Origin of the sequence: Lacihabitans sp. CCS-44 (assembly GCF_024343735.1) — a bacterium.
Lineage (GTDB): Bacteria > Bacteroidota > Bacteroidia > Cytophagales > Spirosomataceae > Leadbetterella.
Genome location: NZ_RJUE01000053.1, coordinates 115,343 through 173,013, shown reverse-complemented (window position 1 = coordinate 173,013; position 57,671 = coordinate 115,343). Strand labels below are relative to the sequence as shown.

The following is a 57,671-nucleotide window of genomic DNA, read 5'->3' as shown; positions in this document are numbered from 1 at the left end:
TTTAATACAATGTCAAAGAAAGGAAAAATTCTTATTATCACTGGCGATGCTGGCGAAGGTTACGAATGTTTGTATGGCAAACACCGCTTTGAAGAAGCTGGTTATGAGTCTGTTATTGCCGCACCAAGTGTAAAAAGGCTCAATTTGGTTATTCATGATTTTGAACCTGGCTGGGATACTTATGTTGAAAAACCAGGATACATGGTGGAGTCAGACATTGCGTTTGATGACGTAAAAGAGGAAGAATATTTGGCCGTTTTGATTTTAGGTGGAAGAGCACCCGAGTTTTTACGCCATAATGATAAAGTGATAGAAATTGTAAGAGCATTTGACAAAGCCGACAAATTCATCTTCTCTATTTGCCACGGAATTCAGATTCTCACTGCAGCTGGTTTGGTTAAAAATAAAACCGTTACTTGTTACGAAAACGTAAGATTTGAAGTAGAAGCCTGTGGAGGAAATTTTATTGGAAAGAACGAAGCCGTAAGAGACGGAAGATACGTTTCAGGCCAAACATGGCAATCGCATCCTGATTTTTATAGAATGGTTTTTGAGTGCTTGGGGGAGGGGTAAATTGAATCAGTAATTCGGTCTGGAGACCGATGGTCACTCGTGCTTAGTCTTCAGACTAAGCACAGCTAGATTATAACATATTTAAATAAACAAATTCAGAAACAATTGCTATAATAAAGTACAGCAATGTTTTTTTTGTTAGAATATTATTCAATTTATTTATTTCACTATCTTCTACAAATAATTCAAAAACGCAGATGCTAATAATCGCTCTGAATATGTTACCCCTAAAATAGGATAACTTCATTTTTAGATATTTAAAATAAAGGTAACAGAATGGAAAAAAATATATAAATTGAATAACCTTGTAAATTAGTTTGATATTCATTCTTTTTAATTCTTCATTGGATTACGCTAGAAATATAGCATCCGATATTACAAATCGCCTCACTTTCCAACCACAACCGCAGGATTTCCAAAAACAGTTGCTCCTTCTTTTACATCTTCAATGACTACAGAACCGGCACCTACTCGTGCGTTTTTACAGATTTTTATACCTGAAACCACTATGGCTCCACTGCCAATGAAGGCTCCGTTTTCAATAGTAACTTCTGCATTAATTATGGCACCGTTGCCTATTTCTACAAATTCGCCTATTTCAGCTTGGGTGTCAACTACTGCATTTGAGAGAATTATCGTGTGATTTCCTATTTTTGCCCCTTGATTTACCACAGCTCCCCCTGCTATCAAAATTCCATGTCCAAGCTCAGCGTCTTCAGAAACTATTGCTTTTCCGTGTATGGCATTCACGGGCATGGTTTTTCTTCTTTCCAAAAGCATTTTTACTACTTTCTCTTTGTGGGTTTTGTTTTCTAAAGCCACAAATGCCTCTGTTTTGTTACCAATAATTTTTAAAAAGCCATCGTCCATCGGGTCGCCAAGCACCACAACTTCTGAAATCTCAGTGTTATGTTTCTTCTTGTCATCGTCCAAAAAGCCATAAACCAACACATCGTTGCTACTGAATATGTCCAAAGCCAAACGGCCTAATGTACCAGCACCAAATATTACAACAGGATTTTTCATCAATTTCAATTTTTATGCAAAACTAATCATCAAGTCTTATGATATAGATTTGAAGTGGTAATAATTACTATTTATTTTTTAGAAAGTCTTTGTAAATTTTTCGTTGTTTTTTGAAAGAATCAGAGGCAAAATCAAACAAAATATTGAATGCAAAAGGAATTTGATCGGACAAAACGCCTCCATATATGGCCAAGTCGAACTCTTTAAGGGCATCTTCTAAACGCTCGTTTTTAAGGGTTTTGCTTATTTCAGAGGTGGTCATGGTTGAGTAGGGTTTTTTCAATAACCACTCCAAATAGTTTTTCCAGATGATCAGACCACTGCTTATGTTGGCAAAGTTCTTTGGACTTTTGCTGAGTTTTTTGAATGCCGCAGAAAACTTTTGGTGTTTTTGTCCAAACTGCCAAATGCGAACATTCCGAACGAGAAATTTTCCAAACAAAGCCCAAAAAACGGCGAAAGAAATAAGGAGTAGGACTAAATAATATAGCAACTTTGGAAAATTGAAATCTAACGGTACGGTAAAATACCCCGTAGATTTTTTAATAATGTGATTTCTAATGTCAGTAGTATCTAATAGTGAATTCAGTTTTATACTGGCCGTATCCGAAAAAATGGTTTTCTTAGAACGCAACACTTGAATAGGTAACGACAAAGAATAAGTGCTATCCACACTAAACGTTATGAGTTTGTATACCACACTGTCTAGGCTTTTCCCATTTTGTGTTTTCGTTGGAAAAAATTCTACATCTAAAAACTCAAAAGGCTTATAGTTATAGGAGGAGTCTGGAAATAGCAAATCAGTTTTGCCGTTGTGCAAATAAGTCAAAGAGAAAAAAACAGGTTTTCCGATAAACAGTGAATCGTTGCTAAAGTAAGCCTTGGGCTTTTGAGCAAACCCGAAAGCATATAGGAAAACAAATAAGGAGCTTAAATAGATTCTCATTTTCTATACCTAAAAAGTTGAATTAGACTATTAACATAATTAGCCCCCGACTCTATTGATAGATAATTAGCCTTGTTTTGTTTACAAAGCTTTTCAAGTTCGCTACTGTTTTCTTCAAAAATATCCCTCATTTCACGCTTAAAAAATCTGGAACTTGTATTTATCCAAGTTGTTTTTCCTGCTTCTTTGTCATACACTGGAACAATGCCCAAGCTAGGCAAATTCACTTCTCTTTTGTCGTAAATATGCAGAACTACCAAATCGTGCTTTCTTGCAAGAGCTTTTAGGTTGTGAGAGTAGTCTTTATCAAGAAAATCAGAAATGAGGATAATCACACTCTTTCTTTTCAGAATATTTAGAGCAAAAGCTATGGCTTCTTGTAGATTGGTCTTTAAGGAAAGTGGCTCCAGCCTAAACATTTTAGAAATGATGTTGTAGGCCTGTTTCATGCCTGACTCGGGCTTCAAGTAAAGCTCTTTTTGGTCAGAAAAACAGTACAAACCCACTTGGCTGGCTTCTTTTATGGCCGAAAGTGTCAATACACCACAGATTTCCTTTGCAGTGTCTATTTTCAAAGAGCCGTCTTTTCCTACATCTTGTGAACCGCTCACATCGAGCATAAAAAAAACAGTTTGTTCTTTTTCCTCTTTAAATATCTTCACATAAGCACCGTGTCCTTTGGCCGTTGCTACCCAGTCAATGGCACGGACATCGTCGCCATATTGGTAAGTTCTAAGGTCGCTAAACTCCAAACCAGTACCTTTAAAAACCGAGCTAAAGTTGCCATTCAAATGTGAATTGACAGCTTTTCTGATTTTAATTTCGTACTTATTGAGTTTATTGATTATTTCTTTCACAAGACCAAAATGCTGTTTTAACGAAATTTATGAGCTTAGATTTATCCCTTGCCCGATAATTAGTTATTTTTGTTCGTAATATCTAAAAACCATAGACATTGGGTAAACTTGGCATAAAAATAGTATTTATTTCGTTGACATGTTTTTTTTCTTGCAAGTCTTCGTCAGAAGATTTTATAGATAAAAAAACAATGGCGATAGTTTTTGCCGAATTAAAAACCGCTGAAGCGAAAGTAAGTAGATTAAATCTCAGCGGAGTAGATTCGTCTAGAGTTGCTTTTAAATACTTAGAAAAGCAGATATACAAAAAATATAAAATAGATTCAGTTCTGTATCTCAAAAGCTTTGATTTTTATGCCAAAGACAAAAAACAATTGCTTTCTATTTATGTTCAGGCCGAAAAAATCATTGAAAAAAATAAAAACAAAAATACTACCTACTGAATGAAAAATCTGGTAATCATACCTACCTATAATGAAATAGAAAACATCGAGGCCATCATCAAAGCGGTTTTTAATCTGCCCGTCTGGTTTGATGTTTTGATAGTAGACGATGGTTCGCCAGATGGTACGGCTCAAAAAGTTAAAGAACTTCAGCATCAGTTTCCTTCACAACTTCATTTAGAAGAACGAAAAGGAAAACAAGGACTCGGAACTGCCTATATTCACGGTTTTAAATGGGCTTTGGCCAAGGGATTTCAATATATTTATGAAATGGATGCGGATTTTTCCCATAATCCGGCAGATTTGGTAAAACTATACAAAGCGTGTTCTGAAGAAGGAAATGATGTGGCTATTGGCTCCAGATATATAAATGGTGTAAACGTAGTCAACTGGCCAATTGGCAGAGTTTTGATGTCTTACGGTGCAGGGATTTATGTAAGATTTCTAACAGGCATGCCCATCATGGATCCCACGGGTGGTTTTATTTGTTATTCGAGAGAGGTTTTAGAAACGATTCCGCTTGACCAAATACGTTTTGTAGGTTATGCCTTTCAGATAGAAATGAAGTTTAATGCCTATCTCTTCAAATTTAAAATAAAAGAAGTGCCTATCATTTTTACTGATAGGACACTCGGACAATCTAAAATGTCAACCAAAATCTTCCAAGAAGCTGTTTTTGGTGTGGTTATGATGAAAATCTGGAGCTTGTTTAAGAATTTTAAAAGATAAAAACCCTTACTTTTTAGCCTTCAAAGCATCTAATTGATCTTGTCTTACCGTTGGATATTTTATCCCCAATTGCTCCAAATAAGTGTTGTATTTACTCGGATCATAGTGATACTTTTTCAGCTCAGGATTGAAAGTTTGCATTATGCTGGTATTCAACTGAATAGCTGGCTTGTCATCTTTCGAAATCAATGGCGTATATTTTTGCTCCTTGGTTTGGGTATTGTTGTAATATTCCCAAGCATCTTTAAGAATTTGCGGTTTGTAAAGCAAATCCAAAATCGTCATGGCTTCTACTTTAGCACCTGCTGTACAACCTTTATGGGCTATTGGGGTCGCCATCGTGATGGCGTTTGCCCAGTGGTGACCAGGCATTCCAGGCATATTGGAAGGATATCTAAGTACAATGGTGGGCAATGACCATGAAATGTCGGCAATGTCATCAGAACCACCTTGTCTAATTACAAGGGGCGAATACACTGGCTCAGAAACAGAATCCAGTTCCATAGCCAAACCATTCACTTCAGGAGATTTTAGTTCTATTTGTGATGCTTTTGCAAGCAATTGGTCCTCTTCCGACCATTTTGGTAAACCCACTTTCTTGATATTTTGATAAGCTGTAGCAGCCAATGCTTTATTGAAATGCCCCGGCCAAGCACTACCTAATATTTCGTAAGTGAATTTTGTATCCGTCATAAGAGCAGCACCTTCGGCTATTTTTATCCCGTTATCAAATAAATTCTTAATTTTAGGATAAGTTCTTTCTCTGAAATAATACCAAACGGTAGCTTTTGATGGAACCACATTGGGCTGGTCGCCACCATCGGAAATTACATAGTGAGACCTTTGGGTGGTTTCTAGATGTTCTCTTTTGAAGTTCCAGCCAATATTCATTAACTCTACGGCATCCAAAGCACTTTTGCCTCTCCAAGGTGCTCCTGCAGCATGTGCAGCGGCACCTTCAAAATGAAATTTAACAGAAACCAAACCTGTATTTCCAGCATCGCCCCACGAAACGCCCAGATTATTGGCCACATGCGTAAAAATACAAGCGTCCACGTCTTTGAAATAGCCTTCTCTTACAAAAATCGCTTTCGTACCCACTTGTTCTTCAGCCACACCCGGCCAAAGCATAAGTGTACCTGGTATTTTTTCTCTTTCCATAATTTCTTTCAATGCCAAAGCAGCTGTAATATTAAGGGCTTGGCCAGAATTATGGCCTTCTCCGTGTCCAGGAGCACCTTCCACAATGGGGTCTTTGTATGCTACACCGGGTTTTTGAGATGCTTTCGGAATGCAATCCACATCAGAGCCAATGGCTATCACAGGTTTGCCGCTTCCCCATTTTGCTATCCAAGCAGTCGGAATGTTCGCAATGCCTTTTTCTACTGTAAATCCTTTCTTTTCCAATAGTTCTGTTAGATATTTCGAAGTTTCATATTCCTGAAAGCCCAATTCGCTAAAACTGAAAAGCATGTCGTTTATTTCCTGAGTGAGTTTTTGATTATTGTCTATTTTGGCAATAACTTCTTGTTTCAGAAGCTCCAGTTTATCGGGTTCTGCAGGTTTCTTTTTAGTGTTTTTTTGAGAATGGGCATGATTTGTCAAAATCATGATTAAAAGAATGAATAGAAGGTTTTTTTCATAGTTTGAGAGGTTTTTTTCTAATCCAAATATATCCAAATTTTGTTTTTAAAGCATACTTTGGTTACCTTTATTTTATTAAACCTCTTCATCAATCTCTAATATATGAAAATTAAAATTGCCTTATTTCTATTGTTGATTCCTTCTTTTGTTTTTTCGCAAATTGGTCTCGATTATTACCTGCCTAAAAATGTAACTTACAACAGCAAAATACCTACACCAAAATCCTTTTTAGGCTATGAAGTAGGTGAGCAACATGTAAGCCCATATGAAATTTATGCTTATTACAGAGAAGTGTCTAAATATTCGGATAGAATAAAACTTGAAACTTATGCCCGTTCCTTCGAAAACAGGGAATTAATGCTAGCCACTGTTTCTTCTCCTAAAAACTTAGCGAATATTGACCAAATAAGAGCAGAACACCTGAAGTTGGCAAATTCAGAAGTTTCGAAAAGCTTAAAGCCCGAGCAAATGCCAATTGTAGTTTGGATGGGTTATTCGGTTCACGGAAATGAGGCTTCTGGTTTGAATTCTTCCTTATTGACGATTTATTATCTCGCGGCAGCCCAAGGAGCGGAGATAGATGCTTTATTAAATGAAAGTATAATTTTAGTGGACCCCAGTATAAATCCTGACGGTGCAACGAGGTTTTCGACTTGGGTAAACCAAAACAAAAGCCAAAGCTTGGTTTCGGATGCCAATTCAAGAGAGTTTAGAGAAACTTGGCCTGGAGGACGTACCAACCACTATTGGTTTGATATGAACCGCGACTGGCTTTATCAGCAATTGCCAGAAAGCAAAGGACGTTTGGTTAAATATTACGATTGGTTGCCCAACGTTTTGACTGATCACCACGAAATGGGAAGCAATTCTACATTTTTCTTTCAGCCAGGCATTCCTGCACGTACACACCCGATGACACCAGTCAAAAACATCGAACTTACAAGCAAAATTGGACAGTTTCATGCCGCAGGATTGGATAGTATTGGCTCTTATTATTATACCAAAGAAAACTATGATGACTTCTATTATGGAAAAGGCTCAACACTTCCAGATGTGAATGGAGCCATCGGCATTTTGTTCGAACAAGCGTCATCTCGTGGTCATTTGCAAGAAAGCGTTAACGGTATCTTGAGTTTTCCTTTTACGGTTAGAAACCAGTTTTCAGCTACACTTTCTACTTTGAAAGCCTCCAAAAACATGAGAAATGAGTTGTTGACTTACATGAGAGATTTTTATGCAGAAAAATCTACAGATGAGATAAAAGCCTTTGTTTTCGGTGGAGGAAACGACCCAGTTAGAACTTGGGAAATGGTAAATGTGATGCTTAGAAACAAAATTGAAGTGTATAAACTATCTAAAAATGAAACTTTAGGTAGTTCACAATTTTCAAGCTCGGACTCCTACGTTGTCCCGATGAGTCAACCCAAACACAGGTTGGTGAAGTCCCTTTTTGAAAAAAGAACCACATTTGCTGATAGTGCTTTTTACGATATTTCGGCTTGGACACTACCGCTTTGCATGAACGTACCTTTCGCAGACTCAAAAACTGCCATTTCTTTAGGGCAAAGACTCTCTGAAATTAATTTCCCGCTCGGAAAAGTTGTTGGAAATAGTACATATTCTTATTTATTTGAATGGGATGGTTATTTTGCAGCAAGAACGGCTTATGAATTGCTCAATAAAGGTTACAAACTTAAATATGCCACCGAGCCGTTTGAAGCTATAGTTGAAGGAAAGAATAAAACGTTTTCTTATGGCACAATTCAGATTTTATGTGATGGAAATGATCCCCAAGCATATTTAGAAGAATTGGCGAAACGTGATGGAACTGTTTTTTATGGACAAAAAACGGGCCTTACCCAAAGTGGAATAAACCTCGGCAGTGAGAAGTTTAGAAGAATGGAAAAGCCACAAGCACTCATGATAGTGGGTGATGGTGTTGATTATAACGATGCGGGCGAAGTTTGGCATTTATTGGATCAAAGGGTAAGTATTCCGCTTAGTCACATGGATATTGCTTCAGTAAATCGTGCAGATTTGACCAAATACACACACATCATCATCAATCAAGGTAGATATGCCGACCTTTCAGATGAAAAAATTAAGGGATTTTTGGCAAAAGGAGGTACGGTCGTTGCTTTAGGAGATGCGGCTTCTTGGTTATCACAAAAGAAGATTGGTACGGTGGGCATAAAACCAGAAGCATCAAATGACGGAAAAGCGAAAAGGCCATTTGTGGCAAAAAGTGGATTCGATGGAGCTTTGGTAACAAGTGGTGCTATTTTAGAAGCAAAGCTGGATCCTAGTCACCCGCTTTGTTATGGATACAAGCAGAGCACTTTGCCGATTTTCAAGGTGAATAATGTAACTTTTGAAGAAACGGGGAATCCATACAATACGCCTTTGATGTTTACAGATAAGCCTCTTTTGGCGGGTTATGTTCATGCAAAAAACTTGGAGAGATTTAAGAATAGCCCGGCCATTATAGCCCAAACGCTGGGTCAAGGTAAAATCGTGAGCATTTCTGATAACCCAAATTTCAGAGCATTTTGGTATGGAACAAACAAACTGTTTTTGAATTCTTTATTTTTTAGTAGTGGTATTTCTGCTGGTAGATTTGAGGAAGAAGAAGATTAAAATGACGCGTAACCTTATAAAATGAGTAATCAAACCATTGTCATCATCGTTTTGGTGTATTTGGGAATAAACATATTGGTTTATTTCATTCAGGAATTTTTCATATTTAAGCCCGAAAAACTCTCAGAGGACTTCGAGTTTAAATATGAATTTCCGTTTGAAGAGCTCAATTTTGCGATTTCCGAAAAGGAAAAAATCAACGGACTTCGTTTTTTTACAGAAGAAAAAGAAAAAAGAGGAGTGGTGATTTATTTCCACGGAAATACACGAAGTATAAAAGGTTGGGCAAAATATTCTAGGGATTTTACCAATCATGGTTATGATGTGATTATGATCGATTATCGGGGTTTTGGAAAAAGTAAAGGAAAGCGTTCGGAATCCGCAATGAAAAAAGACGCTCAGCATGTGTATAACAAAATGAAATTTGAGCTAAAATATCCTGAAAATAAAGTTATCATCTACGGAAGGTCTTTGGGTTCTGGCTTTGCTGCAAAATTGGCCTCGTCAAATCGGCCAAAAATGTTGATTCTTGATGCTCCTTATTATAGTTTATCCCAACTTACGAATAGATTTCTCCCGTTTTTGCCTGTTTCTATACTTTTGAGATTTAAAGTCAGAACCGATCAATGGCTCAAGTATTGTCGCTGCCCAATTTTCATCATTCATGGCACTAAGGATAGTCTAATACCCATGAGTTCAAGCGTGCGATTGGCAAAAACAGCCCCTTTGAACACGCATTTAGTCCCTATTTATGGCGGAGGGCATAACGATTTACCTTCATTTCCTGAATATCATAGGGCTTTGAAGGATATTTTATTAGACCAATATGATCATTTTGATAAGCAAATATTCGGGGACATGGGGTTTAATGCTTAATAGAAAATGATTTTTTTATTGAGAAAAGTAAGTAAGCTATTATTTTCGCAAAAAATATTTATAAATTAAGCACAGCGAAGAACCTAAGACAATTTTGAAATCCAAATTTCTCTGCGTCCTAGCGTCTTAGCGGTAAAAATTATCTCAAATGGAAATCCTAAAAGAAGATTTAATAGCATTTATCAAGAATGCACTACACGAAGATATTAGAGAAGGAGATCACACCTCTAACTCCACAGTGCCAGAAAACGCCCAAGGAAAGGCTCGTTTGTTGGTAAAAGACAATGGAATAGTGGCTGGCGTAGAATTGGCCGAGCTAATTTTCAAAACTGTTGACCCTGATCTGAAGGTCGAGGTTTTAATCAAAGATGGCGAGCCGATAGAATATGGCCAAATAGTATTGTATGTGGAAGGGAAAGATCGCTCGATTTTGACTGCTGAAAGACTCGTACTCAACTGCATGCAACGCATGAGCGGCATAGCTACCGTAACTCAGGAAATAGTAAAAAAACTGGAAGGGACTAAATGCAAAGTATTGGACACCAGAAAAACCACTCCTGGCTTTAGGCTTTTAGAAAAATGGGCGGTTAAAATTGGGGGAGGAGTAAACCATCGTTTTGGCTTGTTCGATATGATTTTAATCAAAGACAACCATGTGGATTATGCTGGAGGTATAAAAAATGCCTTGTTTGCGGCTCAAAAATATTTAAAAGATAAGAATCTGGATTTGCCAATAGAGATAGAAGTTAGAAATCTTACTGAACTACAAGAAGCATTGGAAGTTGGTGGGGTTGTACGAATTATGCTGGACAATTTTGACTATGAAAAAACCAAGGAAGCCATCAAAATTATAGACGGGAGGTTTCCCATAGAATCATCAGGAAATATAAATCCTCAAACTGTTCGAGCTTATGCAGATTGTGGTGTAGATTATGTTTCCATGGGCTATTTGACGCACTCTGCTAAGAGCCTAGATTTGAGTTTGAAGGCTATGAAGTAGGTCGCTTCGACTCACTTCGGCTCACTTCGGCTCCGCCTTTAGATTTGTGAAATGAAAATGTACTGAGTAATTAGGATAATTTTACGACGGTAATTTGTCCTAAGTGGGAAACAGGAGAAACCTATTCGGCTCCGTAAGAATAAACTTATACCGAGATCAAGGCCCTGCTTCCCTCACTCTATTCAACGCTATTTAGCTATTGAGGAATCGTTGGTAGACGATAATCCTATTAAAGGCTTTCGCAGAATTGAGTTTACTTAGGCCAAGTTTTTCTTTTCACTGTAAATTTAAACATTATGAAGTTAGAAGAGCAATTGAATTACAAATTATTTATTGGAATTGATGTATCTAAGAAAACTATTGACTCCGCAATTATAAACGATTTTGGTAAAAAGATTGGGCATAAAAAATTTACAAATAATCAATTTGGTTTTGATTCTTGCTTAGAGTGGTTGCGGGAGTTTTACCAAGATGGTCAAGTAATCTTTTGTTTAGAACATACTGGCATTTATAGTCGATTATTAAGTATGTTTTTACAAGATGAAGGCTTTTCGGTGTGTATGGAATCTGGATATGTCATTAAACATTCAGGTGGTATTTTAAAAGGAAAGAATGACAAAATTGATGCGTACAGAATAGTGGAATATGCACTCAGTAACAAGTTTAAACTAAAGATTGCAGAGCATTATGATTTGAATATCATAAAGTTACATGATTTAATGACAACCAGAAATCGACTCGTAGTAGACCTTAAAAGGCTTACAACGCCAATTAACGAAATGAAGGAACATGGAGGTAAAGAGTCGTATGATATGCTTCTAAAAGCTTGCAAGTCTGCAATCGATGGTTTAATGAAATCCATTAAGGAAATCGAGCAAATGATTGACGAGCTTATAGAAGAAGTTGAGGGATGGAAAGAAAGAATGGAATTGGTGACCTCGGTAAAAGGAATAGGTAAAATTGTTGGTCTTTGGATGATGGTTTATACGAAAAACTTTAGCTCAAAAATCAACGCCAGGCAGTTTGCTTCATTGGTTGGAATAGCACCTTTCGAGGAAAGCTCTGGAAGTTCGGTAAGAAAAGGGACACATGTGAGCAACCATGCACATAAGTTCTTGAAAGGCATACTCCATTCAGCTGCAATGTCTGCTATAAAATCCAGTTCTAGAATAAAAGAATATCATATAAAAAAGAAAAAAGAAGGTAAAAAAGGTTTTGTCATAATGAATAACATAAAGAATAAACTTGTTCAAACCGTATTTTCGGTAGTGAGAACAGGAATTCAGTATGACGAGTCTTTTCAGTACAAAAAGGTAGCATAATAATTGCAGTTTTATTTGTAATTACCTTAGCTATCTCAGTGACCGTGGTTTACTTCGACTCGTTCAGTGACCACAGCTCAGTGACCGTGGTTTACTTCGACTCGTTCAGTGACCGACGCTCAGTGACTATCGTTTATTTCAATTACGAATACTAAACTTTGTGCCTCGATGCCTTGTGCCTCAATGCCTTTAGAAAAAAAATGAAAAAAGATATAGAATTTCCTCAAAACGAAAATATCCTTATGGCCGTAGCTCCCTCAGAGTTTGAGCAGTGGGACGTGTTCTTGATAAACAAAGGGTCTGAAAAAATTGATAATTTGCTTGTAACATCCTCAGGATATGGATATAACGATAGCGGAGAGAAAATTTCAACAAGTACGCTCAGACATTTTTATGGTAATTTTTCCTCCAATTCTGTTCAAGAAGTCGAAAAAATTGACCCTTCGGTTTTTCATCTTAACAATGAGTTTTGGGTGAGTTATTGGATAGATGGCCAGCTTTACGACCGTAGGTTTGTATTTGTGCCTGAAAGTATTTCACTCAAGAACTGCATTTTTGTGAGCATTTTGGGAAAAGAGGCTGTACTTCATGCCTAATACCAACAAGCTCGATAGTAATTCGCCTGAATTAATATTTCAATTTTTGACATAAAAAAACCGCCAGATTTCTCTGGCGGTTTCTAAGTATTTCTTTTAGCAATTACTTCCCAATCATCAAAGACTCTCTACGTCTCATTTTTCCAGCAGGAATACCAAACATCATTTTGAATCTACGGCAGAAATATGCGGTGTCTTTGTATCCAACTTCTCCACCGATGGCCCTGATGCTCTTTTTCGAAGTTCTCAAAAGGTTTACAGCCTCTTCCATCCTTTGGTATTCGATATAATCTTGTGGATTGATACCTGTCAGCATTTTGAAATATTGACCGACATAATCTTCAGAAACATTGGCAACATTGGCCAATTGCTTATTAGACAAATCTCCGTCGATGTTGTTTTTGATATAAGTAAAGATATCTATCAAACGTGGATCTTTGAAATACGTACTGTTGGTGGCCAATTGCTCCACAAACATTCTATTTCTGAGAATATATCTAATAACCTCTATTACAGCCTCTTCGGTCTTAATCGAAATTACTCTTCCACGACCAGCCTCTTCTGTAAAATCTTCAATCAGAATATCCTTAATCAGCTGAGCCAATTTGGTGTTTTTGTAAATGAAAAACGGAGGGATATCAAGCGAGGTAAAAAAGTTTACTGAATCAAATACTTTTGCCTCAAAAGCAATTAGACCAAATGAGTTTTTAACGATACCTATTTCTTCTGGCTCGTTCATGGCTTCGAAATAGTGTTCTCTACGCGTCATGAACTCTTCGTAAGATATTGGTTTGGCCTCTCCAACTCCGTAGGTAATAGTTGCGGCCTTTCCGCCCGGAATGAAAAGGATGTCTCCAACTTCTATTTTTCCTTCTACGCCTTCTATTTTCACATCGCCATTGTATAATACCAACAATGTATTTTCTACATCATAAAAGTTTTTGATAGTGATGGGCTGCAATATATTTATGTGTCTAGCTTTTCCAAACTTTACACCAAGCGATTCGATTATTTTGTTATAGTCTTCCATAAGAGGATTTTTTCATAATAATTCTGAGGTGAAATTATTATTAATATTTAGCGTTTCTGAACTTGTTTTGTACAAAACTAATAATTATTCTTTGAGATACAAACATTAGTACAACTAAAAATTGTTCAATAAATTATATGTTTCTTGGATTATTTCTTGTTTTTTCTAAAAATTATCTAATATTTTTGATAACTAAATTTATTAAACGGGCTTTTTAAACCTTGTGCAAATCTTAGAAAGCAAAAAGGAGGCCAAGCCTCCATTAAGAATAAAAAAAACTATCTTGTGGTACTATTTTAAGATTTCTCGGGCAATAACCATTCTCTGAATCTCCGAAGTACCTTCATAAATCTGTGTGATTTTAGCATCACGCATCATTCGCTCCACATGAAATTCTCTCACATAACCATATCCACCATGTATCTGCACTGCTTCTGTAGTTACCCACATCGCTACTTCAGAAGCAAAAAGTTTCGCCATGGCGGCCGATTCTACATAGTCTAAACCAGCATCTTTGTCTCTTGCGGCTTTGTAAACAAGAAGCCTTGCTGCTTCTATTTTGGTCTTCATGTCTGCCAATTTAAACTGAATGGCTTGATGTTCCGAAATTGTTTTGCCGAATGCTTTACGCTCTTTGGTATATTTCACAGAGAGTTCAAAAGCTCCGGCAGCTATGCCCAGTGCTTGTGCAGCTATACCAATTCTGCCGCCATTGAGCGTAGTCATGGCAAATTTGAATCCAAATCCTTCTGGCCCAATACGGTTTTCTTTAGGTACTTTTACATCTGAAAACATTAACGAATGCGTATCAGAAGCTCTGATTCCCATTTTGTCTTCTTTTTTGCCAACTACGAAGCCGTCTTGACCTTTTTCTATAATTAGGCAATTGATGCCTTTGTGCTTAAGTTCAACATGTGTTTGTGCCATCACCAAACACACCGAAGAGGTTTCGCCATTGGTAATCCAGTTTTTAGTGCCGTTTACCAAATAATGGTCGCCCATATCTTCAGCTGTAGTTTTTTGTGAGGTGGCATCCGAGCCAGCTTCGGGTTCTGAAAGGCAAAATGCTCCTATTATTTGTCCTGAAGCCAGCGGTTTTAGATATTTTTGTTTTTGTTCTTCTGTGCCGTATTGATTTAGGCCGTAACAAACCAATGAGTTGTTGACAGACATCGCCACTCCAGCGGAGGCATCTACCTTGCAGATTTCTTCCATAGCGAGCACATAGCTGAGGGTATCCATGCCACTGCCGCCATATTGTGGGTCTATCATCATGCCCATGAAGCCCAGTTCACCCATTTTTTTGATTTCTTCTTTTGGGAACTTGGTCTGAATATCTCTTTCTATAACACCTGGCAAAAGGTCGTTTTGAGCAAAGTCTCTTGCTGCATCTCTAACTGCAAGGTGCTCTTCAGATAATTGGAAATTTACTCCTTCTATCGTATGCATTGTATTTATTGATGATTTTTTCGAAAGATATAAAAATCAATAATAGTATGCAAGCATACTGTTTTTCAAAACTTGGTTTACACAAAATATTTTTTCATGAAACTGTCGCTTGCTTTTAACTTCCAGTTATTTTTCAAGTCGGCCAAAGTGCTCACTTGATGATTGAGCAAAGTAGTTTCTGCATTTATATTTCCTACCAAAACTTGTTTTTTAGCTTCTAAAACAGGGAAAAAATTCAAGGTTTCGTTTTCAAAATAGGCTATGGAGCGGTCGAAAAAGTCTATATTTAAGGTTTGCTGGATGTTTTTCAGCCATTTTGTTGAGCTGTCTATCGAACAGCCAGAAGGCTCTTGAAGGTCGGTATTTACGCCCAACACCAGAAATTTATCATAAAAAAACTTGAAGGATGCTTGCAAAGGCGAGCCATGAGACTCCCAATTGGCCACTTGCTCTGACAAATAATCTGTGATTTCGTTTATTTCGGTTTCATCAAGAATTCTATTTGCTTGGTAAACCCAAACTTTGGCGTGGTCAGGAAGCGAATCAAAAGCAACAAGCATATTTTCTTAGTTTTTATTTTTAAACGTGTGTTTTTTGGAAAAGATTCGGGTTGTGTGGTTTAAAATTGAGTTTAACAATTAATTTTAGAAAGGCAACATTTACCCAATTTTAAAATGCACTTAAAACGGATAAACATCACAATACCAATTTTAATTTCCTAAGCGGTAGGGTTAATTATCTGGTAATTATACTAAAGATATTTATTCTACTATTTTTTAGTGCAGCTGTTATACTTGCTCTAATTTCTATTTTCTCTATTTTCGATTATAAATTGGATATTATTGACCTGATGATTAGACTGTTTGGAATTTTTATTATTGTCATTTCTGGTCTAATCATTGGTTTAAGAACCTTAAGTTCTCTTTTTATTCAGAGGTATGGTTTGATTTTTAGTAATCAAAAAGTTTCATTTTCATTACGGAATATTTATTCATTCAAAGAGGCCAGTGTCTTGTATGAGGATATAATGGGGTTTAGTACAACTCATATAGCAACAGATTTTAAGAGGTTTCATGGTTTGATTTTGTATTTGAAAGATGGGAGTGTATTTGAGTTTCATAAGACGCTATTTCTTAATTTTGATGAAATGAAAAAGCGACTTGTAAATGATAAAATTAAATACTTGGGACATGAGCCTTTCGTTTACAAATGGTTCTTTTTTAGAAAATATTTATTTCTTGAAAAGCTATAATTTTTAATTTCAGGAGTTCTAACTTTTATCATTAAGAATTAGGTTAGAGATTTTTTCATTGTTAGGAATCAATAATCGTGAACATTCAAACCCACATATCTCCAAATCCTCGCCATTTTCCGAAAATCATTTTCTACTTTTGCACCATATTATTTCGCTAAGTTTATAAATAATGACGACTCATACCCTCAAATTAAAAAAACCTATTGCTTTTATTGACTTAGAAACCACAGGTATCAACATTTCTAAAGATAGGATTGTGGAAATTTGTATTGCTAAAGCCAATATTGATGGTTCCGTAGATGTCAAAACCAAAAGAGTGAACCCAGGAATGCCCATTCCGCTGGAGACAAGTTTGATTCATGGAATATATGACGAAGACGTAAAAGATGAGCCCAGCTTCCGCCAAATGGCTAAGTCGCTTTCTCAGTTTTTGGACGGCTGCGATTTGGCTGGGTTCAACAGTAATCGCTTTGATATTCCGATGTTGGTAGAGGAGTTTTTGAGGATTGATACCAATATTTTTGAATTAAAGAACCGTCGTTTTGTGGATGCCCAAAAGATTTTCCACTTGATGGAGCCTCGTACGCTTGGAGCTGCCTACAAGTTTTATTGTGGGAAAACGCTTGAAAACGCCCATAGTGCAGAAGTAGATACTTTGGCTACTTTGGAGGTAGTGTGTGCTCAGGTAGAAAAATACGAAGGTGTAAGACTAAAAGACGCCAAAGGCGTGGAATATGAGCCAGTTCAAAATGATGTTGATGTACTTCACAAATTAAGCTCAAACAACTTGGTAGATTTTGCTCAGCGGATGATTTTAAACAATAATGGTGAGGTGGTGTTTAATTTTGGAAAAAATGCGGGTAAAAAAGTAGAAGATGTACTTACCAGAGAACCTCAATATTATGATTGGATCATAAATAACGACTTTCCGTTAGATACAAAAAGAAAACTTACCGAGATTAAAATCAAAATGAAAAGGTAGGGATTTTCACTGATTAGTGTTATTTTTGCGAAAATTTAAAAAACCTTACAAACACATGTTTGAAAGTACAATAGACCGAGTACCAGATGTTTTTACGCAAGTTCCTTTAGTGAATTTCGTGCTATTAGCGACCATGCTATTTACTATTGGTATAGTTGGCGTATTAATTAGAAAAAACGCCATCATTATATTTATGTCCATAGAGCTTATGCTCAATGCTGTCAATCTTTTGCTTATTGCCTTTTCATCATACAGATCCGACCCTAATGGACAGGTATTTGTGTTTTTTATCATGGCAGTAGCTGCGGCTGAAGTGGCGGTAGGACTGGCTATTATTGTTATGATTTTTAGAAATATAAAGACCATTGATATCAGTTTGTTAAACAGATTGAAAGGATAAATTAAAATTTTACTATTCTTATGACACTAATATCTCTGATTCCCTTATTTCCATTGATTGGCTTTTTGATAAATGGTATAGGATTTGGAAAAATATCTAAAACACTTGTTCCCATCATTGGCACAGGTGCTTCATTGTTATCATTTGGTTGTGTACTTGCTGCTTATCTTCAGTTTGATGGAACACCGGTTATTGTAAATTTATTTGATTGGATAACGGTTGGAGACCTCAACATCAAATTTTCTTTTCAGTTTGATCAACTTTCGTTGATTATGTTGTTTGTGATTACGGGTGTAGGAACATTAATACATCTATACTCTGCGGGTTACATGAGCCACGATGAAGGCTACGGAAAATTCTTTGCTTATCTAAACTTGTTCTTGTTTTCTATGATTTTGTTGGTTCTTGGAGCCAATTACCTCATTATGTTCATCGGTTGGGAAGGAGTAGGACTATGTTCGTATTTGCTTATCGGATTTTGGAACAAAAACACCGACTACGCCAATGCTGCCCGCAAAGCATTCATAATGAACCGTGTAGGTGACTTGGGTTTTTTAGTAGGTATATTTTTGATTATTCAAACCTTCGGAACATTAGAATATTTAGAGGTTTTCGAAAAAGCCAAAGGTTTTCAGATTGGCGATGGAATAATATTGGCCATCACTTTTGCTCTTTTTGTAGGAGCGATGGGAAAGTCAGCCCAAATACCGCTTTTCACCTGGTTGCCTGATGCAATGGCTGGCCCAACGCCTGTTTCGGCTTTGATACACGCCGCCACTATGGTAACATCCGGTATTTACATGACTGTTCGTTCAAATATACTGTACAGTCTTTCACCACAAACGTTAGAATTTGTTGCATGGATAGGATTGGCAACTGCATTATTAGGAGCTACAATTGGTCTTTTCCAAAATGATATTAAAAAAGTATTGGCTTACTCTACAGTCAGTCAATTGGGATATATGTTTTTAGGCCTAGGCGTTATGGCCTACTCATCTGGTTTATTCCATGTTATCACGCATGCGTTTTTCAAAGCCTTGTTATTTTTGGGAGCAGGCAGTGTGATACATGCCATGAGTGGCGACCAAGACATCCGAAACATGGGTGGACTTTGGCCAAAAATAAAAATTACTGCCATTACATTTTTGGTTGGAACAATAGCCATCAGTGGTATTCCCCCTTTTTCAGGCTTTTTCTCAAAAGATGAAATACTCGCTCACGTTTACGAGCATAATAAATTGATGTGGGTTTTAGCCCTTTTGGGTTCATTTATGACCGCATTCTACATGTTTAGGTTGTTTTTTGTTACTTTCAAAGGAAACTTTAGAGGAACACATGACCAAGAACACCATTTACATGAGTCGCCAAGTAGTATGACTTTACCACTAATTGTATTGGCTGTATTTTCTATTATCGGTGGAGCTATTGGTTTTCCAGAAATTTTCCATTTTCCCCACAGGCTCAATGAGTTTTTAAGCCCAATATATGAGGGAAGTAAGTCTGTGAATCCAGCATTTGGCGTAATTCACCTAGATCATTCTACTGAATGGTTACTTATGGGAGTTTCTGTTGTAGTTGCCATAGTAGCTATCATTTTTGCTTACAGTGTTTACGGAAATGGCAAAAATGTTCCAGTTTCGGACGAATCTATGAGCGGAATAAAGAAAGTAGTTTACGACAAGTATTATATAGACGAGCTATACAACAAGGTCTTTGTTAATTCTATTTCTTCACTTTCGAAGTTTTTTGGAAATGTCATCGACAATAAGTTTATAGATGGAATTGTGAATGGAGTAGGAAACACCGTAAATCTTGCAAGTGCTCAAATCAAAAGAATTCAGGTGGGTGGCACGAGTAGTTATTTGTTGTTTATGACTATCGGAATTATCCTCTTGTTAGGATACAGTTTAGTTCCTGGTTTGTTCGAGTCTCTTAAGTCGGTTATTAAGTAAAAAACAATTGAAAAGCACCCTATGTTAACGCTTTCGCTATTTATTATACCATTGATCGCAGGTTTGATTTTGTTGAATGTCAAAAGCAAAAGCCTTGCAGGTTCAATTTCCATTTTGATTTCTCTAGTTCAAATAGCCGTTTTTGGGTACGCTTTCAGTGTATTCAAAGGCAATTCATCACTTTTAGTATTCGATAAACCATGGTTGTCGGACTTTGCCATTAGATTTCACCTTGGAATTGATGGTTTGTCAATTATTATGGTTGGACTTACAGTAGTTTTGGTTTCGTTGATAATTTTGGCGGTTAAAAACCTTAACTATGAAAATATACCCAAAATGATGGGTTTAATTTTACTTACCGAAGCGGCATTGATAGGTGTATTTTCTGCCAAAGACATATTTTTATTTTATTTCTTTTTTGAGTTGGCCTTGGTGCCTGTTTATCTTATCGCCAACTTTTGGGGTGGAGAAAACTCATCTAAGATTACTTTCAAAATGTTGGTTTATACCGTTTTTGGAAGTTTGTTTATGCTGATATCTTTTGTGTTGTTGTACATGAGAGGCCAAAGTGCTGATATCGAGTCTATCAAAGTGACGGTTTCGTTGCTTCCAAACCTCATCAAGCAAATTCTATTTTGGGGTCTACTTTTGGCTTTTTCTATCAAAATGCCGATTTTCCCTTTTCATACTTGGTTGCCTGATGCCTATAGCAAATCGCCGACGCCTGCCACTATGTTATTATCAGGGCTTTTGTCCAAAATGGGCGTTTATGGTTTAATTCGTATTTTGTTGCCTTTCGCTCCACAAGGAATTGAAGTTTATGGTGAAATCGTCATAGTATTGGCTACCATTGGATTGATATATGGTTCAGTAATAGCTATAAAGCAAAATGAAATAAAACGTTTGATAGCGTATTCGTCATTTGCCCACATGGGTTTAATGGCTGGTGCGGTACTTACTCTAAGTGTTACGGGCTTACAGGGAGCCATTTTTCAAATGGTAGCCCACGGAGTTAATGCCGTTGGTTTATTTTATATTGCCAAAATCATTTTTGACAAAACAGGAAGCAGAAGCTTAACAACCCTTGGAGGCATGACCCAGTCAGCTCCATTGCTTACGGTTATGTTTATGGTTGTTTTATTAGGAAGTGTTGCTCTTCCTCTTACCAACGGCTTTGTGGGTGAGTTTTTGATGTTAAAGGCTGTTTTTGACTTTAATCATGTGATAGGAATCTTGGCCGGATTGAGTGTGGTTTTCGGTGCAGTATATATGTTAAGATTTTTTCAGAAAACTATGTACGGTCCATCAAACGATACGACTATCAATATTACCGATATAGGAGCTAAAGAAATGATGGTATTGGTGCCTATAGTGATTGTTGTGTTACTTACAGGAGTTTTTCCAAATCTAATTTTGGACATAAGTGGCTCATTTGTAAATAGTTTAGGAGTTTTAAATAAATAATTTTATTAGGTATATACCGAAAGAAAATAGATAAGATATGTATCCAATTATAGTTTTTTCAGTTACAGGTTTGTTGATGCTTTTTCTAGGCTTATCTGTTTCAAAAAAGAGTTTACTTCCTATCAATTTGGTGTTTTTGATAATAGGTTTGTTGTCAAACTTTATTGACTGGGATGCTCCGGGTTTATACTTCAACAATATGGTGGAGGTAAGTAATTCGCTGATATTGGTACAAAGTGTGGTGATTTTGGCAGGAATACTTGTTGCTGGCTTAAGCTCTCGATTGTTTGAAGATGCTGTAGACCATCCAGCCGAATATTATGCACTTATGCAGTTTGCTATAGTTGGTGCATTGATAATGGTGAGTTTTCAAAACCTCATCATGTTGTTCGTAGGTTTAGAAATACTTTCAGTAGCATTGTATGTATTGGCTGGAAGCGATAAACGTAATTTGAGGGGTAACGAAGCTTCAATAAAGTACTTTTTGATGGGTGCTTTTGCTACAGGGATTTTGCTATTTGGCATCGCCATGTTCTATGGTGCTACGGGTTCATTTGATATAAATAGTGGCAGTTCGGTAGCGAATAATCTCCCAGAAGGCAAAATTTTCTTCTGGATAGGATTGATTTTCATATTCATAGGTTTGTTGTTCAAAATCTCTGCCGCACCGTTTCATTTCTGGACGGCGGATGTATATCAGGGTTCACCAACCATCTTTACGGCCTTCATGGCAACCATTGTAAAAACAGCAGTTATTTTCGCTCTTTACAGATTGGCGGTATATAGTTTTAGTTTCGAATACGCCAATTGGTCTAAGTTTTTGGTTATCATTATTGGTCTAAGTATGCTGATAGGTAACCTAACCGCTGTTTATCAATCTAATTTCAAAAGGATTCTGGCATATTCTAGTATTTCACAAGCTGGATTTATGCTTCTAAGTTTGATAGGTTTGGGTGAGCAATCATTTGGAAATCTAGGATTTTATACGCTTAGTTATGCGTTTGCCACAATATCTGCTTTTGGTGTATTTTTAATCGTTTCTAACGACCAGCTAGTGGATGGAAGGCCAAACGAAAACATCAATGTTTTTAATGGCCTTTTCAAAAGAAACCCAGACTTGGCAGTTATTCTTTTAATTTCAATGCTCTCGCTTTCGGGAATTCCTCTTACGTCGGGTTTTTGGAGTAAATTCTTTGTTTTGAATGACGCCGCCACCAAAGGTTATCTTTGGATACTAATTGTGGGTATAGTTATGTCTGCGGTTTCATTGTATTATTATTTTAAGCCAATCAGAGCAACTTTTGGCAATACCGAAAGTGAGTCTATCACTGTTTCGTCATTAGCTAAGGCAACACTTTATGTTTGCGGTGCAATGACAGTTCTATTGGGTGTAGCACCTAATTTGTTCAGAGGTTTATTTTAAGTTTAAGGTTAGATATTGTTTAAAAAGCCTGCAACAGCAGGCTTTTTTTATGACATTTTCTCTAAAAATTATCTTTTTTCTATAAAATACTGCACTAAAACAAGAATTTTAAAGAAAATTTTAAGAATTTTTTAAGAAGTTTTGCATCAAAACTTAAAATATTCTTAAATTTGTAATGTCTTATAACAATAAACAATCTAAGAAATGAAAAAAGTATTTGGAATTCTTTTCGTTGCAGGTATGGTAGCTTTCGCTTCATGTACTTCTGCTACTGAAGCTACTGAAGATGCAGCTGCTGCTGTTGATTCTGCTGCTACTATGGTTGACTCTGCTGCTACTGCTGTTGTTGATTCAGCTGCTGTTGTTGTTGATTCTGCTGCTGCTGCGGTTAAGTAATTAGCATAGCTAAAGAAATTGAGCCTTATCTTCGGATAGGGCTTTTTTTTTGTCTAAATTTCCGATTCTTCCATTTATATTTATAAGATGCTTAATCGTAGTATTGCCCCTGATTTTATTCCTACCCAAAGCCTATCACTTCCGAGTGTGGTTAAGGTTATTGACAATTTCGGAGTTCAATTTTATTGTTTGAAAAATCCAAATCTAGAAATTTTTAGATTAGAGATTGTATTTAGGGCGGGTTCGTATTTCGGACAAAAATTCGCACATTCTTATTTTACCTCAAAATTGCTTTCAGCAGGTACAAAGGGCAAAAGCTCGAATGAAATTGCCGAAAGCTTTGAGCGTTTGGGTGGGTTTTTGGAGGTTAGTCAAAACCAAGAGCGATTGGTGGTCACACTTCATGGACTAAGTAAGTTTTTTGAGCAATATTTGCCTGATTTGGCAGCAATTGTTTTCTCTCCAACCTTGCCTTTAGAGGAACTAGATATTCAGAAAAAGATTGCCACTCAGTCGTATTTGGTGAATATTGAGAAAACGGTAACGGAGGCCAATAAAATCTTCAGGGAAGGGTTATTTGGGACTGATCACTCTTTTGGTAAAACCTTGCAGCCGTCTGAAATCGATATAGTTTCACAGTCAGAAATTGTTGATTTTCACGCTGAATTCATAAAAAATACTAGTTTTAATGTTTTCTTGACTGGTAATTTTTCTGATAAAGATGTTGATTCCATTCAGTCTTTTTTTCAGCAAAAAACATTGGTTTTTAAGCCTTCGATTATAGAGTCACCTGCTTTGAATGATGTTTTTAATCTGAAAATTGATAAGCCGGAAAGTGTACAGAGCAGTATACGATTAGGAAGAAGAATGTTTAACAGACACCATCCCGATTTTTTTAAGTTTCTTGTCTTCAATACTATTCTGGGCGGTTTTTTTGGAAGCCGACTCATGAAAAATATTCGTGAGGAGAAAGGATTGACTTATGGCATCTCATCATCGATAGTTCCATTGGCCGAAGAGGGTTATTGGTCTATTGGTGCGGATGTGAAGAAGGAGAATGTGCCAATGGCCTTGGAAGAAATCCAAAAAGAAATAGATGTTTTAAAAAGTGAGAAAGTAAGCGAAAGCGAGCTTGGTCTTGTAAAAAATTATATGAAAGGTTCGGTATTGAGCAGTACAAATACCGTTTTCGATATTATGGATAAGCACAAGGCTATTTTGCACGAAAATTTGCCAGATGATTTTTATAATACCATGCTTCAGCAGATTGATGGTGTTACAGCAGATGAAGTTCAGCAAATGGCTAATACATACATGAATGATTTATCTACTGTGGTGGTGGGTTAATTGAAAATATATGGGAAGAGTTTTAGCGATAGATTACGGCAAAAAAAGGACGGGTTTGGCTGTTACAGACCCACTTAAAATTATTGCCACGGCTTTGGATACGGTTTTAACGGTGGATTTATTGCAGTATCTAATCAACTACATGAAAACGGAACAAGTGGAGCAAATTGTGATGGGCTTACCTGTAAATCTGAATTCTCAAGATACAGACGTGACTGCTGACGTTAGGAAATTTGCGGATACTTTGAGAACCAATTTCCCTGCTATTCCTGTCCATTTTTATGATGAAAGATTTACTTCTAAAATGGCACTGCAGAGCATGATTGATTCGGGCACAAAAAAGAAGGATAGGAGAGAAAAGGGAAATCTGGATAAAATAAGTGCCGTTATTATACTTCAGTCTTTTCTCAGTTCAAATAAATTCTTTTAGAGAGCAGTCAAGGTATCGGACGTTTGCGTTTGGATTTGCCTTTAATATTTTCTTGGCCAACGTTTTACTCCTTATTCCCGAGGCACAGTACAGAATCGTAGTTTTGTTTGGTCTAAGGTTTACGTCCTCGAATTCGTCCATCGGAATATTCTCTCCACCGATATTAAATTCTTCATGTTCGTAGTCTTCTCGAATATCAATTAGATCGATATTTTCTTTTTCAAGAGCCATAAATTCGTCTTTTGTTATGGCCAAACTGTCTTTTGTTTTGCTTGCACAAAAAGCCTCATAGTCTATTAAAGCAGTTATCTTTGGCCTTTCCGAATTTTTGGTAAGCTTAAATTTCCTGAAAGTCATGCTTTGGAACTCCACAACCAAGATTTCGTTGAAAAGAGGGCTTTCCATGCCACAAATTATCTTAATAGCCTCTACGGCCTGCAGACTTCCTATTACGCCTGCTATGGGCCCTAAAACTCCGCCAATGGCACAGTTGGGTGCGGTTTCTGGGTCTGGAGGTGTGTTATAAAGGTCGCGATACGTACATGAGCCTTTATAGTTAAAAACAGACACTTGCCCTTCGAATTGATGAATGGCTCCATATACAAACGGTTTGTTCAAAATCTCGCAGGCGTCGTTCACCAAATATCGGGTCGGAAAATTATCAGAACCGTCTATGATGATGTCGAATTCTGCAAAAATTTCCAATGCGTTTTTACTGGAGAGAGGCGTGTTATAGGCCAGAACCTGCACATTTGGATTGAGTGCTTTTATTTTTTGCTTTGCTATTTCAATTTTCTGTTGGCCGATATCCTGGGTTTCAAAAATAATTTGACGGTGAAGATTGGATAACGAAACCGTATCAAATTCTATAAGACCGATGGTTCCAACACCGGCTGCCGCCAAATAGCTCAAAACAGGCCCTCCAAGGCCACCACAGCCTATCACGAGCACTTTGGCTTTAGTAAGCTTTTCTTGGCCCTCCAAGCCCATTTGTGGCAGAATAGTTTGCCGAGCGTATCTTGAATAGTATTCTTGGTTCACCTTAAATCTTTTGAGGGTAAAAATAGGGAAAAGTATTTGATTGTTAATAAAGCCGAAATGGGGGAGGAGGATTAAAAGTATTTCTTCCCAGATATTATTTTGGAATTTTAGAAATCCTAATCTAGGCAATTTATGCTTTCTGTGGGTGAAACCCGCTTTACACACCTACGAAGGAAATATCCTTCGCAGAGCATGAGGAAGGTTTGAACGTGAGAAGAACATTAATGGTGAAACACATTAGAATGTAATACGAGCTGTTATAAAACAAATATTAAAAAACTTAATGATTACTATTCAAAAGAAGGATTTTTACCTGTGAAGGATTAAAAATGGAGTATTATTTGGACTGAAAATAAGGCAAAAATACCAAGCATAACATGCCCCCTTTAGCTTGTTCGTATTGTCCATCAATATTACTGTATGTAATACGAACAAGCTAAAGGGGGCAATAGTTCCATACAAAATTTTGGGGATTTAAGAGCGTTTATTTCGATACTTATTTATCATAATTTTTTTGTAAGCATTAATTTTTATATTTCACATACATCAATAAAAACATTCATTTTTATAAAATATTAATAAAATTTTGTCCAGTTTTTTTTACAATAAACTGGACAATTTACTATATTTGTAAATGCTAATATTCTTATGAAAGTATCTGATTATATTTCGATTACGATAGATAGACTCCCAAAAGGCTATGTGTTCACCTATGAAGACTTTATTACAGAGGTGAGCAAAAAAGAAGCGGTTATAAAAGCCCTAAACAGAATGGTGACTTCTGATAAAATAGCAAAGCTATCTAAAGGAAAATATTATAAGCCCGAAAATACGCCCTTTGGCAAACTTCAACCCAATCAAGCTCAAATAGTAAAAGATTTATTAGAAGAAAATGGAAAAATATTGGGATATCTTACGGGATATAGTATTTATAATAAGCTAGGATTGACTACTCAGGTGAGTAATACTATACAAATCGGTAAAAATGAAATTCGCTCTGCATTTAAAAGAGAGCGGTATAGCATTTCGTTTGTAAAACAGAAAAATACTATAACAAAAGAAAACATTCCTTTACTACAAATACTAGACGCCATTCGATATATCAAAAATATACCCGACGCCAAAATAGAAGCATCTTGCAGACGATTTCTTGGCATTTTGCAAGCCCTGAAGTCTAAAGAAAAAGAAACTCTGGTGCGGCTTGCTTTAAAATACCCACCAGCCACAAGAGCTTTATTGGGTGCCATGTTAGATCAGCTCATGGAAGAGAATTTAGCCACAAGCTTAAGAAAATCTTTAAATTCAATTACAAAATATAAACTTAGTGGTGTTCAAATAACACTGTCCACAGCAGAAAAATGGAATATAATATGAAGCTGCACGAAAACAAAACTCTATACCGACAATCGATTCAATATACAGCTGATCTCTTAAAAATTCCAGCAATTTACATTGAAAAAGACTATTGGGTAAGCTATGCCTTATTTACAATTTTCAATAATGAAATCGGTAAAGATACGGTATTTAAAGGCGGAACAGCCTTATCAAAATGCTTTAACTTGATTGAAAGATTCTCCGAAGATATAGACCTGGTGGTACTTAGACGAGAAGGAGAAACCAATAATCAACTAACAAATAAAATCAAAAAAATAAGTAAAGTTGTATCAGAAGTGCTTCCAGAAATAAATATAACTGGGCTAACACAAAAAATGGGAATGAACCGTAAAACAGCACATAGCTACACTAAGGAGTTTAAAGGCAAGCACGGGCAAGTTCGAGATTTTCTTGTTGTGGAAGCAACTTGGCTGGGTTATCACGAGCCCTATACTGTGAAACCGTTAAACTCATTTGTGGGCCACATGATGCTTCAAACAGGTCAAAATACATTAGCAGAAACCCACGGGATGATGCCCTTTGAAGTGAAGGTATTAGAACCGATTCGCACACTTTGTGAGAAAATAATGAGCTTGGTTCGTTTTTCTTATGCCAATGACCCAATTGGCGACTTAAAGAATAAGATTAGACATCTGTATGATTTACACCAGTTACTACTTCAACAAGAGTTTGCCATTTTTTTTTATTCGGAGGCTTTTGATAAAATGCTCCTGAAAGTAGCACAAGATGATATTGTCAGTTTTAAAAATAATAATGGATGGCTAGAGTTCCATCCTGCTGATGCATTAATATTCAGAGATATTACTAAGGTTTGGAATGACTTGGCTCCCATTTATACGGGTCAATTTAAAAACTTGGTTTATGGCGAATTTCCGACAGAAACTTTGATATTTGAAACATTGACTAGGATAAAGGAAAGGTTACAAACAATTAACTGGACCATAAAACTAGATTCTACATCTTAAAATTCATAGATGCAAAACTTCTGCTGTGCTTAGTTTTCAGACTAAGCACAAGTGCCTATCGGTCTTCAGACCGAAAACCTGAAATAATATCACCACAATTCAATATTAATACCATATCCAGATTTCTTTCCTGGAATTAATTTGAATTGATCGCAATGTTACAAGAATTATACGCTCAATTTTTTCGATTGTTCAAATTTGGTAGACCCACAGTTTCATTTTATGGCCAAAGATGTCAAATGGTCAAAAGGGCCTGCAGGGCCAACTATTCCATTTTTATCGAAGGCTATTTTAATGGCTTCGTAAAGATAATCTTTTACGGCATTGGTGTCTCCAGCGTCACAAGTGGCTTTGATATCTATTTTGGTTGCTCCTAAATCTGAGGTGTCAAGCGTTACTGTAACCTCAGGCGTTTTGTGAACGAGCTCACAAGTATTGGCCACATTTTTGACAACATTTCTAACTTTTTCGGTATCAGAATTCCCGGCAATAGTAAAATTAAGCCCAACTTTTACGGCTCCAAGTCCCGAGAGATTTATGATCGTTCCGCTCATGATAGCTCCGTTGGGAATAATTACTTTGTAGTTGTCTGACGTTTTCAGAATAGTTTGCAGAATCAAAATCTCTAAAACTTTTCCGGTTTGTCCGCCTGCTGTTATGGTATCGCCGACCTTGTAGGGCTTAAATATCAATATCAATATACCACTTGCGAAATGTGACAAGCTGCCTTGAAGGGCGAGGCCAACTGCTAGACCGGCACCTCCAATCATGGCCACAAATGAGGTGGTCTCAATACCAAACTTGGTGGCTACACTTACTATTACCAGAACTTTGATCAAAATGGAAATAAAAGACCCGATGAATGGTACTATGGTAGGGTCAAGATTCTTGCTCATCAAGGACTTGTGGAATAGTTTGCTCACTCTGTTGGCTACCCAGAAACCGATAATGAGGGTAAAAATGGCCATCAGGACTCTCGGAGAGTAATCCACAAGCATTTCTGTAAATCGGTCTATTAAGTGTACGAAATTTAAGTTTTTGACTTCCATAAAATATAGTTTATTGAAAAAAGAACCACTTCGTCAAACTTAGTGGAGGCTATGAAGACAATTTAAATAACAAAGTGTGAAATTCACTTTCGTCGCCTCGCCGGCGGGGCCTTCATTTTTTCCGGGTTGCCGGCCCAGTCGAAAAAACGAAGCAAAAAAAACTGCACCCAGCAAACTCACACACTCAAAATTCTGAGAAACCCTTCTTCAAAATTAAAATTACTCTAAACAGAATTTTGATTGTGTTCAAACAGTGCTGGCTGATATATGGAAACATTCTTTTTTATTTTTCCACAATTTTTGAAGAAAATCTCAAGCATACAACGGAAAAATTAGATTTTGATTGTGAAAATACCTACTCAAACCTATTTCAAAGCGATTTTTGAATATTTTGGTTACCGAATTCGCTGTTGTTATTGTGATTGGTATAATATGGTTGGTCTTTTTACAAAAATAAAAAACCGCCTTGCGGCGGTATTTATTTTTAGAATAGCAAATCTGTAAGTCGGAATCCTTAAGAACCGCACATTTCGCAACCTTCTGGGTTGTCTAATGAACATTGCATTGCTGCATACTTTAGTTCTTCTTCGCTTAATTGGAAGCTTGCGGCAGCTTCTTTGGCTTTGGCCTCGTTTTCTTTGGCATAAGCCTCATAGTTGAGCGGTTTTTCTTCAAACATCTCAGTTACTGGCGTAGTTTCTGCTATGGCTTGTCTGTCCACGGTAAACTTAACGGCATCAACGGCTGCTTTAGTACGTAGATAGTACATTCCTGTCTTAAGTCCAGCTTTCCATGAATAGAAGTGCATAGACGTTAGTTTTGCAAAGTTTGGATCCAACATGAAGATGTTCAGCGACTGGCTTTGACATATAAATGCACCTCTGTCAGCTGACATATCTATCAAAGTCTTTTGTTTTATTTCCCAAGCGGTCTTGTAAAGCTCTTTTAGGTGAGTTGGTATCTCGGCAATGTTCTGTACAGATCCATTGGCGGCTATCAACTTGTTCTTCATGGAGTCGTTCCACATGTTTATTTTCACGAGGTCTCTCAAAAGATGTTTGTTTACCACCACAAATTCTCCAGAAAGTACTCTTCTGGTGTAGATATTTGAAGTGTACGGCTCAAAACATTCGTTGTTGCCAAGAATTTGACTCGTAGAAGCTGTTGGCATTGGAGCCAATAGCAATGAGTTTCTTACGCCGTTTTTGATAACTCTCGCTCTCAAGTCTTCCCAATCCCACAGACCTGAGTCAGGTGTAACTCCCCACATATCAAACTGGAACTCACCTTTCGAAATCGGTGATCCAGCCCAAGTCTCATAAGTACCTTCTTCCATAGCCAACTCCATAGATGCCTCCATTGAAGCAAAATAGATGGTTTCGAAGATATCTTTGTTGAGTTTTTGAGCAGGGTCGCTGTCAAACGGCATTTTCATCAATATAAATGCATCGGCAAGTCCTTGTATACCGATACCGATTGGCCTGTGGCGTTTATTACTTTTTTCTGCTTCAGGAACTGGATAGTAATTTACGTCAATAATTTTATTCAGGTTACGTGTAATAACCTTCGTAATGTCGTAAAGTTTTTTGAAATCAAAACTTACCGTTTCGTTATTGTCAACATTGTTCACAAATTTCGGCAGAGCTATTGAGGCTAAATTACAAACCGCCACTTCGTCTGGAGCAGTGTATTCTATTATCTCAGTACACAAGTTTGAAGACTTGATAGTACCAAGGTTTTTCTGGTTTGATTTTTTGTTGGCCGAATCCTTGAACAAGATGTATGGAGTACCTGTCTCTACTTGAGATTCTAAGATTTGGAACCAAAGTTCTTGTGCTGAAACAGTTCTTCTAGCTTTGCCCTCAGACTCGTATTTTTCATAGAGTCTTTCGAAGTCGTCGCCGTAACAGTCTGACATTCCTGGGCATTCGTGCGGGCAAAATAAACTCCAATCTGCATTGGCCTCTACTTTTTTCATGAACAAGTCAGGTATCCAAAGTGCAAAGAACAAGTCTCTAGCACGGTTTTCTTCTTTTCCGTGATTTCTTTTCAAGTCTAAGAAATCAAAGATATCTGCATGCCAAGGCTCAAGATAAATAGCGAATGAGCCTTTTCTTTTGCCACCACCTTGATCAACGTATCTGGCGGTATCGTTGAATACACGAAGCATCGGAATGATACCATTAGAAGTACCGTTGGTGCCTTTAATGTAGCTACCAGTAGCTCTGATGTTATGTATCGAAAGTCCAATTCCTCCAGCTGACTGTGAAATTTTGGCTGTTTGTTTTAGTGTATCATATATACCATCTATGCTATCGTCTTTCATGGTTAGCAGAAAACACGACGACAATTGTGGTTTTGGTGTACCTGCGTTAAAAAGCGTAGGAGTAGCATGCGTAAACCATCTTTCCGACAATAAATTGTACGTTTCTATTGCTTTTTCGATGTTTTCGCCATGTATACCTACCGAAACCCTCATGAGCATGTGCTGCGGACGCTCAACGATTTTGCCATTGAGTTTCATCAAATAGGACTTCTCAAGCGTTTTGTATCCGAAGTAGTCATAGCCGAAGTCACGATCGTAAATTATTGATGAATCCAACAATGCCGCATTGGCTTGGATTGTTTTCCAGACGTCTTTAGCAATTAGCGAAGCGTTTTCTCCTGTTTTAGGGTCAACGTATTGATACATTGCCTTCATGGTGCCTGAAAACGACTTTAGCGTATTTTTGTGAAGATTAGAGATGGCAATTCTTGCTGCTAATGTAGCATAGTCGGGATGTTTGGTGGTCATAGATGCCGAAGTTTCAGCGGCAAGGTTATCTAATTCGGATGTGGTAACACCGTCATAAATTCCTGAAACTACTTTCATCGCAACCTCTACTGGTTGAATAAAATTCGGATCCAGACCATAACAAAGCCTTTCGATACGAGCTGTGACTTTATCAAACTTCACGGATTCGCGTCGTCCATCTCTTTTGATTACGTACATGTTAATTTTAGGAGTAAAAGGTGTAATATAAATTTTTTAAACTAATGGGTTCTAATTCAATCGAATTCCAAAAGTATAAAAAAAATAAAATAAAAAAAAGACAAATTATTTTTGGAAAAATAAATTATTAAAATTCTTCCGAAGTGGAGATTTTAGTTGTGTCTAATTATCAATTCATTGTAAAAAAAGCATCTATAAAAAGTACTATAATAAAAGTTTTCCACAGAAAATAAGACTGTGAACTTAACGATACCGAATAATAAATATTAGGCTTTGGGTAAGTATAATCTTAAAAATTCGAAGTATAATACAGATTTTATGCCCATAGTTATCCACAATTAACGTGTTCATTATTAATCTTTACATTCCATTATCAACATATCCCCACTTTGATAGCTGATTTGTACCTGACCATCCTCATCGGCTTCGTTGCTGTTGCCATTTCTCTGTCCAAGTTTTAGGGTTTCGCTATTCAATGGATATTTGAGGTTGTGTGTAATTATACCCGTGGCTTCACTGACTGGCATGAGCGAAATAATTGTGCCTTTTTTGTACCATTTGGTGAAAATGCTTGGCAGTGGTAATATTGGAAAAATACAAGAATGGTCGTCAAGTATTTTAAGCTTTATAAGGGTAGAATACTTAGGTAAAATGGCAATATTGGCCATTGTATGATCGGCTCTTTTGCCTGTAGCCCAAACGATGTTGGCAGCAGGAAAACCTCGCTCAATTAGAAATTCTATCGCTTTTTCGAGATCTGTTTTTTCTTGATTTGGGGCATGAATTATCTCAATCGGAAACTGACTCGTTTTCAGTTCTTCAAGGTTAGTATCCACTCGATCAAAATCGCCGAAAAGTACATCAATTTTTATTTGGCGGTGAAGTACCTTTTCTAAAGCACCATCTAACACCATAATAAACGGACTCCATTCGAGCAGCTGACCAAGGAGTTCGTCGGTACAGGCTTCACCATTGGCTATTATTAGTGCAGGCTCCTGTTTTTCTCTTACTATATGATGTGATGACATATTAAAAAAAAGACCCAAATTTTAGTTTGGGTCGTTAGCGTTATTTTTTCTTTTCTTTCTTTACTTTTTCTTTGACAACACCCTTGTCTTCTTTAATATCGACCTCTTTTTCCTCTTCTTTACTTTCGAAGAGTTCGGGAAGGTTTTCTGAAAGGATATTGTACCAGTTGATTATTTTCTTGATGTCTGTAGGATAAACACGGTCCCTATCAAAATCAGGCATTATTTTAGCAAAAAAATCAAAAATGTCTTTGTTTGATGCTATTTTAGTGTCGAGTTCAACTTTGGTACCAAAACCTTTGCGAATTGATAGAAAAATTTCTCCTAATGGAGTTGCTTTATTTATATCTTCTGTATAAACCGAGATTTCTTTCAAAACTGATACCTTGGCGTTTGCATTGATCATCTCTCTTTTGTGAAGCTGATCCAATGATTCCACAATCACCCCAGCTCTACCTGGCTTGACTATTCTGTAAAGGCCTGGTTTGCCCGAGATATTTGCTACTTCTTGTAATAATTCCATATATATTTTTCAATGTGTTTGTAAAAACGATGCAATTTAGTGAAAAATTGGAGTGTGTTTATTTTTTTACAGGAATATGAGCATTTTGAGATTTGATTAAATATCTCCTTTCAGTGGTCGCAACACGATTTCTTCAACGACTGCTGATTTGGATAAATTGTAACTAGCCCAAATTATATCTGCCACGTCTTTTGCTTCCATAAATCGTTCGGCGGGTAAATCTACCCCTGCCCAACTATCTGTTAAAGTAGCTCCAGGCATTATAGAAGTGACTTTTACGCTTGTATTTAATAATTCTTGCCTCAAACTTTTGCTCAAACCGAGCAAAGCAAATTTTGAAATAGAATAAGAACCACTTTGAGGATAAGCCATCAAACTGGCAATAGAACAGATATTGAAAACGTGGGCAGAGTCCAAAGTTTCCATCTCTGGAACAAGAATTCTAGATAAATAATAGGCACTGTAAACGTTGGTGTTTATGAGTGTTTCTAAAGTATCTTCGGCTTCTTCAAGAATTTTTCCGGGTAAAAACAATCCTGCATTGTTTACCAAAACATGCACTGGCAACCTCAATTCAAGTATAAATTTTCCAAAATTTTGAATTTCTTCTTTTTTAGAAACATCAGCCACAAAAACATGAATGTTGGTAGTGTATTTAGATTCAAATTCGTTTTTTAAAGCCTCTAGGTTGGACATTGATCTAGAACAGACGGCAACTTCAAAGCCTTCTGAGGCAAATTTTTCCACTACAGTTTTTCCGATTCCTCTGCTTGCCCCGCTAACAACCGCTAATTTCTTCATTTTCATAGATTTTTTTCCAAAATTAACGCTTGAAGAGGTTTAAATAAAATTCAATTTGTTTAGACTTGAATTAATTCGTGTTTGATTACCTTTGTGTTTCATCTTTTATCATAGTATATATGCTAAAACTGCTAGGCAAATTCTTTATTTTCCTTAACGAGCTTTTTACGAGGAGGGAGTCGGCGAAAGTTTATTGGTATCGTTTTTTGGACGAATGTATCACTATTGGTATTGACTCCGTGCTAATTATTGCGATTGTGGCCTTGTTTATAGGTGCCGTAACCTGCGTACAGATATTTGCCAACTTGGTGAGTCCAGTTATTCCGCTGTATATAGTTGGTAATATTGTTAGAGACATGACCTTATTAGAACTTTCATCTACATTTATGTGTGTGGTTTTGGCTGGTAAAGTAGGATCGAATATCGCTGGCGAGCTTGGGACTATGCGGATTACAGAGCAAATAGACGCACTTGAAGTAATGGGAATCAACTCTGCTTCGTATTTGGTACTTCCTAAGTTATTGGCCGCTGTGTTTACTTTTCCTATTTTGGCTATTTTTTCTGGATTTCTCGGCATATTTGGTGGATATTTGGCTGGTACTTTAACGGGTATTCTTACTCCTGAACAATATATTTACGGTATTCGCTTTTCGTTTATACCTTATAATCTCACTATACCGATTGTAAAATCAGCCGTTTTTGGTTTTTTGATAGCAACCATTTCTGCCTATAAAGGATATCATACCAGAGGCGGAGCTTTGGAAGTGGGAAAAGCCTCCACAGCAGCGGTTACCAATAGTTGTATAGCGATTTTGATTGCCGATTATCTTTTAGCTGAGTTGTTGACATGATAGAGATAAAAAATATAAGCAAGGCTTTTAATGGCAAAGTTGTTTTAGAGAATGTTTCTGGAGTCTTTAAAAAAGGAGAGACAAGCCTAGTTATTGGTGCCAGCGGTACCGGAAAAAGTGTACTTTTAAAATGTATGCTGGATTTGGTGGAACCAGAAAGCGGCGATGTTTTTTTTGATGGTAGGGAGTTTTTGCATGTTAGCGAAAACGACAGAAAAGACCTCAGAAGAGAAATGGGCGTTCTTTTTCAAGGTGGAGCATTGTTTGACTCGAAAACTGTACATCAAAACATTAAGTTTCCGCTGGACATGCTCACCCAAATGTCTGAAAGTGAAAAAAACGACAGAGTAGAATTTTGCCTTCATAAAGTGGGTTTGGACGGAACCGGCCCAAGAATGCCTTCAGAAATATCTGGAGGAATGAAAAAACGAGTAGGAATAGCTCGAGCAATCGTGATGAATCCAAAATACTTGTTTTGTGATGAGCCAAACAGTGGCTTAGACCCACTTACTTCTATCAAAATAGATGAATTGATAAAAGAAATTACCGACGATTTTAACATAACTACAGTAGTAATCACCCACGACATGAACTCCGTTTTGTCTATAGGTGACAATATTATGTTTTTATATAAAGGGAAGAAAATTTGGGAAGGTGATAGCACCACCATAATGACATCAAGCGTGAAAGAGCTGGATGAATTCGTGTTTTCTAACCATGCTTTGAAGAAACTTAGAGGCGAGTATTCAAAGTAATTAACTCAAGATCTGGGTATGAAGAGTAAGAAAGCCACACCCTTTTTAGTTCTTTTATCTGCATTTGTATTAAGTTTTTCTTCTGGTTATTCTCAACAAATAGACGAGAACTTGCTGAAGTCACAGATTGATTCCGCCCTTCAATTTATCCAAAATTCACAGATAAAAGAAACGCTTGTTGCCAAACAATATACTGGTGAGTGGCCAGTAGATATGCACTTAACCACTCCATATTTTTTTATAGGCAAAAAGCAAAAAGCCCAAGACTCCAACTGTTTTACGGTTTCTGCCATACACAACGCTCTCGCAGAAATTTATCTTCTTGATACCAACAGAAAAGAACTTTTGTATACTTTGAAAATGGCGTATGATGATATTCGGGACTATAATGAGGACAATTTATATAATTTTTGGAAGAAATTGCCGCCTACCAGAAAGTTAAAGTTATTTAAAGAACCCAATCCTCAGCCTTTGGTGCATAGGCCTACTAATTTTAATTTACGCTCTCGTTTTATTAACAATACTGGCAATGTACCTGAAGACGCTGATGACACTTCATTAGGGAATCTGGCATCTTTTTACAATAATAGAATTTTTGATTCAAAAAATGAACTGGCTTCTTACCATAGATTCGATGAGTTTTTGGATGTTGAAAGAAAAAATAGGAACTGGTTTAATGTTCTGTTTCACAGGGATGGCAACTCAGGTGCATATATGACGTGGCTTTACCCTGAACATGAATATAACAGGTGGAATATTCTTAAAACAGCGATAAATACTTTATTGATTTTTGTTCCAGGAAGTTCGGCCCGTCCTGAAGCTTATGAGCCATGGGTGCCTTTTGGGGCAAATGATGTGGATGTGGTGGTGAATGCCAATGTGCTGGCATATTTGGCGAAAACACGACAGTTGGAAAAGAGCAAAGGTAACTCAGACGCTATAAAATTGATAGAAAATCGACTAAGAAAGAAGTTTTGGTACAATAACTCGGTGTATTACCCCAACCAGTTTCATATCCATTTTACAGTTGCCAAGGCCTTTGCAAGTGGGGTAGAAGAGCTGAGGGTTTCATCAGAGATAATCTTGAAAGACATTGTGGAAAAACAAAACAAAGATGGGAGTTTTCAGAGTCAAAGTTATATCAATCATTTTGACCGAGTACAAAGCACAACCAATGCACTTTCGGCCATGATAGACTGTAAATCAAAAGGTTTGGCAGTGTCTGAACCAGCTATGCAAAAAGCCATTTCTTATATTTTGAGTCAGAAAAAAGTAAAAAATGACCAGATTCATTGGGAAGCAGGTGTGTATTTTTCAGGTGGCACTTTGCTTCGTAATATCCTTTTTTGGAAATCTGAAGCCTATACGACGGTGGCTGTTGCCAATTGTTTACAGCGATATTTGGCATTGAAAAGTACTAAAGAATGACTCTATAGAAACTATTTGACCAAAACACCCGCTGCCCAAAGTTGCTTGTAGGCAGATTTTAAATATTTTAGTTTTAAAGACTGATTTTTCAGCAAGCTTTCTATCCATTTATTCTCCCGAGAATTTATCAAAAAAAGTGTGCTTTCGCCTTGTTGGAGCTTAAATTCTTCATTTTTGAGTAGATTGCGATAGTTGATTATCATGCTCTGAGAGGTATTTAGTTGGCTTTTTAGGGCATTTAGCTCCACGCCATAGGATCTTATTTTGTTTTCAATTTCCCAAGTTTTGTTGCTGATAATAAAATTGGTCTCGGATATTTTTAGCAAAGTTTTTTGGTAATCGCCACGAGCTTCTCTGAGGAATAGGGGCATTTTGAAATCAAAACCAAATTTGTAATTATTGCTTAGAAAAGGGGAATATGCCGATTCGAAATTATAATAGTTTTTGCTTAAGATATTCATTTTCAAGTTGGCGGTGGGCAAAAGAGATTGTCTTTTTAGCCTTCGTTCCACAGCTAGTGCATCCATTTTAAATCTATAAATGCCGAGTTCTGGATGTTGATTTTTGGCTAAATTGATGAGTTCTTCTGTTCGGTCTTCTATAGAAACCAAACCAAAAGCAACAACATCGGGAATTGTGCCAGATTCAAGAAAGTAAGGGCTGTCGTTGTCATTCCAAAGATATTTTGCAAGACCTATGGCCGAGGTTTGAGCTTCCATTTGGGCCTCTTGGAAAAGTAGCTCAATGTTTTGAACTTGTGTATAAGCCTCTAAGGTGTCGTTCATAGATTTATCACCATTTTGAAAAGCAATTCGGAGTAAATCCAATCTATTTTTAGCGTTTCCTAGGTTTTGATTTAGCAGGTCTAGGTTTTGGTAAGCAGCCGTCCAGTGCCAATAATCCTGTATGGCTTCTAAATATAAGTCATTTAGGGTTTGTCGCTTTTCTTCCTCTGATTGTCTTTGGTAAATGGCAGCCTGCTTCAATGCAGCTCTTTTGTAATCTATCAAGAGACCTTTCAGCACTGGCATTTCTAAACCAATATATCCAAGGTTTCCAATGGTTCGCTCATTGGAAGTGTACATTCCAGCACTTTTTTCTATACCCGTTTTGGCGGTGAGGCCTATGGGTGTATAGACTTTCAATTCGGTGTCTTGGTAATTATAATAGTTTTTCCCATCTAAGGTTTTTAGGGTGGTTTCATTCGCCAGTAGAGGGTCAAACACACCCTTAGCAGCAAAAAACTCAGCCGCAGACATGTCTACTCTCAGTTGAGCTTGCTTGGCTATGGGATGATTTTTAGAAATGAGTTCTAGGAAGTCATCCAGTTTTAAAACCTTTTGTGCTATGGTGTTTTTTGATAAAAAAACTATCAAAAGTGCGATTGCAAATCTCATGTTCTTTTTATTTTTTTGTGGTGGTAGTTTTGGTTTCTGGCACATAAAACTCTGGCGGGAAGCCATTTATGTTACGCCAAAGTTCGTATACAATTGGCACATCTTTTAGCAATGCGATTCCTTTGGAGCCGCCACCGAGCCTTAAGTTTTTAGGCCATGGTCTGTCTTCTTGGTCTTCAGCTACCAACACCCTGAACATACCGTTTGCACTTACCGAGGTTTCTACGGCAGTTATCACGCCTGAGTAGGTTCCATAACTGGTTTGTGGCCAGCCACTAAATACTATTGCAGGGAAGCCATCAAACACAAATCTTACTTTTTGACCTTTATTTATCAAGGGTAGATCCAGCGGACTTACAAACATTTCTACCGCCAATTTGGTATTTTGCGGGACGATTTCCACAATCATTTCGCCTTCTTTGAGCATTTCACCAATACCCGCTTTCATGGCTTTGGTTATTTGGCCACTTTGTGGGGCAGTTATGAAGAAAAGCTGTTGTCTGGCGTCATAATTTGCCAATGTATTCTCGAGTTTGAGTACTTCGGCTTCTGTACTTGCTGCCGCTGAAACACTCCCAAATCGGTCTCCTTCAGCTTTGGCTATTTTGTCGAGATATTCTTGTACAGCTCCGTTTCTTTCGATTTTGAGATTGAGTAATTCTTGCTTGGATTGGTTAAGTTTGTTTCCGTTGCTGGTCGTTTTGGCTATGGCGTCTTGGTAGGTTACTCTTCGTTTTTCAAACTCCGTGAGCGATATTACACCGCTATCCAGCATCACTTTGGCAGCAGTTATTTGTCTAGTGTATGCGTTTAAGGCATTGTTTGCAGCAGCTAAATCTGCACTGTCGCTGGTTATTTTTAGGCGTTGTTGACCTATTTTGTTATCAATCGAATTTAATTTTAGCTCCATCGCATTTCTCAGAACCTCAGTTTGTGTGATGGAGGTGGAGGCTTTGCCCTCATAAGCTGCAATGCTCTGGTTTTTTGCGTCTATTTGTCTCTGAGTTCTTTGCAATAGAATTGGGTCAAAATATTCTACCTTAACTTCGCCCAGTTGCAGTAAAGTATCCCCTTTATTTACGAAATCGCCCTCCTTTACAAACCATTTCACTACTTTCCCTGGGATGACGGTATTTACTTCTTGAGGTCTATCTTCTTGTCGAAGTGTAGTGATATTGCCATTTGAGCGGATGTTTTGTGTCCAAGGCAACAATAGAATAATTACTGAAATAATTATTATTCCAAAGAACCATTTCCGTAGTGAAGATTTCTTATTTATGTGGTATATCTCTGAAAACGACTTTACATCGGAGTTTTCATCAATATTTTCAATGTTTGTATTTAGATAAGTTTTCATTTTATACTATTGATTTTTCCGTTTTCCAATTTCAAAATTACATCACAGTATTTTTCACAAATCATAGATTCTGACGCCAGTATTACAGTAGCAGAGGTGCTTTTTAGGTAATCTATGACGTTTAACATTTGAGTTTCATTAAGATATTTGAAAGGTTCCTCAAACAAAAACAAACGAGAGTTTCCAAGCAATGAACGTGTCAAAAGTATAGCGTGTCTAATTTCGGAAGGCAACCTTTTTCCTATGGGGTCTATTGTAGTTTCAAGGCCTTTGTCCGAACTTGTTATGAAGCTGTCAAGGCCTGTGAGTTTTGAGATTTGTAGAATATCTTGAACGCTGATGGTGGGAATACCCAACGTAAGGTTTTGCTCCAAAGTACCCAGAAAAATATCCTGCTGTCCCAAAAGTATGCCCGTCTTTGATCGGATAGATTCGCAGTCGTAGTTTCTGATGGGCAAACCATCAAGGATAATATTTCCTGTGAAATTTTTGAATGCCCCCGTAAGAAGCCTAAGAACTGAGGATTTGCCAGCCCCCGATTTTCCGTTTATAAGTACCCATTGCCCAGCTTTTACGTCAAAAGTTAGGTCTTTGAGAATTTCGTTGTTGATTTCATACGAAAAATCTACCTTTTCAAAACCAATAGAAACACCTTCAGTTATAACTGAAAGTTTTTCTTTTCCAGAAGTTTCTATTTCCGCCTCTGCTACTTTATTGAGTTTTTCTACAGCTGTAAGGGCTTCGTAAACTTGATCCAATACCCCAATGAGTTTTTCAATAGAACCCATAATGGCAATAATCACAATGTCGGCTGCTATGAATTGCCCAATATTGATCTGTTGGTTGATAAGCAACCAAACGCCAATAATGAGCATGGAAGCAGTAATTAGAAGCTTAAAACCTATTAAACTCCAGTATTGCACCTGCAGAATTTTGAAATGTCTTGTGCGAGAGTCAAGGTATTTACTTACTAATTTATCGGTGTTCTCAAGGTGCAAATGAGACTTCTTCGAGTATTTAAAGGATTTTATGCTTCGGGCCATTTCTTCGAGCCAGCCAGCTATTTTATATTTGTTGTCACTCGTTTCTATGGAAGTTGCAAAGCCTTTATGAGAAGTGTAATGCAGGATAAGAGAAACAGTTATAAATAACAAAAAGCCAAATGCTATAAACAATGGATGATAAAAAGCCAGTAGCAAAATCCCTAAAATAACTTGAATGATAGCGGCTGGAACTTCTACCAAGAGTTTTTGTAGGCTTTTTTGTAAAGTGCTGATGTCGAAAAAACGATTGACGAGCTCAGGCAAATAGTAGCTATCCAGTTTTTCAATGTTGAGTTTTGGGAGCCTGTTTCCGTATTCGAGAGCATAGCGAACGAACAATTTTTGTTCTATTTTCTCTATCATTTCCAATGTGCGTACTTGCAAAAGACCAGTGAAGAATGTTCCAGCCAAAACCAAACCGATAAGTACAATTATAGAAGTAGATAAGCTACCTGCCATTACAAATCCAATTATCGCCTGAATACCTAGCGGCAATGACAATGAGAGGATTCCTGCAAAAATAGAGAATATGTAAATAGAGCTAATGTCTTCTTTATCGAGTTTTAATAAATCTAAAATTCGACTAGTGGCAGAACGAATGGTTGATGAATATTTTTGTTCCATGTAAAAAACATTTTTCTGCAAATATACAAATACTTTTTATAATAATAGTAATACTATTATAAAAAACTAAAATACTTTTGTTTGTGTGACAAATACTATTTACTTTTGTTCTATAAAGTTATGAGATGCAAATAGAATTTAAGATTAAACTCAACAATTCGCTGTTCCTTCGCGACCCTGACGGAACAGAAATAGGGAAAAGTATTATACGGAAATCAATAAAACTGATTTCAGAGATTGGTTATGAGCAGTTTAATTTTAAAAAATTGGCTTTGGAAATCCCCACCACAGAAGCCACTGTTTACCGATATTTTGAAAACAAACATAAGCTCCTTATCTATTTGATAGATTATTATTGGGCGTTTATTAGATACCAAGTTTTGTTCAATATCAATAATTTGAAAAGCCCAGAGGAAAAAATCAGGACAATTATTGACCTTTTGGTTTGGGAAGACAACTCCATGACGTACTCCACAGATATCGATCAAAAGGCACTTTATTATATTGCTATTACAGATGGAAGCAAAGCTTTTTTGTCGAAAGACGTAGATAATTTGAATAAACACCAGGTGTTTGTTCCTTACAAAGAGCTTTGTGAATTGATAGCATCTGTTTTCAAAGAGTATAACCCTGAATATAAATTTGCCAATTCGCTTGCAAGTACCTTAGTTGAAGCGTCTCATTTTCAGTATTTTTTTATGCATCATTTGCCCAGATTGTGTGATTTTTCCGATAGTAAAGACCCAAAAGTCCTTGAGGAGTTTTTAGAGAGCTTGGTTTTTGGAGCCTTAGGCAATCAGTAGTTTTTTTTAATTTGATTTTTTCCATTCATATTTTCAAATAGAAAAACAACCATTGGTAAAAATTCTAGGATTAAGTTATTGATAATTAGCTTTTTTTGAGAACAAAAAAACAAAAGCTATTATGAAACAATTTGGAGAGTCAGTTGATGGGTACAATATTCCTGTTTTAAATGAGAGAGAAATTAGGGGAGCAGCAGGTATTTTGTTCCTCTTTATGTTAATATCTTTCATGCTAATCATGTTTGAGGCTGATTTTCTACTGATCAAGTACTTCATCACGGTATTTATGCTCGACATGGCCATTAGGGTTTTTATAAATCCTAAGTATTCTCCTTCACTCATTATTGCCCGGTTTATGGTTAGAAACCAGACGCCTCAATATGTTGGAGCTGCACAAAAGAAGTTTGCCTGGATTATTGGTCTCACGTTATCCACCGCTATGTTTATTCACATGATTATTTTTAATGCATACGGGCCAGCCAACGGTATTTCTTGCCTAATTTGTATGATTCTGATGTTTTTTGAGGTGGCTTTTGGCATTTGTATAGGTTGCAAAGTTTACGGCTTGTTCAATAAAGACACGGTGCAGTATTGCCCAGGAGAAGTTTGCGAACTAAAAGACAGACAAGAGATTCAGAAAACAACTGGTAAACAAGTATTGGTTCTTTTGGCTTTTGGGCTGCTTGTTGCAGGTATGATATTTTTCTTCAATGATTATTTTAGCAAAGGTCCACAAGATTTGATGGATGTTTTGAGAGGCATCAAGTAATCGGTATCCATGTTTTTTAGTTAAAAAAATGGTTTAATATTTTAACATACTTCAAAGTCTTTCTCGAACTCTTCTCATTTCCAACCTTTTGTGATAAAGTGAAATCTTGTCATTGAACAATTGGCCAGAAACAATATTGGATAAGAATAAAGCACTTCGTAAATCTGAATTTTTACTATCATTTGGTTAAAAGTTTCAAAATGGTTAGTTATCATACCAAAATTTTGAAGTTTTTCGTTTTAGAAATATTGATTCAAACAAAATCTATTCTATCTAAAAAATGTACAAAATACTGATTGCTTTCTTGTTTTTTGGATTATTTCAATGCGATGAACCAGAGATGAATGCCGAAGAAAGCTTGGCAGGGGAATGGCGTTATGTGGGTACTTTTAGTCATACGACTGATTATAAGTGTTATGTTTGTTCAGATTTTGATTATGAAAAAAGTTTATATCAACTCACATTTAATGATGAGAAATCATATACAGCAAAAATTAATCTATTGATAGGAAGGGGAGAATATTCAACAAGTGTTGAAAAGTCTGAAAATGATTCTATTTCGGGAACCTTCGAAAACTTAAATTTACAAATATTGAACAAGCCTTATGAAACCGAGGCGGATTCTAAATTCCAATCGATGTTTATCGAAGCAAACAATTTTGTCCTTTCTACAAATTCTAGTGGGCATGATTATGATGAACTTATTTTGGGTTCGAACAACAACGAGTATTTGCTTTTTGTAAGAAAATAACCTTTTTATATACCCCAAATACCCACTTTCTTAACCCTAGCCTGAATTTCGAGTTGGGCATACCCCCACGAGCTTGAGTATTTCTTGTAGTGAAGGGCCATTCCGGCTTTCACTAACTCTTGATTGAGATTTGTTCCGTTAGGCAAAATGACTTCACCAACCAATCGTCCATACCTGTCATATTCGTTGTTATGGACAATCTTTACAGTTTTTCTGTAACATTTTTCTGAAGTAAACCGCTTAGCATTTTGATAAAACGGCATTCCTCGCTCTGGACAATCTACATGTGCAAGCCTTATTCTTAGATTTTTACCAACCCTTGTTTTAGATCTCGGATCACTCGAAACCATCCTTAGTTCAATGGTGTCTCCATCCATTACACCCACAACATCAGAGCTTAGGGTTTGAAAAATAAGAAAGACCTTAATAAATAAGGAAAGGCTAAATGTCATTTTTGGCACGTTTTTGTAGCTACAAAGCTAAAAACCATTTATCCGGTTTTTCCACCTTTTAATAATTTTTTTGGAAATAATTTGGAATACTAAACAGTGTTCATTTAGTTTGTGGTGTTAAGTAAAAATACTATTGTTTAAAAATAATGGGTGTAGCAGATAGAAAAGAGCGAGAAAAAGAAGAGATGAAAACCAAGATATTGGAGGCAGCTAAAAAGTTGTTTCTTGATCATGGTTTTGAGAAAACTTCCATCCGAAATATTGCCGAGGAAATAGAATACAGTCCTGGTACAATTTATCTATATTTTAAGGATAAAAACGAGCTGCTGTTTGCATTGCACCAAGAGGCTTTTCAGGGTTTGATAGCCAAGTTTATGGTGGTAGCACCTATTGTTGATCCTTTTGAGCAGCTAATTGCTATGGGGCATGAGTATTTAAAATTTGCTATAGAAAATCCAGAGTTGTATGAATTGATGTTTCTCATGACAGCCCCGATAGAAGCACTAGAATGTAGGTGTGATGTGTGGGAAGATGGCCACACTGCTCTCAATATGCTCATAGCAATTATAGAAGCATGCAAAACCCAGGGTTATTTTAAAGGGCAAGATTCAGATGATTTGGCAATGATGATTTGGGCTAATGTGCATGGCTTTGCGAGTTTACATCTCAGAAGACGCATGTCGATGTTTCCCGAAGAAGAGCGTATTCCGAGATTACAAAGAGCCTTGGAAGTAATGATTGAGTCACTCAGAAAATTATAATGACATGAATATCAATCAGATACTTTTCGCTTTAAATGCTATTATTCTCTTTTTTGTGGCTGCTATACATTTTTATTGGGCATTTGGGGGTAAATGGGGAGCAAATGCGGTTTTACCACAAATGAATTCTGAGAAACGGGTATTTACACCTTCACCAATAGCTACAGTGGCAGTGGCCATTCCATTTCTGATAATAAGTCTAATATTTGCCCAAGCAGCAGGGTGGTTTGATTTTGAGATTGTGGGCCAGTATTTATCACGTCTATTACTCATCTTAGTGGCAATATTTGCAATCAGAGCAATGGGGGATTTTAAATATGTGGGATTTTTTAAGAAAATAAAAAATACAGATTTTGCCATAAACGATACTAAATATTTTACGCCACTTTGTGCTTTTGTGGCCATTACACTCTTGATAGCCATTTATATTTAATGAAAAAAATACTAATCATCCAGGGTCATCCAGACGAAGAGAGTTATTGTAGGGCTTTGGGAAATTCCTACAAAATGGGAGCCATAAGTGAGGGTGCTGAAGTGCAAGAAATTGTAGTAAGTGAGATGAGTTTCAATCCCAATTTAAATTTTGGATACAGAAAACGCACAGAGCTAGAGCCCGACCTTTTGGCAGCCCAGCAGAAAATAAAGTGGGCCGATCATCTGGTTATTATTTACCCACTTTGGTGGGGTGGTATGCCAGCACTTCTGAAAGGCTTTTTCGATAGGACATTTCTTCCGGGGTTTGCTTTTCAGAAAAGAGAAAACTCAGTTTGGTGGGATAAATATCTGACTGGAAAATCAGCCAGAGTAATAACCACCATGGATCAGCCACCCTGGTATCATTGGCTTATTTATGGCGAACCCGCACACAAAGCTATGAAAAAAATGATTTTAGAATTTTGTGGAATAAAACCAGTAAAAATCACATCGATTGGCCCAATAAGGTTTTCAACTGACGAATTCAGAAAAAAACATTTAGAAAAAGTAAATACCCTTGGTTCAAAACAAATTTAAAAAATGAAGACCCTATTAAAACTTGAAGATTTTGCTGAATTCCTTTTCGGAATATTCTTTTTTGGATTGCTCAGTTATGAATGGTGGTGGTTTCCAGCACTTTTGCTAGTGCCTGATTTATCGATGATTGGCTATTTGATAAACCCCAAAATAGGTGCTTGGTTGTATAATTTAGCCCACCACAAAGGAGTTGCAATTCTCTGTATCATATTTGGTTATGCTTTGGGCAAGAATGAAATGAGCTTGGCTGGGGCTATCTTGCTTTCGCACTCAGCTATGGACAGAATGTTTGGCTACGGCTTAAAACACGAATCAGGATTTAAAAATACACATTTAGGTATCATCGGAAAAAACTAAAAATAAAGTATGTTTAAAGATTTCATAGGAAAAGAAGCAAAAGAGGTAAGTCCGTCGCCGTTTGGAAGGTGGCTGAATGGCAAACTCGTGGCTGTTCAAAAAGGCAGTATGACCGTAGAGCTAGTTGTGAGAGAGGAATTTACCAATCCAGTTGGAATTATGCACGGCGGAGTCATAGCTGGAGTGATAGATGAGGTGATAGGAATGACCACATTTACTTTGGGTAACACCGGGTTTTACGTGGCTATAAATCTTAATATCGATTTTTTAAGACCGGGAAAGTTAGGCGAAAAACTCACCGTAATATCAGAAGTAATCAGAGATGGCCGGACTATGGCTCACGCGGAGTGCAAAGTATATAATGAAGAAGGCAAATTGATGGCCAAGGCGGCTTCCAACCTAGCACTTACAAATCGATAGAGAGCATGAAAAAACTATATCTCATCTTAATGTTGAGCTTTTTTGGGCAGAAAGTAGATGCCCAATCGAACATTTTACAAACCTACATCAACCAAGGTTTGGAGAGTAATCTTTCGTTGAAACAAGAGAATTTGGAGCTACAAAAAGCTCTGAAAAGTATTGATATTGCTAAATCTAATCTTTTTCCAAAGATAAGTTTTTCGCCTACTTATTCATTGGCAGCGGGTGGTCGTAGACTAGAATTTCCGATAGGTGACTTGCTCAATCCCGTGTATTCGACTTTAAACAAACTCACCAATACCAACAATTTTCCACAGGTCGAAAACGTCAATCAGCAGTTGGCTCCGAATAATTTTCACGACACCAAATTTGCCGTTCAATACCCGATTTTTAACCCAGACATAAAAAACAACATTGCTCTGCAAAAGGAAATTTTGCAGTCAGAATACGCTAAAAAACGGTTTTTAGAATATGAACTCAGGCACAACATTGAGCATGCGTATTATCAATATTTGCAGTCGTTGGAGGCAATAAAGATTTACGGGAATTCGAAATCTGTTTTGCAGGATTTGAATGTTTTGAACCAAAAGTTGCTGGCCAATCATGTGATTTTGAAAGATGTAGTGTTGACTTCGGAGTATGAATTAGAGAAACTGGAGCAACAAATCATCGAAGCAAAAAAGAACAATGATTTGGCCAAGGCGTATTTTAATTTCTTGATAAATAGATCGTTAGAAGAACCCATTTTGGCAGATACAAGTTTAATCCAAAGTTTGCCTATCGTCAGTGATCTAGGATTTTACTCGCAAGCTTCATTTTCAAACCGTCCAGAATTTGACCAAATCAATAGTGGAAAAAGAATAAACCAATCGTTGCTCAACCTTCAAGAAAAAAACGCCAAATTACCCCAGGTTTTTATTGGAGCCAATACCGGTTTTCAAGGCTTTGGTTATAGTTTTTCTAATCAGGCATATTTGGTGGCTCAGTTGGGCTTGACTTGGGATTTGTTTCACGGTTATGAGAAAAAGCACAAAATAGAACAAACCAAGATTTCGACAGAAATATTGAATGTAAAATTAGAAGAAGTAAAAAGCCAAATGCAGCTGCAGGTGGTGCAAAAATACAAAGAGTTGCAGGCGAGTATTTCTAACCTGACTTCAGCAAAAGGAGGAATAGAGAAAACGCAAAAGATATTCGATTTGGTAAGTAGTAGGTACAAAAACGGGAATGCTATTTTTATGGAAGTCTCTAAAGCACAAAATGATTTGTTGATTGCCCAACTCACCGAATCGTTAATTAAGTATGATATATGGGTAAAATATGCGGATTTGAAAAAAGTAAGCGGAATCTGAGTGGGGATTAGTAGAATTATGAGGTGCGTATTTTCACAATGGATTAAGTTTTAATAAAAACAAAAAATATTTGAGGCAGAAAAATTTCCAAAAAATATGAAAAAATTATTTTTTATTACATTAACAATCAGTGGCTTATTGTTTTCTTGCAAGAGCAATGAAAAGAAAGAAAAAGTAGCTGTTGATACGCAATTGCAAACCATAGAGGTGGCAACTGTGGAAAGTAAAAATCTTACGGATCAAATCAACGCCTCGGGGGTTTTGGTGTCAAAGTCAGAGCTTAAGTTGGCTTTCAAAACGGGTGGAATGATAAAACGGATGTATGTCTCTGAGGGACAGTCTGTTGCTGCCGGACAACTTTTGGCCGAACTAGATATGTCAGAAATAGACGCTCAAGTAAATCAAACTAAAATAGGTCTTCAAAAAGCCAAAAGGGATTTTGAAAGAGTAAAAAAACTTTATGACGACCAAGCCGCCACACAGACCAATCTACAGGACGCCACAAGTGGACTAGAGCTTGCTACTGAAACAGCCGCAGCGGCTGAATTTAACCGTAAACTTTCAAAAATATTTGCCCCAGCATCGGGTAGGATTCTAAGAAAAATAGCAGAGCAGGGCGAACTGATTGTGCCGTTTTCGCCTGCCATAATTCTGGGAACTGGTGCAAACGCCTATATATTAAATGTAGGTTTGGCCGACAAGGAAATTGTGAAACTGAAGATTGGAGATAAGGCAGCTGTACAGCTCGACGCCTACCCGTATGAGAACTTTACGGCCAAAGTGACCCAAATGGCCCAGACTATTAACCCGGCCACTGGCACATTTGAGGTTGAGCTAGAAATGTTGCCCACCAATAAAAAGTTGATATCGGGCTTTGTGGCAAAAGTAAACCTTCAGCCAAGTACAAGCAACAACAGTTTGGTGCTGCCCATCACCGCAGTTGTAGAGGCTGATGCCCAAAATGCATTTGTCTATGTATTTGATTCGGGCTCCAGTAAAGTGTCTAAAAAGCCAGTAAAAATTGGAAAAATTTATGAGGATACGGTTGAACTTATTTCTGGCCTGAACTCTGGAGATAAGATAGTGACCCGAGGAAGTGGTTTTGTAACAGATGGAGAAAAAGTCAAATTATTTAATCCATAAGAAGCTTTAAACGATGAAAATAACAGATTTTTCGGTAAAAAACCACCAGTTTACTATTATCATTTTTATAATGATAATTGCCCTTGGTATCAGCTCTTTGTTCAACATGCCCAAGGCCGAAGACCCAGTACTGAAGGCCACCTTCAACTCCATAGTTGTGGTGTATCCAGGCACAAGTCCTGAGGACATGGAAAAACTAATTTTGGAACCTATCGAAGACAAACTGAGTAGTATTGCTGACGTTAAGAAGATGATTTCTTATGCCAACGACGGCGTGGCTTCCATAGTCATAGAGTTTAATCACAACGTAAAAGAAGACGAAAAAAACAACGAAGTGCTTCGAGAACTAAATAGCATCAGAAGCAAACTCCCGCAAGATATATTCTCCATAGAAGTTTTTAAATATACCCCGGAAACCGTAAATATCATACAGGCGGCCTTTTTGTCGGAAACGGCTTCTTACAACGAACTCAAAACTTATGCGGAAGATCTTAAAATAAAAATTAAGAAAATCAAAGATATAAAGGACGTAGATATACACGCTGCTCCTGAAAGAATTGTCCGTATCGCGATCAACACTGATAGGTTAGCACAATTTAAAATTCCTTTGAGTAGGATTATGCAAATCGTACAGTCTGAAAATGTAAACATACCTGCTGGTGCTATAGAAATTGGCGACCGTAAAATAAATGTGAAAACGTCGGGTTCTTATGAATCCCTTGACGAAATAAAGAACACAGTAATAAGTACATCAGGCACACAAATTACCTATTTGAGAGATGTGGCCGAGGTAAACTTTGGTTATGAAGACGAAACTTATTTGGCTCGACTAAATGGCAAAAGAGGGGTTTTTATAACGGCATCTCAAAAGAAAAACACCAATATTTTTGATGTAAATAAGATACTATCTCCACTGCTCGAAGACTTTGAAAAGACACTTCCGAATCACATCAAGTTTGAGAAAAGCTTCGACCAAGCACAGAGTGTCTCCAAAAGACTTTTAGGTTTGGGAAGAGATTTTGCCATTGCTATTGTTTTGGTTTTAATTACGCTCATACCGCTCGGTTTTAGAGCGGCTTTGATTGTAATGATTTCTATTCCGCTTTCGTTGGCTATCGGTTTGGCGGGTTTAGATATTTTAGGCTATGGTATTAATCAGCTTTCAGTGGTTGGTTTGGTTATTTCATTGGGTTTACTGGTGGATGATTCCATAGTGGTGGTGGAGAATATCGCTAGGTATTTGCGAATGGGATATACCAGAAAACAAGCAGCCACTGAAGCCACAAAACAGATAAGTTTGGCGGTTTTGGGCTGTACAGCTACCCTGATTTTTGCCTTTTTGCCTTTGACTTTTTTGCCAGAATCTGCCGGGGATTTTATCCGAAGCTTGCCTATGGCGGTTATTACTACGGTTTTAGCTTCGCTTTTTGTGTCTTTGACTATTGTTCCGTTTCTGGCTAGTTTATTGATGCCAAAAGAAGAGGCCGAACACGGAAACGTTTTTTTGCAGTTTTTGAATAGAGCCATAGATGGTTCTTACAAAAAAATATTAAATTGGTCTTTGGCCAATCCTTTCAAAACCCTCGGTGTAGCTATTTTGATATTTGTTGGAAGTTTGGCACTTATCAAGGTAATAGGCATAAGTGTTTTCCCAAAATCAGAAAAACCACAGTTCCTGATAAACATTGAAACACCACTGGGTACGTCCTTGAAAGTTACAGATAAAGCCGTGCGATTTGTAGAAAAAATACTTTCTGAAAATGAATTGGTGAAAAATTACGCCTCAAATATTGGTAAAGACAATCCCAGAATTTATTACAACATTCTGCCAAGAGGAGGCACGGCCAGCAATACTGCCCAGGTTTTTGTACAACTGCAAGAAGAAACTGAGGTGCCAGAGAGAACCGCCTACATAAACGAACTCAGGACTAAATTCCAGAATTATCCAGGAGCCAAAATCAAAGCTATAGAGTTTGAGCAAGGAGCACCCGTGGAAGCTCCATTGGCAGTAAGGATTTTTGGGGAAAATTTAGATTCGCTCAGAAGTGTTGCTTTAAAAGTGGAGGGACTTTATAAATCTACTGAAGGAACCATATATGTAAACAATCCGATTGGAGCAGTGAATACAGACTTACGGGTAGACATTAACAAAGATAAGGCCGGTATGTTGGGCATTGCTACTGCTGAGATTGATCGAAACGTCAGAATGGCTATTTCGGGTCTAAGTTTGGGTACATTTCAAGATAGAAGTGGAGATGATTATCAGATAAACATTACTTTGCCTAGAGGGAAAACGGTTTCGGCCGATGTTTTTGATAATATATATGTATCCACGCCCACAGGAGCTCAGGTGCCCTTGTCTCAGCTGGCTACCATTCATTTCGAAACCTCCCCTAACCGAATTCAGCATTACGACCAAGAACGTTTTACGAGCGTAACGGCCTTTATAGCAGACGGGTATTTGACGCCGGATGTTCAAAAAGTTTTCAAAGAAAAATTAGACAAGTACCAATTGCCAAAGGGCTACAGCATAACTACCGCTGGTGAAGAAGAACAAAGGGCTCAAACTTTTGGTGGATTAGGCACTATTATAATCATCACTATTTTCGGCATTTTGGCCATTTTAGTATTAGAATTCAAGACTTTCAAGAGTTCTTTCATCGTCTTGTCGGTTATTCCACTCGGGGTTATTGGGGCGGTAGGTATTTTGTTTTTTGCAGGATATAGTCTTTCATTTACGGCTATTGTGGGTATTATAGCTTTGGCAGGTATTGAGGTAAAAAACTCCATATTGTTGGTGGATTACACCAACTATCTCAGAAAAGAAGAAGGCTTGTCAATTGATGATGCCATCGAAAAAGCGGGTAAAACGAGGTTTATTCCTATTGTTTTGACTACCATGACAGCCATTGGAGGCCTAATTCCGTTGGTTTTGGAGCATTCACCGTTATACTCACCGCTGGCTTTGGTTATTATTGGGGGTTTGATTTCGTCCTTGATTCTGACCAGAATAGTTACACCGGTGATGTACAAATTGTTGCCACCAAGTGTAAAATAGTTGTTTGTTTTATCTTGGGTGTTTTTTTTAGCAAAACTCAGAATAGCATAGAAATAAACCACTCTTTCAATACTTTTGACAAAATCTTAAATTTGAAAATTATGAAAATCCTTGGTTTACGAACAACCATATACAAAGTATCAGATATGGAAAAGGCGAAGAAATGGTATGTGGACTTTTTAGATTTTGATCCTTATTTTGATGAACCATTTTATGTGGGCTTCAATGTGGCTGGCTATGAGTTGGGCTTACAGCCAGAGGAAGGGTTGCAAAGCTCAGAAAAGGCAGACTCGGTTATTACGTATTGGGGAGTAGAAAATGTTTCTGAATCATTTCAAACGCTGATAAGTTTGGGAGCAAAGCCTCACGAAGAACCCACCGAAGTGGGTGGAGGCATAATCGTGGCATCGCTTAAAGACCCTTGGGAAAACATCATCGGCTTGATTTTTAATCCACATTTTAGTCTTTCTTGAGTATTTTACTAAAAGTTAAACTGGGCCTGAAGTCTCAAGGTATTACCTTTTTGATGATTTACTGGTTTCGTATAATCTTCAAAAGTTCTATCCGAAATCATATAAAGTGCTACCAATTCAAAATAATTTTTGACCTGATATTCTACTCCTATTTCCATGTCCTTTACTATATATTTTCGAGCGTCTATTTCGAATTTCTTGCCACCATTATAGTACTGATATTTTATGAAAGGAATAATTTCGTACTTCTCCTTTTTGATTCTATACATAGTTTGCACATAACCGCCTTTGAGATTCTGTAGAGTCGTAGTTTTTGCTATTGGATCAAACTCCGGCCCTTTTCCTACATTATATTCAGCCTGAAAACCGAGCGGTTGAGGATAGATTACTAAACTGCCTGCTATACGTTTGTCATCAAAAGTGTTGGATGTCAACTTGTTGCCTGTCGAAGTAGCTATGGTGTATTTACCAGTAATAGCCTGAACGCTGGCTTCAATAAACTGGCCGTTTTTTAATTTGAACGGATAGGTTAATCGAGCAACTTTGTGTAGATTATTGTTTAGTTCCTCACGATTGGCTGTTTGACCATTGTAAAAACCGAACCCAAAAACTCCGTAGTCTCCGCTTCCTTTAAGTCCAGTACTTACCAACGACGAAAACCTCGATCTGATTTCTTTTGGGGCATAATAAAAGAACCCACCAAGGTCGCGTTCGTTAGATACCGCACTGTTGAGGGCGTCGTTTCTATCCAATGTCAATCTGTTCTGTGAAGACTGCATATTTTCAAATCCATAAGGTACCTTGCTCTGTCCCAGTCGGATTCTGAACTCTTTATTTTTCTCTAGGGCTAAGTCAAAATAAGCGTCTCTTATTTGAAAAGCGTGCTGAAAAGTGGAGCTCGGACTAGACACGAAATCTGGTTGTATATATATGTAAAGACGATCTGAAATGTCTCCGGAAAGTATCAATCGGCCTCTTCTAAGAAAAAAACCTCCATTCTCGCCTAGGGATTTGTCACATTGGTCGCATTTGAGTGCTGGGTTTGTTTCGAAAAGACGGTTATAGCGGAGTTGTGCATAGCCTCTTAATTGAATCTTTTCAAACCATTTTTTTGGTGAAACTTCTGCGGGTTTTGTCTGTGCAAAGGCATATGCATACGCAACGACAAAGATTGTCGTGAATACTGTTTTTCTCATTGATTCTTATTGGTAATTTTTCGGAATTTACTCCGAATTATAAACTGCTATTTTAGAGCTATTTATAATTATGCTGCAAAATTCACAATAATTAGCGGCACCACTAAATTATCAATGTTATGAAATTGTTAAGTTTGTATTAAAATTTGTGGCCTTGGCAAATGATTTGCTGCTCAAATCATAGAAAAAGTGTCTTCAATCTCATTGGGATTAACTTTTAGCAGTCCTGCCAATACAAGTAAAACCAAAGTTCTGCTGGCAATTTTTTTAGGGATTTCAGCTATTTCACAAAACTTCGAGACTGTTATTTCTTTTTTCTGATCAAGATATTTCATCAACAAATTCTCTTTTTCGCCGTAAACAAATTTGTAACCTTTGTCTTTTTTCTTACCTTTTAGAATTTCTTTAACTTCCTTACTCGCTTGGATCGACTTGTCTGCACTTCTGACAAATATTTTACGTTCGTCTGGAATTCCATTTAAATCAAGACAGTGAGGTTTGTTTTCGCTAGCCAATATATCATAGACAAGTACTTCTTTTTCATTTTCAAGTCTGATTTTTTCCAGCTTATAGTTTACTTCAGGAAATATAAATTTCTCAATGCTTTTAGAGATAATATACTCGTCTTCGTCAGGATACTTCAGGCCAATAAGTTCTTTATCATCTGCCACTCCAATTAGCAATTTCCCTCCATCAGAATTGGCAAATGCCACCACTTCTTTCATTATTTTGTCTGGATGATTACTTTTTAGTTTAAATTCAAGATGCTGCCCTTCTCCTTGTCTGACCAACTGCCTCAGGGTTTTTAGTTCAGGTCTTTCGAAGTGTTTAGTTATAGTCATGATTTTATAGGCTCTGTTGTTCAAATATACTAAACAGAAATCATAAAAAAAACACCCCGATTGGAGGTGTTTATTTTATTAAATCAGAGAATACGCTTAATATTCGTCTTCATTAAAGAAGAAGTCTTCTTTGGTTGGATAATCCGGCCATATCTCTTCGATATTTTCGTAAGGCTGACCATCGTCTTCCAATTCTGACAAATTCTCAATCACTTCATTTGGAGCTCCTGACCTTATAGAAAAATCTATCAATTCGTCTTTAGTTGCTGGCCATGGGGCGTCTTCCAAATAAGAAACAAGTTCTAGTGTCCAGTACATATTCCCACTCGTTTTAGTTAAAAATCCTTTTAAATTTGGCTGCAAAAGTATAAAAAACTTTGACAGTAAAACGTAATTAATAAAAAAAATTGTCATAAATTCCCAAAAAAAAGGCTAATTCGTGCTATTAGTCTAATTTTCAGCATCTTAAATTTTTATAAATGACAAATTTTGCCAAAAAAAAACTTTTAGAAATATGTTGTTTTAGTCTGAAATCATGCAAAAACGCAGAAAAAGGAGGAGCTGACAGAATAGAACTTTGTGGAGGTTTGCTAGAAGGCGGCACCACGCCCAGTGTGGGGCTTTTGAAGTCCGTAGTGGATGAAATTTCTATTCCAGCTTATGTCATGATTCGGCCTAGAGGTGGCGATTTTCTTTACCACAATTACGAACTCCAAGAGATGATTACTGACATTAAAATTCTGAAAGAATACAAGCCTGCAGGTTTTGTGATTGGGACACTTGCTCCTAACGGCGACATAGATTTGGCAACAAACGCAAGATTGCTCGAAGCCATAGGGGATTTTCCAGTTACGTTTCATCGGGCATTTGATATGTGCAAAAATCCACATTTGGCTATTGAGCAACTCATCTCGCTGGGTATAGAAAATATCCTCACTTCGGGTCAGCATCAAACAGCTATTGAAGGAGTAGCCAACCTAAAAGAATACAAAGGGATAGCTTCGAACAGAATAAACATAATGGCTGGCAGTGGTGTAAAGCCGACAAATATTCTAGAAATAGCTACAGCAGATTTAGACGCATTTCATTTTTCAGCAAAAAAATCTTTCTCAAGCAAAATGACTTTTAGAAATCCAAATATAAACATGGGAGACAAAGACGCAGACGAATATTTGAACTATGAAGCAGACCTAGAATTAATAAAACAAGCCAAGGCTGTTATTGAAACACTATATACAGCGTAACAGAGTGTGTTTTTAATTTATCTACATAACTCAGGAAACTCGAGCGATTTCCACCTGGATTTATCATGTTTTTTATACCGTGTGAAAAATGAAGTTCTGGAGTAACTTTAAAATACTCTCTGAAAAGCTCCAAGCCCATCCCATATTCTACCGAAAAATCACTCGTTTTGGTGGTAAAATTGTCCACTTTTGTGATATTGTTTTTCTTGTTCACGACATTAGTTTCAAAGCCATATTTTAATCCAGCAAATACAAACATTCGTGAGTTGTTTCTTCGCTCCGACTTGTACTTGAGTTGAACAGGTATCTCAAACCACGCTTTATCTTCTTGATTGTGGGCTAAGCTGTCGTTTTCTAAAAGTTTTCTGGAATAAATAGCTACCGAAAGTGGAGAAAACCTAAAATCAAGGTAGTCGTTGATGTAAATATTTACCAAACCACCTGCTTTAATGCCTGTTGAAGTAGGTGAGCTGATGGCATACACTTTACCATTGTTTACATCAGCCAGATAAGAATTGTTGAACTTTATTTTATAATGTGTACTGGCCAAGCCCAAAAAATATCCAAAATGTACCTTTTTGTTATCGTAATTTGGCTGAAATTTGGTCTGAATTTGACCAAATGCGAAATTTGTCCAACTTGCTAGGACTATTACTACTATTACTTCTTTCCTAAATATATTGAGCATATACCAAATGTAAGGGTTTTTGCGGAGGTTTCTTTGAAACCTGCCTGTTCGAAAACATCTAAGAAGGCTTTACCATCAGGAAAGGCTTTAACAGACTCGGGCAAATAACTATATGCCGAGCTGTCTTTTGACACCAATTTGCCGATTATAGGTAAAATCTTAGTAGAGTAAAACCAATAGAATTGTTTAAATGGAAAACTAGCCGGTTTTGAGAATTCTACTACCAAACAAGTGCCGCCTGGTTTTAAAACACGGCACATGTCTGTGAGTCCTTTCAATAAATTCTCGAAATTTCTTACACCGAAAGAAACGATGACGGTATCAA

General features: G+C 37.1%; 56 protein-coding genes (1 of these 56 cut by a window edge). 34 read left to right on the top strand and 22 right to left on the bottom strand.

Translation table 11 applies throughout. From position 1 onward, the window contains the following. Positions 1-9: 9 nt before the first annotated feature. Positions 10-573: a DJ-1/PfpI family protein gene (locus tag EGI26_RS09125; RefSeq protein ID WP_255077825.1), complete on the top strand. Its 564-nt coding sequence runs from the start codon at positions 10-12 to the stop codon at positions 571-573. Between the two features lie 387 nt (positions 574-960). Here EGI26_RS09125 and EGI26_RS09120 read toward each other — a convergent pair whose 3' ends face one another. From EGI26_RS09120 to EGI26_RS09110, 3 genes are all read right to left on the bottom strand, one after another. Next, positions 961-1,599, bottom strand: a complete 639-nt coding sequence (locus EGI26_RS09120) for a NeuD/PglB/VioB family sugar acetyltransferase (protein WP_255077824.1) — start codon at positions 1,597-1,599, stop codon at positions 961-963. 67 nt (positions 1,600-1,666) lie between these two features. Continuing rightward, the gene (locus EGI26_RS09115; protein ID WP_255077823.1) at positions 1,667-2,545 is read right to left on the bottom strand and encodes a hypothetical protein; all 879 of its coding nucleotides are present in this window, start codon (positions 2,543-2,545) and stop codon (positions 1,667-1,669) included. Next, positions 2,542-3,402 carry a DUF58 domain-containing protein gene (locus EGI26_RS09110; protein WP_255077822.1) on the bottom strand — a complete coding sequence of 287 codons (861 nt, stop codon included), beginning with the start codon at positions 3,400-3,402 and terminating at the stop codon, positions 2,542-2,544. The genes EGI26_RS09115 and EGI26_RS09110 overlap by 4 nt, the downstream gene beginning before the upstream one ends. A gap of 98 nt (positions 3,403-3,500) precedes the next feature. Between EGI26_RS09110 and EGI26_RS09105 the strand changes: the two genes are divergently transcribed. Together EGI26_RS09105 and EGI26_RS09100 are read left to right on the top strand one after the other, a co-directional pair. After that, on the top strand, positions 3,501-3,845 hold the full coding sequence (locus tag EGI26_RS09105; RefSeq protein ID WP_310587952.1) for a DUF4296 domain-containing protein: 345 nt from the start codon (positions 3,501-3,503) through the stop codon (positions 3,843-3,845). Further along, positions 3,846-4,574: a polyprenol monophosphomannose synthase gene (locus EGI26_RS09100; RefSeq protein WP_255077821.1), complete on the top strand. Its 729-nt coding sequence runs from the start codon at positions 3,846-3,848 to the stop codon at positions 4,572-4,574. 6 nt (positions 4,575-4,580) lie between these two features. Here the strand turns inward: EGI26_RS09100 and EGI26_RS09095 are convergent, their stop codons facing one another. Continuing rightward, positions 4,581-6,185 carry an amidohydrolase gene (locus EGI26_RS09095; RefSeq protein WP_255077820.1) on the bottom strand — a complete coding sequence of 535 codons (1,605 nt, stop codon included), beginning with the start codon at positions 6,183-6,185 and terminating at the stop codon, positions 4,581-4,583. Positions 6,186-6,320: 135 nt separating this feature from the next. Between EGI26_RS09095 and EGI26_RS09090 the strand changes: the two genes are divergently transcribed. The 5 genes from EGI26_RS09090 to EGI26_RS09070 all read left to right on the top strand — a co-directional run bounded on the left by EGI26_RS09090 (position 6,321) and on the right by EGI26_RS09070 (position 12,649). After that, complete coding sequence (locus tag EGI26_RS09090) at positions 6,321-8,855, top strand: M14 metallopeptidase family protein (protein ID WP_255077819.1); 2,535 nt, start codon at positions 6,321-6,323, stop codon at positions 8,853-8,855. Between the two features lie 21 nt (positions 8,856-8,876). Beyond that, entirely contained in the window at positions 8,877-9,731 is an 855-nt protein-coding gene (locus EGI26_RS09085; protein WP_255077818.1) for an alpha/beta hydrolase, read from the top strand. Between the two features lie 148 nt (positions 9,732-9,879). Further along, complete coding sequence (nadC, locus tag EGI26_RS09080) at positions 9,880-10,731, top strand: carboxylating nicotinate-nucleotide diphosphorylase (protein WP_255077817.1); 852 nt, start codon at positions 9,880-9,882, stop codon at positions 10,729-10,731. A gap of 296 nt (positions 10,732-11,027) precedes the next feature. Next, positions 11,028-12,053: an IS110 family transposase gene (locus tag EGI26_RS09075; protein ID WP_255077816.1), complete on the top strand. Its 1,026-nt coding sequence runs from the start codon at positions 11,028-11,030 to the stop codon at positions 12,051-12,053. 200 nt (positions 12,054-12,253) lie between these two features. After that, positions 12,254-12,649 carry a hypothetical protein gene (locus tag EGI26_RS09070; protein WP_255077815.1) on the top strand — a complete coding sequence of 132 codons (396 nt, stop codon included), beginning with the start codon at positions 12,254-12,256 and terminating at the stop codon, positions 12,647-12,649. Between the two features lie 103 nt (positions 12,650-12,752). Here EGI26_RS09070 and EGI26_RS09065 read toward each other — a convergent pair whose 3' ends face one another. From EGI26_RS09065 to EGI26_RS09055, 3 genes are all read right to left on the bottom strand, one after another. After that, positions 12,753-13,679 carry an AraC family transcriptional regulator gene (locus EGI26_RS09065; RefSeq protein ID WP_255039495.1) on the bottom strand — a complete coding sequence of 309 codons (927 nt, stop codon included), beginning with the start codon at positions 13,677-13,679 and terminating at the stop codon, positions 12,753-12,755. Between the two features lie 291 nt (positions 13,680-13,970). Beyond that, on the bottom strand, positions 13,971-15,128 hold the full coding sequence (locus tag EGI26_RS09060; protein ID WP_255077814.1) for an acyl-CoA dehydrogenase: 1,158 nt from the start codon (positions 15,126-15,128) through the stop codon (positions 13,971-13,973). Between the two features lie 77 nt (positions 15,129-15,205). Next, positions 15,206-15,688 (bottom strand): hypothetical protein, encoded by a 483-nt coding sequence (locus tag EGI26_RS09055; protein WP_255077813.1) that lies wholly within the window; start codon positions 15,686-15,688, stop codon positions 15,206-15,208. Positions 15,689-16,552: 864 nt separating this feature from the next. On the opposite strand from EGI26_RS09055, the gene EGI26_RS09050 reads away from it, so the two are divergent. The 8 genes from EGI26_RS09050 to ruvX all read left to right on the top strand — a co-directional run bounded on the left by EGI26_RS09050 (position 16,553) and on the right by ruvX (position 24,777). Beyond that, complete coding sequence (locus EGI26_RS09050) at positions 16,553-17,365, top strand: 3'-5' exonuclease (protein WP_255077812.1); 813 nt, start codon at positions 16,553-16,555, stop codon at positions 17,363-17,365. Positions 17,366-17,420: 55 nt separating this feature from the next. After that, complete coding sequence (nuoK, locus tag EGI26_RS09045; protein WP_255048728.1) at positions 17,421-17,765, top strand: NADH-quinone oxidoreductase subunit NuoK; 345 nt, start codon at positions 17,421-17,423, stop codon at positions 17,763-17,765. Between the two features lie 20 nt (positions 17,766-17,785). After that, positions 17,786-19,717, top strand: a complete 1,932-nt coding sequence (gene nuoL, locus EGI26_RS09040) for an NADH-quinone oxidoreductase subunit L (RefSeq protein ID WP_255077811.1) — start codon at positions 17,786-17,788, stop codon at positions 19,715-19,717. A gap of 21 nt (positions 19,718-19,738) precedes the next feature. After that, the gene (locus EGI26_RS09035) at positions 19,739-21,181 is read left to right on the top strand and encodes a NuoM family protein (RefSeq protein WP_255077810.1); all 1,443 of its coding nucleotides are present in this window, start codon (positions 19,739-19,741) and stop codon (positions 21,179-21,181) included. Positions 21,182-21,218: 37 nt separating this feature from the next. Next, positions 21,219-22,604 (top strand): NADH-quinone oxidoreductase subunit N, encoded by a 1,386-nt coding sequence (locus EGI26_RS09030; RefSeq protein ID WP_255077809.1) that lies wholly within the window; start codon positions 21,219-21,221, stop codon positions 22,602-22,604. 204 nt (positions 22,605-22,808) lie between these two features. Further along, on the top strand, positions 22,809-23,000 hold the full coding sequence (locus EGI26_RS09025; RefSeq protein ID WP_255077808.1) for a hypothetical protein: 192 nt from the start codon (positions 22,809-22,811) through the stop codon (positions 22,998-23,000). Positions 23,001-23,087: 87 nt separating this feature from the next. Beyond that, a complete protein-coding gene (locus tag EGI26_RS09020) occupies positions 23,088-24,347 on the top strand; it encodes a pitrilysin family protein (RefSeq protein WP_255077807.1) in 1,260 nt (419 codons plus the stop codon). Positions 24,348-24,357: 10 nt separating this feature from the next. Further along, on the top strand, positions 24,358-24,777 hold the full coding sequence (gene ruvX / locus EGI26_RS09015; RefSeq protein ID WP_255077806.1) for a Holliday junction resolvase RuvX: 420 nt from the start codon (positions 24,358-24,360) through the stop codon (positions 24,775-24,777). On the opposite strand, the gene moeB is transcribed toward ruvX, so the two are convergent. Next, positions 24,760-25,818 carry a molybdopterin-synthase adenylyltransferase MoeB gene (gene moeB, locus EGI26_RS09010; protein WP_255077805.1) on the bottom strand — a complete coding sequence of 353 codons (1,059 nt, stop codon included), beginning with the start codon at positions 25,816-25,818 and terminating at the stop codon, positions 24,760-24,762. The genes ruvX and moeB overlap by 18 nt on opposite strands. A gap of 648 nt (positions 25,819-26,466) precedes the next feature. On the opposite strand from moeB, the gene EGI26_RS09005 reads away from it, so the two are divergent. Then, complete coding sequence (locus EGI26_RS09005; RefSeq protein WP_255077804.1) at positions 26,467-27,192, top strand: DUF6088 family protein; 726 nt, start codon at positions 26,467-26,469, stop codon at positions 27,190-27,192. Further along, positions 27,189-28,178, top strand: a complete 990-nt coding sequence (locus EGI26_RS09000; RefSeq protein ID WP_255077803.1) for a nucleotidyl transferase AbiEii/AbiGii toxin family protein — start codon at positions 27,189-27,191, stop codon at positions 28,176-28,178. The genes EGI26_RS09005 and EGI26_RS09000 overlap by 4 nt, the downstream gene beginning before the upstream one ends. A 215-nt stretch (positions 28,179-28,393) precedes the next feature. Here EGI26_RS09000 and EGI26_RS08995 read toward each other — a convergent pair whose 3' ends face one another. The 5 genes from EGI26_RS08995 to EGI26_RS08975 all read right to left on the bottom strand — a co-directional run bounded on the left by EGI26_RS08995 (position 28,394) and on the right by EGI26_RS08975 (position 34,571). Next, positions 28,394-29,227: a mechanosensitive ion channel family protein gene (locus tag EGI26_RS08995; protein WP_255077802.1), complete on the bottom strand. Its 834-nt coding sequence runs from the start codon at positions 29,225-29,227 to the stop codon at positions 28,394-28,396. Between the two features lie 514 nt (positions 29,228-29,741). Then, the gene (locus tag EGI26_RS08990) at positions 29,742-32,219 is read right to left on the bottom strand and encodes a ribonucleoside-diphosphate reductase subunit alpha (protein ID WP_255077801.1); all 2,478 of its coding nucleotides are present in this window, start codon (positions 32,217-32,219) and stop codon (positions 29,742-29,744) included. A 353-nt stretch (positions 32,220-32,572) separates the two neighbouring features. Further along, positions 32,573-33,247: a thiamine diphosphokinase gene (locus EGI26_RS08985; RefSeq protein ID WP_255077800.1), complete on the bottom strand. Its 675-nt coding sequence runs from the start codon at positions 33,245-33,247 to the stop codon at positions 32,573-32,575. A gap of 40 nt (positions 33,248-33,287) precedes the next feature. After that, positions 33,288-33,770: a DUF5606 domain-containing protein gene (locus tag EGI26_RS08980; protein ID WP_255077799.1), complete on the bottom strand. Its 483-nt coding sequence runs from the start codon at positions 33,768-33,770 to the stop codon at positions 33,288-33,290. Between the two features lie 96 nt (positions 33,771-33,866). Beyond that, positions 33,867-34,571 carry an SDR family oxidoreductase gene (locus tag EGI26_RS08975; protein WP_255077798.1) on the bottom strand — a complete coding sequence of 235 codons (705 nt, stop codon included), beginning with the start codon at positions 34,569-34,571 and terminating at the stop codon, positions 33,867-33,869. A 119-nt stretch (positions 34,572-34,690) separates the two neighbouring features. On the opposite strand from EGI26_RS08975, the gene EGI26_RS08970 reads away from it, so the two are divergent. From EGI26_RS08970 to EGI26_RS08960, 3 genes are read left to right on the top strand one after another with little or no spacing between them, the layout of a single operon-like run. Further along, entirely contained in the window at positions 34,691-35,422 is a 732-nt protein-coding gene (locus EGI26_RS08970) for an ABC transporter permease (protein ID WP_255077797.1), read from the top strand. After that, complete coding sequence (locus EGI26_RS08965; RefSeq protein ID WP_255077796.1) at positions 35,419-36,177, top strand: ABC transporter ATP-binding protein; 759 nt, start codon at positions 35,419-35,421, stop codon at positions 36,175-36,177. The genes EGI26_RS08970 and EGI26_RS08965 overlap by 4 nt, the downstream gene beginning before the upstream one ends. Before the next feature lie 18 nt (positions 36,178-36,195). Next, positions 36,196-37,605 carry a hypothetical protein gene (locus EGI26_RS08960; RefSeq protein WP_255077795.1) on the top strand — a complete coding sequence of 470 codons (1,410 nt, stop codon included), beginning with the start codon at positions 36,196-36,198 and terminating at the stop codon, positions 37,603-37,605. Positions 37,606-37,616: 11 nt separating this feature from the next. On the opposite strand, the gene EGI26_RS08955 is transcribed toward EGI26_RS08960, so the two are convergent. Genes EGI26_RS08955 through EGI26_RS08945 form a run of 3 tightly spaced genes read right to left on the bottom strand, consistent with a single transcriptional unit; the run spans position 37,617 to position 42,026 of the window. Next, positions 37,617-39,002, bottom strand: coding sequence for a TolC family protein (locus tag EGI26_RS08955; protein ID WP_255077794.1), 1,386 nt, complete (start codon positions 39,000-39,002; stop codon positions 37,617-37,619). Positions 39,003-39,009: 7 nt separating this feature from the next. After that, complete coding sequence (locus tag EGI26_RS08950; RefSeq protein WP_255077793.1) at positions 39,010-40,359, bottom strand: HlyD family secretion protein; 1,350 nt, start codon at positions 40,357-40,359, stop codon at positions 39,010-39,012. Beyond that, positions 40,356-42,026, bottom strand: a complete 1,671-nt coding sequence (locus tag EGI26_RS08945) for a peptidase domain-containing ABC transporter (protein WP_255077792.1) — start codon at positions 42,024-42,026, stop codon at positions 40,356-40,358. Before EGI26_RS08945 ends, EGI26_RS08950 begins: the two co-directional genes overlap by 4 nt. A 125-nt stretch (positions 42,027-42,151) precedes the next feature. Between EGI26_RS08945 and EGI26_RS08940 the strand changes: the two genes are divergently transcribed. The 3 genes from EGI26_RS08940 (at position 42,152) to EGI26_RS08930 (ending at position 44,349) form a co-directional block, all read left to right on the top strand. Beyond that, positions 42,152-42,829, top strand: a complete 678-nt coding sequence (locus tag EGI26_RS08940) for a TetR/AcrR family transcriptional regulator (protein ID WP_255077791.1) — start codon at positions 42,152-42,154, stop codon at positions 42,827-42,829. A 121-nt stretch (positions 42,830-42,950) separates the two neighbouring features. Continuing rightward, positions 42,951-43,598 carry a DUF4395 domain-containing protein gene (locus tag EGI26_RS08935; RefSeq protein ID WP_255077790.1) on the top strand — a complete coding sequence of 216 codons (648 nt, stop codon included), beginning with the start codon at positions 42,951-42,953 and terminating at the stop codon, positions 43,596-43,598. Positions 43,599-43,878: 280 nt separating this feature from the next. Further along, entirely contained in the window at positions 43,879-44,349 is a 471-nt protein-coding gene (locus EGI26_RS08930; RefSeq protein WP_255077789.1) for a hypothetical protein, read from the top strand. A 5-nt stretch (positions 44,350-44,354) separates the two neighbouring features. Here EGI26_RS08930 and EGI26_RS08925 read toward each other — a convergent pair whose 3' ends face one another. After that, positions 44,355-44,801, bottom strand: a complete 447-nt coding sequence (locus EGI26_RS08925; RefSeq protein WP_255077788.1) for a thermonuclease family protein — start codon at positions 44,799-44,801, stop codon at positions 44,355-44,357. A 146-nt stretch (positions 44,802-44,947) separates the two neighbouring features. Between EGI26_RS08925 and EGI26_RS08920 the strand changes: the two genes are divergently transcribed. From EGI26_RS08920 to EGI26_RS08880, 9 genes are all read left to right on the top strand, one after another. Beyond that, positions 44,948-45,562, top strand: a complete 615-nt coding sequence (locus EGI26_RS08920) for a TetR/AcrR family transcriptional regulator (protein WP_255077787.1) — start codon at positions 44,948-44,950, stop codon at positions 45,560-45,562. Positions 45,563-45,566: 4 nt separating this feature from the next. Beyond that, a complete protein-coding gene (locus tag EGI26_RS08915; RefSeq protein ID WP_255077786.1) occupies positions 45,567-45,995 on the top strand; it encodes a DUF3995 domain-containing protein in 429 nt (142 codons plus the stop codon). After that, positions 45,995-46,573, top strand: coding sequence for an NAD(P)H-dependent oxidoreductase (locus EGI26_RS08910; protein ID WP_255077785.1), 579 nt, complete (start codon positions 45,995-45,997; stop codon positions 46,571-46,573). The genes EGI26_RS08915 and EGI26_RS08910 overlap by 1 nt, the downstream gene beginning before the upstream one ends. 3 nt (positions 46,574-46,576) lie before the next feature. Continuing rightward, positions 46,577-46,930 (top strand): DUF4260 domain-containing protein, encoded by a 354-nt coding sequence (locus EGI26_RS08905; RefSeq protein ID WP_255077784.1) that lies wholly within the window; start codon positions 46,577-46,579, stop codon positions 46,928-46,930. A gap of 9 nt (positions 46,931-46,939) precedes the next feature. Then, entirely contained in the window at positions 46,940-47,350 is a 411-nt protein-coding gene (locus EGI26_RS08900; protein ID WP_255077783.1) for a PaaI family thioesterase, read from the top strand. A gap of 5 nt (positions 47,351-47,355) precedes the next feature. Beyond that, complete coding sequence (locus EGI26_RS08895; protein ID WP_255077782.1) at positions 47,356-48,702, top strand: TolC family protein; 1,347 nt, start codon at positions 47,356-47,358, stop codon at positions 48,700-48,702. Positions 48,703-48,798: 96 nt separating this feature from the next. Next, entirely contained in the window at positions 48,799-49,845 is a 1,047-nt protein-coding gene (locus EGI26_RS08890; RefSeq protein ID WP_255077781.1) for an efflux RND transporter periplasmic adaptor subunit, read from the top strand. Positions 49,846-49,858: 13 nt separating this feature from the next. Then, entirely contained in the window at positions 49,859-52,903 is a 3,045-nt protein-coding gene (locus EGI26_RS08885) for an efflux RND transporter permease subunit (RefSeq protein WP_255077780.1), read from the top strand. Positions 52,904-53,004: 101 nt separating this feature from the next. Continuing rightward, positions 53,005-53,376 (top strand): VOC family protein, encoded by a 372-nt coding sequence (locus EGI26_RS08880; RefSeq protein WP_255077779.1) that lies wholly within the window; start codon positions 53,005-53,007, stop codon positions 53,374-53,376. An 8-nt stretch (positions 53,377-53,384) separates the two neighbouring features. Here EGI26_RS08880 and EGI26_RS08875 read toward each other — a convergent pair whose 3' ends face one another. From EGI26_RS08875 to EGI26_RS08865, 3 genes are all read right to left on the bottom strand, one after another. Then, complete coding sequence (locus EGI26_RS08875) at positions 53,385-54,572, bottom strand: porin (protein ID WP_255077778.1); 1,188 nt, start codon at positions 54,570-54,572, stop codon at positions 53,385-53,387. Positions 54,573-54,745: 173 nt separating this feature from the next. Next, positions 54,746-55,414 (bottom strand): helix-turn-helix domain-containing protein, encoded by a 669-nt coding sequence (locus EGI26_RS08870; protein WP_255077777.1) that lies wholly within the window; start codon positions 55,412-55,414, stop codon positions 54,746-54,748. Between the two features lie 96 nt (positions 55,415-55,510). Next, on the bottom strand, positions 55,511-55,732 hold the full coding sequence (locus EGI26_RS08865) for a DUF2795 domain-containing protein (RefSeq protein WP_013409416.1): 222 nt from the start codon (positions 55,730-55,732) through the stop codon (positions 55,511-55,513). 161 nt (positions 55,733-55,893) lie between these two features. Between EGI26_RS08865 and EGI26_RS08860 the strand changes: the two genes are divergently transcribed. Further along, positions 55,894-56,658, top strand: coding sequence for a copper homeostasis protein CutC (locus tag EGI26_RS08860; protein WP_255077776.1), 765 nt, complete (start codon positions 55,894-55,896; stop codon positions 56,656-56,658). Here the strand turns inward: EGI26_RS08860 and EGI26_RS08855 are convergent. Further along, entirely contained in the window at positions 56,633-57,346 is a 714-nt protein-coding gene (locus EGI26_RS08855) for a porin family protein (RefSeq protein ID WP_255077775.1), read from the bottom strand. The genes EGI26_RS08860 and EGI26_RS08855 overlap by 26 nt on opposite strands. Further along, positions 57,319-57,671 carry the 3' end of a bifunctional demethylmenaquinone methyltransferase/2-methoxy-6-polyprenyl-1,4-benzoquinol methylase UbiE gene (ubiE, locus tag EGI26_RS08850; RefSeq protein ID WP_255077774.1) on the bottom strand. Its footprint extends 373 nt past the window's final position, so only the last 353 of its 726 coding nucleotides appear in the window; its start codon lies off the right edge, out of view; its stop codon occupies positions 57,319-57,321. Before ubiE ends, EGI26_RS08855 begins: the two co-directional genes overlap by 28 nt.

What these genes read in the sequence shown, in the direction of transcription:
- EGI26_RS09125 (WP_255077825.1), top strand. Translation starts at nt 10, where the DNA reads ATGTCAAAGAAAGGAAAAATTCTTATTATCACTGGCGATGCTGGCGAA.
- EGI26_RS09120 (WP_255077824.1), bottom strand. Translation starts at nt 1,599, where the DNA reads ATGAAAAATCCTGTTGTAATATTTGGTGCTGGTACATTAGGCCGTTTG.
- EGI26_RS09115 (WP_255077823.1), bottom strand. Translation starts at nt 2,545, where the DNA reads ATGAGAATCTATTTAAGCTCCTTATTTGTTTTCCTATATGCTTTCGGG.
- EGI26_RS09100 (WP_255077821.1), top strand. Translation starts at nt 3,846, where the DNA reads ATGAAAAATCTGGTAATCATACCTACCTATAATGAAATAGAAAACATC.
- EGI26_RS09095 (WP_255077820.1), bottom strand. Translation starts at nt 6,185, where the DNA reads ATGATTTTGACAAATCATGCCCATTCTCAAAAAAACACTAAAAAGAAA.
- EGI26_RS09090 (WP_255077819.1), top strand. Translation starts at nt 6,321, where the DNA reads ATGAAAATTAAAATTGCCTTATTTCTATTGTTGATTCCTTCTTTTGTT.
- EGI26_RS09085 (WP_255077818.1), top strand. Translation starts at nt 8,877, where the DNA reads ATGAGTAATCAAACCATTGTCATCATCGTTTTGGTGTATTTGGGAATA.
- nadC (WP_255077817.1), top strand. Translation starts at nt 9,880, where the DNA reads ATGGAAATCCTAAAAGAAGATTTAATAGCATTTATCAAGAATGCACTA.
- EGI26_RS09075 (WP_255077816.1), top strand. Translation starts at nt 11,028, where the DNA reads ATGAAGTTAGAAGAGCAATTGAATTACAAATTATTTATTGGAATTGAT.
- EGI26_RS09070 (WP_255077815.1), top strand. Translation starts at nt 12,254, where the DNA reads ATGAAAAAAGATATAGAATTTCCTCAAAACGAAAATATCCTTATGGCC.
- EGI26_RS09065 (WP_255039495.1), bottom strand. Translation starts at nt 13,679, where the DNA reads ATGGAAGACTATAACAAAATAATCGAATCGCTTGGTGTAAAGTTTGGA.
- EGI26_RS09060 (WP_255077814.1), bottom strand. Translation starts at nt 15,128, where the DNA reads ATGCATACGATAGAAGGAGTAAATTTCCAATTATCTGAAGAGCACCTT.
- EGI26_RS09055 (WP_255077813.1), bottom strand. Translation starts at nt 15,688, where the DNA reads ATGCTTGTTGCTTTTGATTCGCTTCCTGACCACGCCAAAGTTTGGGTT.
- EGI26_RS09050 (WP_255077812.1), top strand. Translation starts at nt 16,553, where the DNA reads ATGACGACTCATACCCTCAAATTAAAAAAACCTATTGCTTTTATTGAC.
- nuoK (WP_255048728.1), top strand. Translation starts at nt 17,421, where the DNA reads ATGTTTGAAAGTACAATAGACCGAGTACCAGATGTTTTTACGCAAGTT.
- nuoL (WP_255077811.1), top strand. Translation starts at nt 17,786, where the DNA reads ATGACACTAATATCTCTGATTCCCTTATTTCCATTGATTGGCTTTTTG.
- EGI26_RS09035 (WP_255077810.1), top strand. Translation starts at nt 19,739, where the DNA reads ATGTTAACGCTTTCGCTATTTATTATACCATTGATCGCAGGTTTGATT.
- EGI26_RS09030 (WP_255077809.1), top strand. Translation starts at nt 21,219, where the DNA reads ATGTATCCAATTATAGTTTTTTCAGTTACAGGTTTGTTGATGCTTTTT.
- EGI26_RS09025 (WP_255077808.1), top strand. Translation starts at nt 22,809, where the DNA reads ATGAAAAAAGTATTTGGAATTCTTTTCGTTGCAGGTATGGTAGCTTTC.
- EGI26_RS09020 (WP_255077807.1), top strand. Translation starts at nt 23,088, where the DNA reads ATGCTTAATCGTAGTATTGCCCCTGATTTTATTCCTACCCAAAGCCTA.
- ruvX (WP_255077806.1), top strand. Translation starts at nt 24,358, where the DNA reads ATGGGAAGAGTTTTAGCGATAGATTACGGCAAAAAAAGGACGGGTTTG.
- EGI26_RS09005 (WP_255077804.1), top strand. Translation starts at nt 26,467, where the DNA reads ATGAAAGTATCTGATTATATTTCGATTACGATAGATAGACTCCCAAAA.
- EGI26_RS09000 (WP_255077803.1), top strand. Translation starts at nt 27,189, where the DNA reads ATGAAGCTGCACGAAAACAAAACTCTATACCGACAATCGATTCAATAT.
- EGI26_RS08995 (WP_255077802.1), bottom strand. Translation starts at nt 29,227, where the DNA reads ATGGAAGTCAAAAACTTAAATTTCGTACACTTAATAGACCGATTTACA.
- EGI26_RS08990 (WP_255077801.1), bottom strand. Translation starts at nt 32,219, where the DNA reads ATGTACGTAATCAAAAGAGATGGACGACGCGAATCCGTGAAGTTTGAT.
- EGI26_RS08985 (WP_255077800.1), bottom strand. Translation starts at nt 33,247, where the DNA reads ATGTCATCACATCATATAGTAAGAGAAAAACAGGAGCCTGCACTAATA.
- EGI26_RS08980 (WP_255077799.1), bottom strand. Translation starts at nt 33,770, where the DNA reads ATGGAATTATTACAAGAAGTAGCAAATATCTCGGGCAAACCAGGCCTT.
- EGI26_RS08975 (WP_255077798.1), bottom strand. Translation starts at nt 34,571, where the DNA reads ATGAAGAAATTAGCGGTTGTTAGCGGGGCAAGCAGAGGAATCGGAAAA.
- EGI26_RS08970 (WP_255077797.1), top strand. Translation starts at nt 34,691, where the DNA reads ATGCTAAAACTGCTAGGCAAATTCTTTATTTTCCTTAACGAGCTTTTT.
- EGI26_RS08965 (WP_255077796.1), top strand. Translation starts at nt 35,419, where the DNA reads ATGATAGAGATAAAAAATATAAGCAAGGCTTTTAATGGCAAAGTTGTT.
- EGI26_RS08960 (WP_255077795.1), top strand. Translation starts at nt 36,196, where the DNA reads ATGAAGAGTAAGAAAGCCACACCCTTTTTAGTTCTTTTATCTGCATTT.
- EGI26_RS08955 (WP_255077794.1), bottom strand. Translation starts at nt 39,002, where the DNA reads ATGAGATTTGCAATCGCACTTTTGATAGTTTTTTTATCAAAAAACACC.
- EGI26_RS08950 (WP_255077793.1), bottom strand. Translation starts at nt 40,359, where the DNA reads ATGAAAACTTATCTAAATACAAACATTGAAAATATTGATGAAAACTCC.
- EGI26_RS08945 (WP_255077792.1), bottom strand. Translation starts at nt 42,026, where the DNA reads ATGGAACAAAAATATTCATCAACCATTCGTTCTGCCACTAGTCGAATT.
- EGI26_RS08940 (WP_255077791.1), top strand. Translation starts at nt 42,152, where the DNA reads ATGCAAATAGAATTTAAGATTAAACTCAACAATTCGCTGTTCCTTCGC.
- EGI26_RS08935 (WP_255077790.1), top strand. Translation starts at nt 42,951, where the DNA reads ATGAAACAATTTGGAGAGTCAGTTGATGGGTACAATATTCCTGTTTTA.
- EGI26_RS08930 (WP_255077789.1), top strand. Translation starts at nt 43,879, where the DNA reads ATGTACAAAATACTGATTGCTTTCTTGTTTTTTGGATTATTTCAATGC.
- EGI26_RS08925 (WP_255077788.1), bottom strand. Translation starts at nt 44,801, where the DNA reads ATGACATTTAGCCTTTCCTTATTTATTAAGGTCTTTCTTATTTTTCAA.
- EGI26_RS08920 (WP_255077787.1), top strand. Translation starts at nt 44,948, where the DNA reads ATGGGTGTAGCAGATAGAAAAGAGCGAGAAAAAGAAGAGATGAAAACC.
- EGI26_RS08915 (WP_255077786.1), top strand. Translation starts at nt 45,567, where the DNA reads ATGAATATCAATCAGATACTTTTCGCTTTAAATGCTATTATTCTCTTT.
- EGI26_RS08910 (WP_255077785.1), top strand. Translation starts at nt 45,995, where the DNA reads ATGAAAAAAATACTAATCATCCAGGGTCATCCAGACGAAGAGAGTTAT.
- EGI26_RS08905 (WP_255077784.1), top strand. Translation starts at nt 46,577, where the DNA reads ATGAAGACCCTATTAAAACTTGAAGATTTTGCTGAATTCCTTTTCGGA.
- EGI26_RS08900 (WP_255077783.1), top strand. Translation starts at nt 46,940, where the DNA reads ATGTTTAAAGATTTCATAGGAAAAGAAGCAAAAGAGGTAAGTCCGTCG.
- EGI26_RS08895 (WP_255077782.1), top strand. Translation starts at nt 47,356, where the DNA reads ATGAAAAAACTATATCTCATCTTAATGTTGAGCTTTTTTGGGCAGAAA.
- EGI26_RS08890 (WP_255077781.1), top strand. Translation starts at nt 48,799, where the DNA reads ATGAAAAAATTATTTTTTATTACATTAACAATCAGTGGCTTATTGTTT.
- EGI26_RS08885 (WP_255077780.1), top strand. Translation starts at nt 49,859, where the DNA reads ATGAAAATAACAGATTTTTCGGTAAAAAACCACCAGTTTACTATTATC.
- EGI26_RS08880 (WP_255077779.1), top strand. Translation starts at nt 53,005, where the DNA reads ATGAAAATCCTTGGTTTACGAACAACCATATACAAAGTATCAGATATG.
- EGI26_RS08875 (WP_255077778.1), bottom strand. Translation starts at nt 54,572, where the DNA reads ATGAGAAAAACAGTATTCACGACAATCTTTGTCGTTGCGTATGCATAT.
- EGI26_RS08870 (WP_255077777.1), bottom strand. Translation starts at nt 55,414, where the DNA reads ATGACTATAACTAAACACTTCGAAAGACCTGAACTAAAAACCCTGAGG.
- EGI26_RS08865 (WP_013409416.1), bottom strand. Translation starts at nt 55,732, where the DNA reads ATGTACTGGACACTAGAACTTGTTTCTTATTTGGAAGACGCCCCATGG.
- EGI26_RS08860 (WP_255077776.1), top strand. Translation starts at nt 55,894, where the DNA reads ATGACAAATTTTGCCAAAAAAAAACTTTTAGAAATATGTTGTTTTAGT.
- EGI26_RS08855 (WP_255077775.1), bottom strand. Translation starts at nt 57,346, where the DNA reads ATGCTCAATATATTTAGGAAAGAAGTAATAGTAGTAATAGTCCTAGCA.